This is a genomic window from Arthrobacter sp. Cza30 (genome assembly GCF_059090765.1).
In genome coordinates this window covers 342447-398805 of record NZ_JBNHGA010000007.1, presented here as the reverse complement: position 1 = coordinate 398805, position 56359 = coordinate 342447, and the positions used below count along the sequence as shown (strand labels likewise).

The window sequence follows — 56359 nt, the reverse complement described above, 5'->3', positions numbered from 1 at the left end:
GCAGCAGGGCATCGATGCCAAGACCGCCAACTCCCTGTTGGTCAAGGTCAACCAAATCGGTTCGCTGACGGAAACCCTGGAGGCCGTGGCCCTGGCCCAGCGCAACGGCTACACCACGATCACCTCGCACCGCTCCGGCGAGACCGAGGACACCACGATCGCGGACATCGCCGTGGCCACCAACGCCGGCCAGATCAAGACCGGCGCCCCGGCCCGTTCCGAGCGCGTGGCCAAGTACAACCAGCTGCTGCGCATCGAAGAGGAGCTCGACGACGCGGCCCGCTACGCCGGTCGCGGCGCCTTCCCGCGTTTCACGGCGTAGTTCGGCCCGACCCTCGGTAATGTCTTAAGCGGGGCCCGGCGGCAAAACCGGAGCCGGGCCCCGCACGACGACCACGGTGAGGAGCCGCGAATGTCCACCCGACGCCCCAACATGCCCCGGGCCGGCCGCCCGGCCGGCAGCGGGCCTGCTTCGGGCGGCGTGGACGGCAAGGACACCGACGCGCGGGAACCGGAGACCGGACAGGTGATCCGGGCCGACTTCGGCCGGCCCCCGACCCGCTCCGCTCCGCAGCCGGACGCCCGCACCCCCCGCGCGCCGGACGCCGGCCAGCAGCGAAAGCCGAAGCCGCCGGCGAAACCCAAACCCTCGCCGTCGGAAGCCCGCGCGGCCGAACGCCGGCAGCTGTCCGAGGCCATCCGGCAGCCGGCCGCACCGGCTGCCGGCCAAAAGCCCCGGCCGTCGGCCAGGGAAACCCCGGCCGACGCCGTGCCGGTCCCGGCGAAAGCGTTCTCCGGGCGCCTGCTGGCGCTGGCCCTGGTGCTGGTATCGATCACCGTGCTGCTGGCCCCGTCGGTGCGGATCTTCATTGAACAGCGGGCGGAACTCTCCGCGCTGCAGGCGGACATCGCCGCCAAGAAAGACTCCAATGAACAGCTGACCAAGGAACTGGCCCGCTGGGACGATCCCGCCTACATCAAGCAGCAGGCCCGGGATCGCATATTCTATGTAATGCCGGGGGAGAAGCGGTACATGGTCACCGGCGCGGAAGGACTGCGCGAGTCCAACAAACATGCCTCCGCCACCGCGCCCGAGGATTTGCCGTGGGTGGACGCCCTGTGGAACTCGGTGACCCGCGCGGCAACAGACTCGCCCGCAGCAGACTGACCTCCCGGCAGAGCCTGCCGGATCACACGGCCCTGCCCCACGGGCCGCAGCGCCAGGAAAGGACTGAGCCATGAACGACGCTCAGCGCACCCCCACCCCCGACGATCTCGACACCCTGAGCCGCCAGCTCGGCCGGCCGGTGCGCGACGTCGTGGAGATCGGCGCACGGTGCGTGTGCGGAAACCCGCTGGTCGCCACGACGGCGCCGCGGCTCCGGAACGGAATCCCTTTCCCCACCACGTACTACCTGACCCACCCGGTCATCACGTCCGCGGTATCCCGGCTGGAGGCCGCAGGGGTCATGACGGAGATGACCGAACGGCTGGAGCAGGATCCCGAATTGGCCGCGGCCTACCGCCGCGCGCACGAGGAGTACCTGGCGGCCCGCGACGAGGTCGGCCGCCGGGCCGGCATCGGCGACGTGCCCGAAATAGCGGGAGTCTCCGCCGGCGGCATGCCCACGCGGGTCAAATGCCTGCACGTCCTGGTGGGCCATTCGCTGGCCGCAGGTCCCGGCGTGAACCCGCTGGGCGACGAAGCGCTCGAACGTATCGCCGAATGGTGGACCGCGGACCGCTGCTACTGCTCCGGGGCCTGGGATGTGGACGGCACCGCTCCGGCCCGGGATCTAAGCCGGCACACCCGGACGCAGGGACTGACGGCCGAAGAGCTGGCCGCGAAGAAGGCCCGGCGCGCCGGCGGCACCGGGAAGGCGGCGGACGACGACGGCGGCACCGGCACCGTCGACGGTTCCATGCCCGGCGACGCCGTCGGAGGCAGGTCCTAGTGGCACGCGTCGGAGCCATCGATTGCGGGACCAACTCGATCCGCCTGCTAATCGCCGATGTCCAGGACGGCGGTCTCACCGACGTGGTCCGCGAGATGAAAGTCGTGCGGCTGGGACAGGGCGTCGACGCCACCGGGGCGCTCGCGCCGGAAGCGTTGGAGCGGACCTTCGCGGCGGCGGAGGACTACGCCGGCCAGCTGCGCAGCCACGGTGCCGAAACCCTGCGCTTTGTCGCCACCTCCGCCACCCGCGACGCCGCCAACCGCCAGGTCTTCGTCGACGGCATCCGCCAGCGCCTCGGCGTGGAACCTGAAGTGATCAGCGGCCGGGAAGAGGCCGAGCTGTCCTTCACGGGCGCCGCCAACGTCCTGGCGCCGCAACCGAGGGAGAAGGTGCTGGTCGTGGACCTGGGCGGCGGCAGCACGGAGTTCGTGCTGGGAACCGCCGACGGGGTGCTGGCCGCGCTCAGCACCGACATGGGCTGCGTCCGCTTTACCGAGCGGCACCTGCTCTCGGATCCGCCAACTGCCGCCGAGATTGCCCTCGCCGTGGCGGGCGCCGAAGAACACCTGGCGCGCGTGCTCGACGAGGTGCCGCTGGCCGACGTCGACCGCCTGGTCGGAGTGGCAGGGTCCGTCACCACGGTCACCGCCCACGCCTTGCAGCTGCCCGAGTATCGTCCGGAAACCATCCACGCGGCGCATCTGGACGGTGCCCGGCTGGATGCCGCATGCACCTCCCTCCTGGAGATGACGCGGCAACAGCGGGCCGCGTTGCCCTACATGCATCCGGGACGGGTGGATGTCATCGGCGCCGGCGCGCTCATCTGGCGGACCGTTTCCCGACAGCTGGCCGCACTGACCGGCGGCCGCGTGGACGGTGCGACCGCCAGCGAACACGATATTCTTGACGGAATCGCCCTGAGTGCGGCCACCCGGCTGCCGCACTGAGCTTCCCGGGTTCCGGGGACCAGACCGCTTTGCCAACGAAGGGACATCCATGCGCCAGCGCGACAGTGAACGGCCGGCCAGACGCGCGGCCGCGTCGAAGGCCTTCTCGCTGGGATCGGCGATCGCGGTACTCGCCTCGTTGGTGCTTGCCGGCCCGGCCCAGGCAGACGACACCCGCGGCAAGGAATACTGGCTGGACGCCTACGGGATCCGCGCCGCCTGGGACGAATCGCAGGGCGAAGGCGTCAAGGTAGCAGTGATCGACAGCGGCGTTGATGCGACGCACCCGGACCTCAAGGGTGCCGTGGTCGGCGGTACCGACGTCTCCGGCTCCGGTGATCCCGATGGCCAGCGGGGCATCGGGCAAACGCCGGAGCACGGCACCTTGGTTGCCACCCTGCTGGCAGGACGCGGCCATGCACCGGAGAAAGACAAAAAGGACGACAAAAAGAAGAACGACAAAGAGTCCAAGTCCAAGTCCAAGCACAAGGACGAGGGGATCGGCGCCGGCACGGACGGCGTGATCGGGGTGGCGCCGAAGGCACAGATCCTGACCGCCTCTACCTGGCTCGGAACGCCCAACCCCTCGGGCATCGGCGTGGACGAGCAGATTCCGGCGGCCGTTCGCTGGGCCGTGGACAATGGCGCGCAGGTCATCAACATGTCGTTGACCAGCTCCAGCACCTCCTGGCCGGAGAGCTGGGACGCGGCGTTCCTCTACGCCGAACAGCATGACGTGGTGGTCGTAGCCGCCGCGGGCAACCGCGCGGGCGGCACCGAACAGTCCGGCGCCCCGGCGACCATCCCCGGCGTGCTGACCGTGGCGGGATTGAACCGCGACGGCGAGGCGAGCCAGGAGGCCTCGGCCCAGAGCATCGTCATCGGCGTTGCGGCACCGGCCGAGAACCTGGTCGGCGGACTGCCCGGCGGCCTCTATGCCGACTGGTCCGGCACCTCCGGTGCCACGCCGCTGGTCTCGGGCGTGGCCGCACTGATCCGCTCCAAGTACCCGGACATGAGCGCGGCCCAGGTGATCAACCGCATCGTCAGCACGGCCAAGGACGCCGGTGTTCCGGGCCATGATCCGATCTACGGCTACGGCGTACTCGATGCGGACGCAGCCCTGAACGCGGACGTGCCGGAGGTCGCCGGCAACCCGCTCGGCTCCATCGCGCAATGGATCACGGTGCACCGCCGCGGCGAGGCCGCCGCGCCCCAGTCGGAGGCTCCGGTGCAGTCCAAGGCCGAGGCGCCGGATATTCCGGAACCGACCACGCCCGTGGCGGTCGCGCCGCCCAGCGAAGACTCGGTGCTGCCGGCCGTCCTCGTGTTTTCGTTCGGCGGACTGATCGCCGCCGTCCTGGTGTTGGGCGCCGTCCAGACCATGCGGGCGCGCAAGGCCGTGCGGCAGGGGACGTCGGCAGTCGAGGAAGCAAACACGGACTTCATCCCGCCGATCCGGGAAGAGATCCGGAAGCCCGCCAAGCGCTGATTCCCCGGACCCTTCGGGCCGTTCGGTCCGCCACACCTGCCGTCGGCGGGGATTCCTTCGGGCCGTCACGCCCGCCGCCGGTACTTCGTGAAAAGTTTCACAAAAGCGGCTATACTGGGGGCATGGCACTCACTCCTGCTCTGTCCGATCGTCCGCGCGTCCTGGTGGTCGGCGGCGGTTACGTTGGTCTTTACGTCGCGCTGAACCTCCAGAAGAAGGTCAAGCGGCACGGCGGGATCGTTACCCTGGTGGACCCGCTGCCCTACATGACCTACCAGCCGTTCCTGCCCGAGGTGGCCTCCGGCAGCATCGAAGCCCGCCATGTGGTGGTCAACCACCGGCAGCACCTGCGGGACACCGAACTCATCACCGGCAAGGTGACGTCGATCGACCATGCCGCGAAGAAGGCCGTGATCACCCCTGCCGTCGGCGAGGCCTTCGAGCTGGACTACCGCGACGTCGTCGTTGCCGCCGGTGCCATCACCCGCACCTTCCCGATCCCGGGGCTGGCCGAGGCCGGCATCGGCCTGAAGACGGTCGAAGAAGCCGTGGAACTGCGCAACAAGGTCCTCGAGCGGATCGAAACCGGTTCGTTGCTCCCGGAGGGGCCGGAGCGGACCCGCGCGCTGACCTTCGTCGGCGTCGGCGGAGGCTTCGCCGGCATTGAAGCCATGACCGAGATCGAGGACCTGGCCCGCGCCGCCGTCAAGAAGAACGGGCGGCTGCGCCAGGAAGACCTGCGCTTCGTCCTGGTCGAGGCGATGGGCCGGATCATGCCCGAGGTCACCGAAGACCAGGCCGAATGGGTCGTGGAGCACATGCGCTCGCGCGGCATCGAGGTCATGCTCAACACCTCGCTGGCCAAGGCAGAGGGCGGGGTGCTGGAGCTGATCAACATGCCGGACAAGACTCCCGCCGAAACCTTCGAGGCAGACACCCTGCTCTGGACCGCCGGCGTGCAGGCGAACCCGGTGGCGCGCAACTTCGGCTTCCCGCAGGACGAGCGCGGCCGGATCAAGGCCGACGCCACGCTCCAGATCATCGACGAGAACGGCCCGATCGACGGAGCCTGGACCGCCGGCGACGTCGCCGCCGTGCCGGACCTGACCGGCGGCGGGGTGGGAGGCTTCTGCGTCCCGAACGCCCAGCACGCCATCCGCCAGGCGAAGCGTCTTGCCAAGAACATCTACGCCGCCCGCTGGGGCGTGGGCACCGTCACCGAGTACAAGCACAAGAATCTGGGCGCCGTCGCCGGCTTCGGCCTGAATAAGGGCGTCGCCAAGATTATGGGCATCAAGCTCAAGGGCTGGCCGGCATGGATGGCCCACCGCGGCTACCACGGGATGGCCATGCCGACGGTGGAGCGCAAGATCCGCGTGATCTCGAACTGGTTCTGGACGATCTTCCTGGGCCGCGACACCACGCGCCTTGCCGACCTGCAGACCCCGTACCGCCAGTTCCGCGAGGCGGCTTCCCCCAAGCCGCGCCCGCAGGCCGCCGACGCTCCCAAGCCGGCAGGGGATGCCAAGGGCACCGAGGCGGACAAGGAACTCGCCTCCACGGGCCGTTAGGCACACCAGCAGCAAGGCCCGGGTACCGCTGTGGCGGTGCCCGGGCCTTACTGCATTCTGGAAGGTTTCCTGGGGCGGGGCCGCATAGAATGCTGCGGTGAGGATCAGGACAGAACAGCGGGACGACCGGCCCGCCGTCCGCCGGATGGTGGCACGCGCCTTCGCCGGCGACGACGGTGTTGAACCGGTGGAAGCCCGGCTGCTGGCCGAGTTGTACGACTGCGACGGCTTCCTGCCGCAGTTTTCGCTCGTCGCCGAGGAAGGGGGCGCCGTCGTCGGCCATGTCATCAGCACCCGCGGCTGGATTGGCGATGAGCCCGCGCTGGGGCTGGGGCCCCTTGCCGTGGAGCCGAACCGTCAGCGTGCGGGCATCGGGGCGGCCCTGCTGCAGGAAACGCGGCAGCGCGCCGAGGCCGCCGGGGAGAGCGTGATCATGCTGCTGGGAAGCACCGGCTACTATCCGCGGTTTGGTTATCGGCCGGCCAGCGAACTGGGCATCGGTGCCCCGGATCCATCGTGGGGCGCCAATTTCATGGCTCTCCCGCTGGCCGGCCGTCCGCTGCCCGCGGGTGTTTTCCGCTACGCCGAACCCTTCGGGCGATTGTGAACCGGCGCAGGCCCATCAAGTACCCTAGGTAGGTGCCGGAGTGCCAGCCCCCGTAGTCCAATGGCAGAGACAACCGACTTAAAATCGGTCCAGTGTGGGTTCGAGTCCCACCGGGGGTACGGATTGGGATGTGACGAGCGTTACAAGGATGTAACCCAAAACGCTTATTTTCAACAACAAATTGGACTAGTTTTCTCTGTAATCAGGAATACCTGGTGATCGCATCAAAGGTTCGCGGACCTTTCGATCGAGGAGAAAACATACATGACTGCAACACACAATGCAGTGCTTTTCGGCACCGGCGGCAACACCGCACGCGCGGGAAGGATGGCCGCGCTCGGTTTGGGGATCGCTTTGTTTGCCTCGGCGTGCGGCGGGGGGACGTCCACGCCCTCGGAGACCGGCGGGGGAGCCGGCACATCGGCACCGGCTGGTGCCTCCGGTTTGGTGTGTCCCGACGCGGGGGAGGGTGCGGGTCCCACGGCAGGCGCGACGGGTGATCCCTCGGCCGTTCCCGAGACGAAGGGCTCCACTGATACCCCGCTGAAGATCGGTACGCTGCTGCCTGCCACCGGCTCGCTGGCCTTCCTGGGCCCGCCGGAAGTCGCGGGCGTCGAGCTGGCCGTTGAGCGGATCAACGAGGCCGGCGGCGTACTGGGCAAGGACGTGGAAACCATCCAGCGCGACTCCGGCGATACCACCACCGACATCGCTACCCAGTCCGTGACCGAACTGCTGAGCGAGGATGTCAGCGCCGTCGTAGGCGCAGCGTCCTCGGGCGTCTCCAAGACCGTGATCAACCAGATCACCGGCGCAGGGGTGGTGCAGATTTCCCCGGCGAACACCTCGCCGGATTTCACCACCTGGGACGACAACAACCTGTACTGGCGCACCGCGCCGTCGGATGTGCTGCAGGGCCGCACGCTGGGCAGCTACATGGTGTCCTGCGGTGCCCAGACGCTGGGCATGATCGTGCTGAACGACGCCTATGGCACCGGCCTGGCGGAGAACGTCAAGCAGGCGTTTGAAGGCGCCGGCGGCCAGGTTGTGGCCACCGAGATGTTCAACGAGGGCGACTCCCAGTTCAGCTCGCAGGTAGACGCCGTCGTCAACGCCAAGCCCGACGCGATCGCGCTGATCACCTTTGACCAGATCAAGTCGATCGCACCGCTGCTGCTGTCCAAGGGAGTCACGCCCGACCAGATGTTCCTGGTGGACGGCAACACCTCGGACCTGAGCGCGGACCTCGATCCGGGCGCTATGGCCGGGGCACAGGGAACGATTCCCGGAACGTTCGCCAAGGAAGATTTCCAGGCGGCGCTGGCGGAGATGGACGACAAACTCAATTCCTACTCCTACGCAGGTGAGTCCTACGATGCGGTGAACCTGGTGGCCTTGGCAGCCGAGGCCGCCGGAAGCACCAAGGGCGAGGACATCGCCAAGGAGATGCAGGGCGTGTCCGCCGAAGGTGAAAAGTGCTTCGACTTTGCCGGCTGTGTCACGCTGCTGCGCAACGGTGAAGACATTGATTACGACGGCATCTCCGGCCCGATCTCGTTCGACGAGAACGGTGACCCGACCGAGGCCTACATCGGCATCTACGAGTACGACGACACCAACGTACCGCAGCCGAAGCGCGAGGAGTTTGGCCAGCTGTAAGGCCGCTCCAGCACTACGGGCAACACAGCAGAGGGTCCCGGCCGCCGGCCGGGGCCCTCTGCCGTGCTCCCGGGATCGGACGTCATGGACCGGGCTGCGAAGGCGGTGCGGGGCAACAGAGGGCCGCCGTGGGACCGGCCGGGCGGGCGGCGGGGCCTGGCATGGAGTAGCCGAACACGACGGCGGCGCCCGCCCGGGGGACAGGCGCCGCCTTCGAGGTGAGGCTGGGGTCTCAGGCGGTGTCCGCGAGCGTGCCAAGGTAGAGCTGGATGACCTTCGGATCCTTCAGCAGTTCGCGGCCGGTTCCGGTGTAGGCGTCCTTGCCCTGGTCCAGGACGTAACCGCGGTCGCAGATCTGCAGGCAGCGGCGCGCGTTCTGTTCTACCATGATCACCGAAACACCGGCCCGATTGATTTCGTGCACCCGCAGGAACGTCTCGTCCTGCTTGACCGGAGAAAGGCCGGCGGAAGGCTCATCCAGGAGCAGCACCGCCGGGTCCATCATCAGGGCACGTCCCATCGCCACCATTTGGCGTTCACCGCCCGAGAGCGAGCCCGCCCGCTGCGCGCGCCGCTTGGCCAGTTCCGGGAAGATACCCGCCACGAAATCAAAGCGTTTCCTGAAGTCCTTGGGCCGTTGGAACATGCCCATTTCCATGTTTTCTTCGATGGTCAGCGTCGAAAAAACGTTGTTGTTCTGCGGGACGAACCCGACGCCGCGGCTGACGAGCTTGTTCGCTTTCAGCCCCGTCAGGTCCTGGCCGCGCACCACGACGGTGCCGGAATGGACCTTGACCAGGCCGAACATCGCCTTGAGCAGGGTCGACTTGCCGGCACCGTTCGGGCCGATGATGCCGATCAATTCGCCCTGGCGGGCCTCGATGCTGCAGCCGTTCAGGATATTGACGCCGGGCAGGTAGCCGGCCACCAATTCCGTCACGGTGACCACCGGTTCCCCCGGCGCCACGGCTTCCGGAGTCGTTTCCATACGGCGCGCGTTCATGGCCGGTCCTTCCTTCTGGTTCCGCGGTCGGCGTTGCCTGCTTCTTCCGCGCTGGAATCCTGCTCGCTGATGTGGCGGCCCAGGACGCCCTCGGCATCCGTGCCCACGACCGACTCCGCGTCCTGCGCCAGCTCTTCCTCCAGCGCTTCGACGCCTTCGGCGTCGCCCAGGTCGACGTCGTGATGGGCGCCCAGATACGCGTCGATCACAGCTGGATCCTTCATGACCACGCCGGGCGGACCTTCTGCCACGATCCGGCCTTCGGCCATGACCACCACCCAGTCCGCAATGTGGCGGACCATATGCATGTCGTGTTCGACGAACAGCACGGTCATGCCCTCGGCCTTCAGATTTCTGACATGCTCCAGCAGCGACTGCGTCAGGGCGGGATTGACGCCGGCCATCGGCTCGTCGAGCATGACCAGCTTGGGCCGGACCATCAGGGCGCGGGCCATTTCCAGCAGCTTGCGCTGGCCGCCCGAGAGCGATGCTGCGTAGTCGTCCCGTTTGGTGTCGAGCTTGAACTTGGCCAGCAAAACGTCGGCCTGATCCGTGATTTCCCGTTCCTTGGGCCCCCAGATGTTCTTGAAGAGGGCCTTGAAGAGGTTCTCGCCGGACTGGCCCGTTGCACCCAGGCGCATGTTCTCCATGACGGAGAGCTTTCCCATGACCTTGGTCAACTGGAACGTGCGCACCATGCCCATGCGGGCCACCTTGTAGGACGGCACGCCGGCGAGGGAATGCCCCTCGAAGGACCACTCGCCGCTCTGGGGGATGTCGAACCCGGTGAGCAGATTGAACAGGGTGGTCTTGCCCGCCCCGTTGGGTCCGATCAGCGCCGTGATTTGGTGCCGCGGGATCTCGAGATATTCCACGTCCACGGCATTGACCCCGCCGAATTGCCGGGTCACGTTTTTCGCGACGAGGATGGGATCCCGTTTCCGGCAGCCGGGGCCCGGTTCGTCGGCAGCAATGGGACGCGTGTCCGTCATGTAGTCGGTGCCCGGCTGGTCGGCCTGTTCCGGGACGGCGGTGGCCCCGGCAGCGGTGGTGCGGTCTTGTTCGCTCATGTGAATGCCAGTTCTTTCTTATTGCCCAGCACGCCTTGGGGCCTGAAGATCATCAGCAGCATCAAGGCGATGCCAACCAGGATGTAGCGGAGCTGTCCTGCCTGTGTGGTTGTCAGGAAGGTGATGTAGTCCGCCTCGATGGCACCGTAGAGCAGTCCCTGGGTCAGCGAGAGGACTACCCAGAACAGCATGGCGCCGATAACCGGGCCGAGAACGGTGGCCATGCCGCCCAGCAGCACGCAGGTCCAGAGGAAGAATGTCAGCTCCGTCTGGTAGTTGGCTGGTTGTACCGCTCCGCGGGGGAGCGTAAACACCATGCCGGCCATTGTTCCGAACAGGCCGCCGATGATGAGGGCCTGCATCTTGTACGAGTACACGTTCTTGCCCAAGGCCCGCACCGCGTTCTCGTCCTCGCGGATGCCTTTCAGGATCCGGCCCCACGGGCTGCGCATCAGCAGGAACACCAGCAGGCAGCAGATCACCACCAGGCCCCAGCCGACGACGCGGATCCAGAGGCCGCGTTCGTTCAGGGTCACCAGGCCGAAATTGTAGGCGCCCTGCGGGAAGGGGTTCAGCGCGAAGAACCCGCCTTCGAAGGCAGCCAGGCCGTTGGCCGAACCGGTAATGTCCGTCAGGTCGTTCGTGGTGACCACGTACCGGATGATCTCCGCTGCGGCGATCGTGACGATGGCCAGATAATCCGCCCGGAGGCGCAGGGTGGGGATGCCCAGCAACAGCGCAAAGATCACCGAGCCGATCAGGGCTATCAAGACGCCGACAAAGAACGGCACGCCCCACTCGAGCGTGGGAATGGCGAAGCCGTAGGCACCGATAGCCATGAAACCGGCTTGGCCGAAGTTCAGCAGGCCGGAATAGCCGAAGTGGACGGCCAGGCCGAGTGCCGCCAAGGCGTAGGCGGCCGTCGTCGGGCTGATGATTTCGCCCAGGGCGTTGGTAAATATGTTTAGGAAATCCATGGTGTTGCCTCCTAACCCACGCGCTCTCGGCGGCCCAGGATGCCCTGTGGCCGGAACAGCAGGACGACGATCATGATCAGCAGCGCGCCCACGTATTTCAGGTCTGCTTCCAGCCAGAGCGTCGACAGTTCGACGAACATGCCGACGATGACCGAACCGACCAGGGCGCCGAACACGGTGCCCAGGCCGCCGAGAATGACGCCGGCAAAGACGAGCAGCAGGATCTGCTGGCCCATGTTGAACGTGACACCGGGGCGGTAATAGGCCCAGAGGATGCCGCCCAGCGCGGCCAGCACCCCGCCGACCGTCCAGACGATGCGGATGACGCCGTCAACATCGATCCCGGAGGCTGCCGCCAGCGCGGGGTTGTCGGCGACGGCGCGGGTGGCCTTGCCCAGCCGGGTCTTCAGCAGCAGCATGGCAATCAGGATGATCACTATCAGGCTGACAACCAACGAGAGCAGCGTGTTGCGGCTGATCGAAATCTCGCCAAATTCCAGGATGGGGCTTCGGGCCTGCGGCAGCTGCTGCGTGGCGCCGCCGAAGTTGAACTGGATGACATAGCGGGCAGCCAGGGCCAGGCCGATGCTGATGATCATCATGGGGATCAGTCCGGTACCCCGATGACGCAGCGGCTTCCAAAGCCAGGCGTCCTGGGCCCAGCCGAACGCGCCGCCCAGGACAATGGCCAACAGCATGGCCAGCCACACCGGAAGGCCGACAAGCGCGAGGCCGAACATCAGCACCGCGCCGACGGTGACCATCTCGCCGTGTGCGAAGTTGGTGAGGCCGGTGGTGCCGTAGATGAGGGACAACCCCACCGAGGCCAGGGCCAGCAGCAGGCCGAAGCTCAGGCCCGCAATGAGACGCTCGACGAAGACCTCGCCGAAACCGGCGCCCTGGAGCACGATGCCTTCACCGAGCGGAAAGATGGCCGCGGCGTTGGAAGTGTTGGTGAAGGTGACTTCCCGCGGATTCGGTGTGCCCTCGGCGAGCTCCACTCCCTCCGGGAAGGTCGAGACGTCCACTTCGACTTGGTAGGATCCACGTTTCGGGACACCGATCGACCAAGACCCGTTTTCGCCGGTGGTCGCCTCGCCGGTGAATCCTTCGCCCGTCGCCGTGATCCGCACCCCCACGACGGGGCCGTCGGCATTGCGCAGGACGCCGCTGATCGTATCGCGGAAGGGCTCCGCCGGCGCGGTCCCCGTCGTCGCGCCGGGGGTGGGCTCGGGTGAGGTGGTCGAAGCCAGTGAGGGGGGCGCGGACAAGATAATGCCCGCGATGATCGCCAGTAAGGCGAGCAGTGTCCCCAATGGCCGAACGAGCTTCGGCATCGCGATCAAGATATGAACCTCCACAGTGGGGGGTGTGGTCCGCCGGATCACCGGCAGGCGCTGACAGTGTCTGTGACGGAAATCACGGACGTGTCGTTTATGTTACCTGCGTCACGGGCGGCGGGAGGGTGCGTTCTGTCGCGATCAGGTAACAACTGTGAAGCCGTCATTTAGCATCGATGAAACGTATCGGCCTCTGGGAACAGGCGGGCTACCGGATGCCGGCAACCCCGCGGGAAACCAGAGGCGTCCCTGCGGGAAGCTTCAGGCAGGGCGCCCGGGAACTGCAGGAAGGGCCCCGAATTTACAGGTAGAGATCTAGAGGTAGAGCCCCGTGCCGCTGTCCGCTTCCTCGGGCTGGGAGACGGCCTGGACGTCGCGCTCGCGGAGCAGGGTGTAGTCGGCGGCGTTGACTTCGACTTCGGCGCGGTCCTCGGGGTCGAAGAGCACCCGGTCGCCGACCGCTACCTGGCGCACGTGCGGGCCGGCGGCGACTACCTCGGCCCACGCGAGGCGCTTGCCCATGACGGCGGTGGCCGGAATGACGATGCCCGAGGAGGAACGGCGCTCGCTGCTGTCCTGGTCCGGAGCCACGAGGATGCGGTCATGGAGCATGCGCAGGGGCAGCTTGGCCCGGGCGGAGGAGCGGGGCGCTTTGGAAGGACTGCGGGACGTCACCACAGCATTCTACCCGGGCAGGCGGGCCCCGCCGCGAGGCTGCCGCAGGGCGGCGCTGCTGCCGGCGCAGGTTTACTCCCCAGACAGGCCGCCGGAGGTCGACGCCGCTGCCCGACCCGGGTTCACCGGCCAGTCAAGGAATTTTCTGCCGTGTTGTTCGTTGGGATTGGTAGTCTAAGCAATAGCTCGCCCCCTGACGATGGAGGACAACAAGATGGCAATCGGAGGAAATCCGGTTTTCAACAACCCGAAGGCGTTCCGCGGCTCGCCCGCGGGACCTGCCGGAGCCGGCTCTGCCGTGCTCGCCGGCCAGACCCAGCTTTCCAGCCAGCAGCTGCAGGATCTGTACAACCAGCCGTCGGCGGGCCCCGCCCAGACCGGACGGATGACCTATGACGACGTCATCCTCAAGACCCTGGCCTGCCTGTCCCTGGTGGTCGTCGGCGGTGCGATCGGCTGGATGTTCCCGATCCTGCTGATTCCTGGCATGATCGCCGGCCTGGTGCTCGGGCTGGTCAACGCCTTCAAGCGGGAACCGTCCAAGGGCCTCATCCTGGCCTACGCCGCCGCCGAGGGCCTGTTCGTCGGCGCCCTGTCCATGGTCATCGACTCCATGTACGCCGGCGTGGCCCCGCAGGCCGTGCTGGGCACCGTGTGCGTCTTCGCCGTCACGCTGGCCCTGTTCAAGAGCGGCAAGGTGCGCGCCACCCCCAAGGCCATGCGCTTCTTCATGATCGCGCTGATCGGCTACGCGCTCTTCTCCCTGGTCAACCTGGGCCTGATGTGGTTCGGCGTGCTGGACAACCAGTGGGGAATGCGCGGCGCGGTGATCACTATCATGGGCATCGGCATCCCGCTGGGCGTCATCATCGGCCTGCTGGCCATCGGCCTGGCCGCGTTCTCCCTGATCGTCGACTTCACCTCGATCGAGCAGGGCGTCCGGCAGGGCGTGGACCGCAAGTACTCCTGGACGGCCGCCTTCGGCCTGACCGTGACACTGGTCTGGCTCTACGTGGAGATCCTGCGCCTGCTCGCCATCCTCCGCGGCGACGAGTAATCAGCCGTTCTCCCTACCAACCAACCGACCCCGGCCGTGCGCCGGGGTCGGCTGTTTAAGCGGCGACCCGCTACGGTGGAACCATGACGGGCCAGCGCAGCCGGGCAGCGACCGGCGAGCAGTTTGAACTGAGGCGCGCCGGATCGCGGGCCGTGGTCACCGAACTGGCGGGCTGCCTCCGGCTCTTCGAAAAACAGGGCGTGCAGTTGACCGAGACCTTCGCCGACGACAGCATTCCACCCTCGGCCTCGGGCATCCTGCTGGCGCCCTGGCCCAATCGGGTGGAGGGAGGCCGTTGGGAGTTGGACGGCGCCGTCCAACAACTGGACATCACGGAACCGGGCCGCGGCCACGCCAGCCACGGGCTGCTGCGCAACACCGGCTACCGGCTGGTCGACCGCACAGGGTCCGCGGTCGTGCTCCAGGCGGAGATCTTCCCCCAGCACGGCTACCCCTTCCGGCTCAGCCATGTTGCCCAATACTCCCTGGACGAGGCCGGCGACCTGACCGTCCGGCAGGAACTGCGGAACCTGTCCGCGGCCGCGGCGCCGGTGGCGCTGGGCGCACATCCCTTCATCCGGCTCGGAGACGAACCCGCCGACCGGCTGACCTTGACCGTGCCGGCGGCGCGGTACTTTCCCACCAACCGGCACACCATGATTCCGACGGCGGATGTCCCGGTCACCGGCCAGACCGACCTGCGCGGCGGAAGCCGGGTGGCGGAGCTGGACATCGATCACGGCTACACCGCCCTGTCCGCCGGCCCGGGCGGCCGCGCGGTGACCGCCCTCGCCTCGGAGAGCGGCTCGCAGGTCCGGCTGTGGCAGGACGAAACCTTCCGCTACGTCCATGTCCTGGTGACCACAAAATATCCGGGCCGGGACCGCGCCGTCGCGGTGGAACCGATGACGGCACCCGCCAACAGCTTCAATTCCGGCCTGGGGCTGGAATGGCTGGAGCCCGGTGCAACGTTCGGCGGGAGCTGGGGCATTACGGCGCAGCTTCACTGAACGCACGGCTGGGTCACAGTATGAAACTATTGGGTGTATGAACCGGTCCTTCCCCGAAAACCGTCCGCTGCCGGCCGGACGTTTGGCCGGAGTTGACGGCCAACACCACGTCCGCGAGGACGTTCCCTATGCGCTGCGGATCAGCGCGGCCTGGGCGTGGCGGGTGGGGTTGATCCTGGTGGTGGGCGGACTGTTGGTCTGGCTGCTCAGTTTCGTCTCGCTGCTGATCATCCCGTTGATGGTCGCGGCCCTGATCGCCGCCTTGATTTCCCCCGTCGTCCGGTTCCTGCAAAAAGCCAAGGTTCCCAAGAGCCTGGCGGTCGTCATCACCATCCTGGGCTTCCTCGGGCTGATCGGCGGGGCGCTCTCCCTGGTCGGCCGGCAGCTCTACATCGGCTTCAGCGAGCTGTGGGACCAGGTGATGCAAGGCATCGGCCAGGTCCAGGGCTGGCTGACCGACGGGCCGCTCCGCCTGACCAACGAACAACTCAACGACTACCTGAACGAAGGCCTGGACCAGCTGCAGAACAACAGCAGCGCGATCTTCTCCAGCGCCCTGAGCGTCGGGTCCACCGCCGGACACCTGGTCACCGGACTGCTGCTGACCATCTTCGCGCTGATTTTCTTCCTTTACGACGGCGACCGGATCTGGCGTTTCATGGTCGGCCTGCTGCCCAAGAAGGCGAGGGCGGCCAGCAATGGCGCCGGCCGCAAGGGCTGGACCTCCATGGTCCACTACATCCGGGTCCAGATGTTCGTCGCTTTCGTTGACGCCGTCGGCATCGGCGCGGGCGCGGCCATCATCGGCGTGCCACTGGCACTTCCGCTGGGCGTCCTGGTATTCCTTGGTTCCTTCGTCCCGATCGTCGGTGCCCTGCTCACCGGGTTCGTCGCCGTCCTCCTGGCGCTGGTGGCCAACGGCTGGGTCAACGCGCTGATCATGCTCGCCATCGTGCTGGGTGTTCAGCAGCTGGAGGGCCACGTGCTCCAGCCGCTGATCATGGGCAAGGCAGTCTCGCTGCATCCGCTGGCCGTCGTGCTGGCCGTGGCCGGCGGCTCCATGGTCGCGGGCGTCGCCGGCGCACTCTTTGCCGTCCCCTTGCTCGCGATCCTCAACGCGGTCGTGAAGTACATCGCCGCCCGCGGATGGGAAACAGACCCGGCCCTGGGCGCCCCGCCACCGGTGGAAGAGCCCTACCGGGCGCCGGAACCGGCACTGGCTTCGCCGGGTCCCGGAAATCCCCCCGAGCCCTCAGACCGGGAACCCTCCCGCCGACGCCGCGTCCTGCTGCACAGAAAAGAGACCGACAAGTGACAGTCACCGCCCAGCTTCCCGTCACGCTCGACGACATCCAAGCCGCCCGGAAAACCCTCGACGGGATCATCGCCAAGACGCCGATCGAACAATCCCGCGCGCTGGGCCGGATGGTCGGCTCCGACGTGTTCTTCAAATGCGAAAACCTGCAGCGGGCCGGGTCGTTCAAGGTCCGGGGTGCCTACGTGCGGATGGCCGGGCTGTCCGATGCGGAGAAGGCACGCGGCGTGGTGGCTGCCTCCGCCGGAAACCACGCGCAAGGCGTCGCGGTGGCGGCGGCCCGCCTGGGCATCAAGGCCCGCATCTTCATGCCGCTCGGCGTCGCCCTGCCGAAGCTCGCGGCCACCCGGGGCCACGGCGCCGAAGTCGTGCTGCACGGCCACAACGTGGACGAGGCCCTCGCCGAGGCGCAGCGCTACGCAGACGAGACCGGAGCGGTCTTCGTGCATCCGTTCGACAACCCCGACATCATCGCCGGACAGGGCACGCTGGGGCTCGAAATCCTGGAGCAGGTCCCCAACGTCGAGACCATCGTCATGGGCGTCGGCGGCGGGGGACTGCTGGCCGGGGTCGCCACGGCCGTCAAGGCCAGGGCGAAGGAGCTGGGCCGCGAGATCAGGGTGATCGGCGTGCAGGCGGAGAATGCGGCCGCCTACCCTCCCTCCCTGGCCGCCGATGCGCTGGTGCCGCTGCAGAAGGTCTCCACCATGGCCGACGGTATCGCCGTCGGCCGGCCCGGGCAGCTGCCGTTCTCCATCATCCGGGAACTGGTCGACGACGTGGTCACGGTCAGCGAGGACGCCCTGGCCCGCGCACTGATCTTCCTGGTTGAACGGTCCAAGCTGGTGGTCGAACCCGCCGGTGCCGTCGGCGTCGCCGCGCTCATGGAAGGTGTCATCCCGGACCCGGGCACCACGGCAGTGATCCTCTCCGGCGGAAACATAGATCCCATGCTGATGCTGAAGGTGATCCAGCGGGGGCTGTACGCTTCCGGCCGGTTCATGTCCGTGCGGATCATGCTCGACGACCGTCCCGGCTCGCTGGCCACGATCTCGCGGATCATCGCCGAATCGGACGCCAACGTCACGCGCGTGGACCATACCCGCATCGGCGGGTCCATCAGCATGGGCGATGTGGCCATCACCATCGACATCGAGACAAAGGGCCACGAGCACTGCGAACTGGTGCTCGGCAGCCTCCGCGCCGCTGGCTTCCAGCCCATCGTCGTCCACTGACCGTGGCCGCCGGAAGCCGTGGACTGCGCCCCGCCCCGGCGCTGGCCGGCGCCGGGGCACTGGCGGCACTGCTCTGGGTGGTCTTCCTGGTCAACATCTTCGCCGGCGGGTACTTCAGCCTGCTGCTGGGCATCGCGCCCCGCCGGCTCGACGGGCTTGACGGTGTGGTGTTCGCGCCGCTGCTGCACGCCGACACCGGCCACCTGTTGAGCAACACGGTCCCGCTGCTGGTACTCGCGTTCCTGACGCTGCTGGAAGGAATCCGGCGGTTTTGCGTGGTGCTCGCCTGCAGCTGGCTGGCCTCCGGGCTAGGGGTCTGGCTGACCGGTGCCGGCCTGACCATCGGCGCCTCCGGCCTGGTCTTCGGGCTGTTGGCCTACTTGTTGGTGCGTGGCTTCTACAATCACAGCTGGCGCCAGATCCTGCTGGCCGTGGTCATCTTTCTGTCCTACGGCTCGGTGTTGTGGGGAGTCCTGCCGACGGCGCTGCCCGGGATCTCCTGGCAGGCGCACCTTTTCGGGGCGGCCGGGGGAGTCGCCGCAGCCGTGCTGCTGCGCCGCAGGCGGGGCCTTCGCTGAACCCGTTCCCGGCGCGCGCGGGCTGACGCCTGCTGCCGCATACGCCGAAGGCGGGCTCCCGCAGGAGCCCGCCTTCGACGATGATGGTGCGTAATCAGCCGGCGTAAGGCTTGGCGGAAATGATCTCCACGCTGATCTGCTTGCCGTTAGGCGCAGCATAAGTGGTGGATTCTCCCGCCCGCAGGCCGTGGATGGCAGCACCCAGCGGAGACTTTTCGCTGTACACGTCCAGTTCGGATTCGCCGGCGACCTCGCGGCTGCCCAACAGGAAGCGCTCGGTGTCGCCTGCGATCTTCGCTTCGATGACCATGCCCGGCTCTACGATGCCGTCGTCAGCGGGTGCCTCGCCCACGTGGGCGTTGCGCAGCAAGTCGGTGAGCTGACGGATCCGGGCCTCGGCCTTGCCCTGTTCTTCCTTGGCGGCGTGGTAACCGCCGTTTTCCTTGAGATCCCCCTCGGAGCGGGCCTGTTCGATGCGGTCGACAATCTCTGCCCGGCCGGGGCCCGAAAGGTGATCCAGTTCAGCCTTCAGACGGTCGTAGGCTTCCTGAGTGAGCCAGGCGACGGGTGCGCTGGAAGTGGACACGTAGTTCTCCTTAATTGCTGCCGGTACCGCTGGAGGCGGGCCGGCACGGTGGCTCTTTGCACAAAAGGCCGCCAAGGTGGCGGCCACTCCATGCAAAGACCCCGCCGTAAAGGTGAATCATTCGTTCTGGGAGGTCCCAGTTCACCGGGGGGCGGGGCAATGTATTTGCTCAATTGTAGTCAGCCGACGCCGGTTTTCCCAATAACCCGGTGGCAAAAGAACCGCGACAGCCTGGAATGGCATGCCTCCGGGCGCGCCCGGCGGGAGGGTCAGCCGCCGGTGCCGGCGGGCCAGCAGCTGTCCACGCCGCCGGAAACGGCCAGGGATTCGGTCCTAAGCTGAACGCGGTGCGCGGTGGTATCGGCGGTATCCCCTTCCGCGGCGGGCCCGATCGTGGCGACCTTCCAGCCGACGACGGCGTAGTTCTCGCTCAGGGCCTGGACCGCGCAATGGACGGTGGCCTCGGGATCCTTGGTGACTTGGAAGTCCACGGTGATGTGACCGGCGTCGGCCACGGCAAAGCCCACGTCCTTGCTCTCGATCTGCGGCCCGCCCTGGCCCAGGGCAAAGAAACCGGCGCCGATGATGGCCACGCCCAGGGCCCCGCCGGCCAGTGCCAGTTTGCTGCGGCGGGACAGCGTCCGCCGCGGTGTGCCGTAACGTTCGGAAACCGTTAAGCTGGGGGGAGTCTGAGGAGTTCGGGGGCCGGAGGTGCTCACGCCCTCAAGTTTAGCTTCCCACCCACCCACGCAAGATTTCCCAGGAGCAGCCACGTGAGCTTCGATGCAGCCAAGCCGGCGCAGAGTGAGGGACTGCGCCTGCTGGCGGTCCACGCCCATCCGGACGACGAATCCAGCAAAGGCGCCGCGTCCATGGCGCGTTATGCCGCCGAAGGCGTCCAGGTGCTCGTCGCCACCTGCACCGGCGGCGAACGCGGAGACATCCTCAACGCGGAGGCCGCCTCCGATCCGCAGGCGCACCGGGACCTGGCCGGCCTGCGGCGGGTAGAGATGGCCCGGGCGGCCGCCGAGCTGGGCGTGCAGCATCGCTGGCTGGGGTTCGCAGATTCGGGCCTGCCGGAAGGGGATCCGCTGCCGCCGCTGCCGTTCGGCTGCTTCGCCACGCTGCCCCTGGAACGGGCTGCGGCTCCGCTCGTGAAGCTGGTCCGCGAATTCCGCCCGCATGTGGTGATCAGCTACGACGAGAACGGCGGCTACCCGCACCCCGACCACATCATGGCCCACAAGGTGGCGGTGGAGGCCTACCACGCTGCCGGTGACCCGGAGCGCTACCCCGACGCGGGCAGTCCCTGGGAGCCGCTCAAGCTTTACTATGACCGCGCGTTCAACCCGGAACGGTTCCGCGCACTGCACTACGCCTTGGAGGAAGCCGGGCTGCAGTCGCCCTACGCCGCACGCCTCGCGGCGTGGCTGGAGGCCGACGCCGAGGGGCACCAGCCGCCCATGCCCAACCACCGCACCACCACGCAGATCGACTGCGGCGACTTTTTCCGTCACCGCGACCGCGCGCTGCTGGCGCATCGAACCCAGGTGGAGCCCACCGGGTTCTTCTTCGCGGTCTCGGAGGAGATGCAGCGGACCGTCTGGCCGTGGGAGGATTTCTCGCTGATCCACGCCCGGGTGGTGACCAGCGTGCCGGAAACGGATTTTTTCGCGGGCATAAGATAGACCTTGCAGCCAACCAGCACCGGAGCGAATTTCCGGGACGCAGCGAGAAAGAGATTGAAACTTGCCCCTGATCCAGATCCTTGCCGCCGTCGCCGCCGGTGCCGGCGAACCCAATCTCCGGCCCGGCCTGGACGCTGACCAGGTTTCGCCCGGGCCCTGGGGCTTCTTCTTCACCTTTGGCCTCGCGGCCGTGGTGGTTTTCCTGATCTGGGACATGAGCCGGCGCATCCGGCGGGTGCGCTACCGCGCCCAGGTGGAGGAGAGCGGCGGCCAGGATTCGCCCGCGGCCGGCCCTGAAGCGTCCGGGCAGGCAGGCCCTGCCGGCGGGGGCGCGCGCGGGTACGCGGACGGCGGCGGCACCGAAACGGGGAGCCCGAACGAACGCAGCGGCCGCTCGGGCCGCCCGGACCGCCGGGAGTAACCATGGCCGGCAGACTGCGCTCGGAGGCTTCGGCCTACTTGCGGCAGCATGCCGGGAACCCGGTGGACTGGTGGCCGTTCGGTGACCAGGCCTTTGAACAGGCACGTCTGCGCGACGTGCCTGTTTTCATTTCGGTCGGCTATGCGGCGTGCCACTGGTGCCATGTGATGGCCGGTGAGTCCTTCGAGGACGAAGCCACGGCCCGGTACCTGAACGAGCATTTCATTTCGGTGAAAGTGGACCGGGAGGAACGCCCGGACGTGGACAACGTCTACATGGCGGCCACGCAGTTGATGACCGGCCAGGGCGGCTGGCCGATGAGCGTGTTTACCCTGCCCGACGGCCGGGCCTTCTATGCCGGCACCTACTTCCCGCCGCGGCCGCTGCCGGGCCAGCCATCCTTCCGCCAGGTGCTCCAGGCGGTCCATGAAGCCTGGGAGCAGCGCCGGGACGCCGTTGAAACCACTGCCGCCTCGCTGGCCGAGGCCCTCGCGCAGGCGGGCGAAGCCAACCGTGAGCTCGTCGGGGACCTCACTCAGGGGCCCGACGACGCCGCCGCCGATCGGTCCGGCGATCCGGGGCCGGGGCCGGGACCCGTACAGGTGTCCGCCGGCGGCTGGGGTGCGGGCCGCCCGATCCTCGAGCAGGCCGTCGAGGTCCTGGCGCGGCAGGAGGACACCGTCTTCGGCGGGTTTGGCGCGGCACCCAAATTTCCGCCGTCGGCCGTGCTGCACTTCTTGCTCCGGCATGCCGGAGCCTCGCGGTCCGACACGGCGGGCCAGGCCGCCGCACTATCGTCCCGGACGCTGCAGGCCATGGCCGGGTCCGCGTTGTACGACCAGGTGGAGGGCGGCTTTGCCCGCTATGCGGTGGACCGTCAGTGGTCCGTGCCGCACTTCGAAAAAATGCTCTATGACAATGTCCAGCTGCTGCGCGTGTATGCGCAGTGGGCCTTCCAGTCTTCGGTCGAGGCCGAGAGGGACCTGGGGCGCGCGGTCACGGCCGGCACGGCGGACTGGATGGTGGACCGGCTGCGGTTAGCGCACGGCGGGTTTGCGTCCTCGCTCGACGCCGACACCGTCGTCGACGGTGTCCACCACGAAGGCGCAACGTACCTGTGGTCCCCGGCAGAGCTGCGGGAGCTGCTCGGCGCCGACGACGGCGGTTGGGTCGCCTCCGTGATGGGCGTGCGCGAGCCGGGCAACGTCACCGCCACCGGCTCGACCTTGCACCCGGGACGGCTGCTGGAACCGGACGAGCGGCAGCGCTGGGAAGGGCTGCGTCCGGTGCTGCTGGCCGCCCGGCGGGAACGGCCGCAGCCGGAGCGGGATGAAAAAGTTGTCGCCGGCTGGAACGGCCTGGCCGTGGCCGGGCTGGCCGAAGCCGGCGAGCTGCTGGGGCGGCCCGACCTGATCGCCGCCGCGGTGGCCGCCGCGGACTACCTGCTGGCCGTGCACCTGGACGGCTCCGGCCGGCTTGCCCGGGTGTCGCACAACGGTACTGCCCAGCACTTCGAAGGTTTGCTGGAGGACTACGCCGGCTGTGCGGAGGGGCTGTTCTCGCTGTATGCGGCCACCGGGGAGCCCCGCTGGTATGCCGCCGCGGAAGCGCTGGTGTTGCGCGCGGAGGAGGTGTTCCTGGAGGCGGGACAGCTGAGCGACCAGGCGGCCCCCGCCGCCCAGGTGGCTGCCGCCGCCGGATCCGTTCCGCCCGCGGATCCGCTGGAGAGCGCCACTCCCAGCGGCACCGGCCTGTTGGCCGGCGCGTTGGCCACCTATGCCGCCTACAGCGGCTCCGCCCGGCACCGGGAGCTGGCGGGCCGGCTGCTGGGGTATCTGGAGCGGATTGCCGTGCGTGCACCGCGTGCCGCCGGGTGGGGCCTCGCCGCTGCGCAGGCTCTGGCGGCGGGGCCGGTAGAGCTGGCGGTCACGGGGGGACCCGACGCGGCCGCCGAGCTCATAGCCGCGGCGCGGGCAACCGGCAGCCCGGGTTTGGTTGTCGCGCGGTCCGGAGAGGCGCGGCGGCCGGAGGGGACGCCGCCGCTGCTGGCCGATAAGCCCGTCCCGGAGCAAGGTGCGCTGGCTTACGTGTGCCGCGGGATGGTGTGCCGGCGGCCGGTGGCAACCGTCGACGGCCTGCTGGCCGAGCTGGGCGCGGGAGCAGGCTGAGTCCGGCACTATTCCGGACGCCCGTGGTGACCGTCAACCGGAGTTGCCGAGCACCGCGATCATGATGGCGAGGTAATGGCAGACGAAAGCCACCACGGTGCAGGCATGGAACAGCTCGTGGAAGCCGAACCAGGTGGGAGAGAAATTCGGCCGCTTGATCCCGTACACCACCGCACCGCCGATGTAGAGGACCCCTCCCGCGCAGATCAGGACCGCCGCGGGGACGCTGGCCGCGAAGAAGTCGGGCAGGTAGAACAGCGCGGCCAGCCCGAGTGCGCAATAAACCGGGACATAGAGCCAGCGCGGCGCGTGGGGCCACAACACCCGGAACCCGACGCCCGCGATGGCGCCGGCCCAGATCAGCCACAGCAGCAAGGTGGCCTTCGCCGGTTCCAACAGTGACCAGGCCAGCGGCGTGTACGTTCCGGCGATGACCAGCATGATGTTGGTGTGGTCCAGGCGCTTGAGCACCAGCTTGACGCGGGGGCTCCAGTTGCCGCGGTGGTAGACGGCGCTGACGCCGAAGAGCAGCAGGCCCGTGACCGCGTAGACCGCGCAGGCCCATTTGGCCGCTGCCGTGGGTGCCAGCGCCACGAGGACAATCCCGGTCGCCAGGGCCAGCGGCGTGGCCCCCGCGTGCAGCCAGCCACGGAACTTCGGCTTGATGTTGAGCGCGTCGGCTACCTGCTCCACGGCCCGTTCGATGGGGCCGTCCGTCGCCTCCCGCCGGGCGGCGGAATCCTCGTAGCCGCCCCGGTAACCGGAGGGCCCGGTGGCGGCGCCATGTTCACTCATGCGGTTATTCTAGCGGCGGCCGCCACTCCTTGTTACCGGTCGGTAACAACGGGTGGCGCGGAACCGGCCGGGCGGGGGGATAGAATTCTAAGTCGTGAACGGGCGATCAGGAAGGCGGGGTGCGGTGTCTCTTCCCGGCGTCCTGTACCGCCTGTATGAGCGGCGCCTGCAACGTTCGCTGGCGCCCGACCGGATCCCGGGCCACATCGGCGTGGTCGTCGACGGCAATCGGCGCTGGGCCAGGCTGGCCGGGGCGCCCACCCGGGAGGGGCACCAGGCCGGAGCCGACAAGATCCTGGAGTTCCTGGGCTGGTGCGGCGACCTGGGCATCAAAGTGGTCACCCTCTACATGCTCTCCACGGACAACATGGGCCGTTCCGAAGACGAATTGCGCGAACTGCTGGGTGTCATTGGCAACACCCTGGACCGGTTGGGCGAGGGCAAGAACGTGCGCGTCCATCCCGTCGGCGCGCTGGAGACACTCCCGGCGGACCTCGCGGCCAAACTCAGCGACCTGGGGGAGCAGACCGCCGGTGTAAACGGCGTCCACGTGAACGTGGCCGTGGGCTACGGCGGCCGGCGGGAAATCGTTGACGCCGTCAAGGGCCTGCTGCGCCATGCCGACGCGGAAGGCAAGAGCCTTGCCGACGTTGCGGATGCGTTGGCGGTCGAGGACATCTCCGGCTATCTCTACACCAGCGGCCAGCCGGACCCGGACCTGGTCATCAGGACCTCGGGCGAACAGCGGCTCTCCGGCTTCCTGATGTGGCAAAGCGCCTACAGCGAATACTACTTCTGTGAGGCCCTGTGGCCGGATTTCCGGCGCTTGGACTTCCTGCGGGCGCTCCGCGACTACGCCAGCCGGCAGCGCCGTTTCGGCGCCTGACGCGGCCGGCGGAGCGGGCGGCGGGCCGGCATCCGTCCCCGTTACGCAGAATTCATTGAAACGATTTCTTCCGGACCCTTGTCTTGGTGAATTACATCCGCGTAATTTAGGACTATCAGTCGGCAAAACCGCAGATTGATCGGGAGGCCACCAGTTTGATGCGCACAGCGAAAGCCGCATCGGGGGAGGCCGGTTCCGGCCTGGTGGCCCGACCGTCCACGCCCCGCTTCACACAGTCGGAGCCGTCGCGCTCCGGACGGGAGCAAGCATGACCGCCAGCAAGAATCCGCATCCAGCCGCCACGACCGGACCCGGGAAGCAGCCAGCCGCTGCCACCTCGTCCGGTCGTTCTGTTTCCGCCGGGGAACGGGAAACAGCGCGGGCGTCGTTTGTCCTGGACACCTCCGTGCTGCTGTCCGATCCGCGGGCACTGCTGCGCTTCGCCGAGCACGAGGTGATCCTGCCGGTGGTGGTGATCACGGAGTTGGAAGGCAAGCGGCACGACCCAGAGCTGGGCTATTTTGCCCGCCAGGCGCTGCGTCTGCTGGATGACCTGCGCGTGCAGCACGGCGGCCTGGACCAGCCCATACCGCTGGGGCAGGAGGGCGGCACGCTGCGGGTGGAGCTCAACCATGTTTCGTCCGACGTGCTGCCGGCTGGATTCCGCGGCGGCGACAACGACAGCAGGATTCTGGCCGTGGCCAAGAACCTCGCCGTCGAGGGCCGCAACGTCACCGTGGTCTCCAAGGACCTGCCCCTGCGGGTGAAAGCGTCTGCGCTGGGGCTTCGCGCGGACGAGTACCGCAACGAACTGGTCAAGGACTCCGGCTGGACCGGGGTGGCCGAGCTGGATGTGGCCGACGACGACGTGACCGCGCTGTATGGTCACGAGCCGGTGTTCATCCCGGAGGCCGCGGAGCTGCCCGCCAACACGGGACTGGTGCTGCTCTCCACTCGCGGATCCGCCCTGGGCCGGGTGGGAGCCGACAAACAGGTCCGCCTGGTCAAGGGCGACCGCGACGTGTTCGGCTTGCACGGACGCTCCGCGGAACAGCGGCTGGCCATCGACCTGCTGATGGACCCCGAGGTGGGGATAGTCTCCCTCGGCGGACGGGCCGGTACCGGCAAGTCCGCCCTGGCACTGTGCGCCGGGCTGGAAGCGGTCCTGGAGCGTCGCGAGCACCGGAAGGTGGTGGTGTTCCGGCCGCTGTACGCCGTCGGCGGCCAGGAACTCGGGTACCTGCCCGGCTCCGAATCGGAAAAAATGAATCCGTGGGCCCAGGCGGTGTTCGACACGCTTGGCGCCCTGGTTTCGACCGAAGTGGTCGAGGAAGTCATGGACCGCGGCATGCTGGAGGTGCTGCCGCTGACCCACATCCGCGGCCGCTCGCTGCACGACTCGTTCGTGGTGGTGGATGAGGCGCAATCGCTGGAGAAGAACGTGCTGCTGACGGTGATGAGCCGGATCGGCCAGAACTCCAAGATCGTCCTCACGCACGACGTGGCGCAGCGTGACAACCTGCGGGTCGGGCGGCACGACGGCATCGCCGCCGTCGTCGAAACGCTCAAGGGGCACCCGCTCTTCGGCCACGTGACGCTGACACGGTCGGAGCGTTCGCCCATCGCGGCCCTGGTCACGGAGTTGTTGGAGGGCGCCGAGATCTAGCCGGCGTTCCCGTCCATCGGCGGGAAGCGGGCGGCCGCGGCGCGGCCCGCTTCCCGCCGAAGGCAGCCGGCCGTCGTCGCCTCACCGCGCCGGGGGGTTGCCGCTGGCTGCGCCCTGGCAGGCGCCCGGAAACTACTGCCCGGAAGGAAAGGCCATGACGATCCGGGTGCCGGCCCCGGGGGCAGATTCAACGTGCAGCGTACCCTCGGCTTCGCGGACGGTGTCGCGCATGATCCGCAGGCCGATGTGTTCGGCCCGTCGGGCGGCGTCAGGAGTAAAGCCGACGCCGTCGTCGACGACCTCCAGCACCACTTCATTGCTGGACTGCCTCAGCGAAACCTTGACCAGCCGGGCGGACGCATGCTTGGAAGCATTCGTCACGGCTTCACGTGCCGCCCGGTAGAGCAAATCGGGGCGGGCGAAAGCGGCGGGCTCGGGGAAATCGATCTCCAGTTGCCAGTCGGCTCCCCGTTGGCGGACCGGCATACTTAATCCGTCCAGCGCAGCCGGCAGGCCCTCAGCCGACAGGTCCGGCGGGTACAGCGTCAGCGTGAGCCGGCGCAAGTCGTCGATGCTGCCCTTCACCATGTTCCGTGCCAGCGCATGAAAGTCGCTGTCCGAAGCGGTCTGCTGCTGTTCGCGCGATTCCAGGCTGTAGGCCAGCCCCGCCAGCTCCTGGATGACGCCGTCGTGGAGGGTCCGGGCCAAACGCCGGCGTTCCTCCTCGGAGGCCGCCATCGATTTCTGCAGCAGTCCACGCCGGATTTCACTGGCCCTCCGCATGCGGCGCGCCATTCGAAGTGCCGGTCCGAGCTGGAGCAACTGCAGCACGGCCAACGCGACGAGGATGACAGGCAGGATGCCCAGCATCTCGTCCTGCATGCGGTTGATTTCGTTCGCCGGGTGAGTCAGTTCGAAGATGTAGTCCTTTCCATCCCCGGCCTGTGCCCGCATATACACGTTGACCAGCTCGGCGCGGCCCAGCCCGAAGATGTTGCCGTCGGGAGGATCTTCGACGACGCTGACGGGTGCATCCCCCTGCACTTGGGCCAGGAGCCGGGCCGGCAGGTCGATCTGCCGGCCGATCAGCTCATCGACGTCGGAATAGACAATCGAGCCGTCGAGATCCCGGACCGTGACCCGCAAAATGTGGCCGTCGTCGATCATCGGGTCCACTTCGCTGTCCAATTCGGCCAGGGCCTCCGGAACCCCGGCCAGCGCCGCCTCCGTGACGTCCTGGGCGAATTGGTGGTCGACGATTTGTGCCGTGCGTTCCGCAGCGTGGAGGAGGGCATGGTCGGCAGCCAGCGAGCGGGCGACCATGATCACCGGCACCGTGACGATGATCAGTGCCGCAAGCCCCGACAGTGCGAAGCGGCGCAGGGCCGCCTGCATTTCAGAGGGCTTCCGGCGGCGGGATCCAGAGGGTTTTTCAGCGAGGATGCTGCGCCGGACCTGCGCGGCCAAGTCAACGACCATGCCCGCCGTCCAGCAGTTCCAGCCGCTGGGCGGTGGCGACGGCTTCCAGCTGTGAATGTGCGCCGAGCTTGGCCAGGATCGACTTCACGTATCCCCGGCACGTGTGCGGGGATATGCCCAACCTCCGGGAATTCGTGCGGACATCGTTGCCTGCCGCCATGAGGGCCAGTACCTGGTGCTCGCGTTTGGTCAGGGCAGGCCTGTCCGCTGCCGTAGCCGGTGGAGCGGTGACGTATCGAGTGAGCGCGGACGGGTAGACCGACATGCTGCCGCTCCTGGCGTTCCGGACCGTCTCGAGCAGCGTCGACAGGGAACCGTCTTTGGGCAGGAAACCGCAAAGACCCGAGGCGGCGGCGCGCGCCAGTACATTCAGCGACGGGTTACCGGTCAACAAGATGATCCGTGTCTCCGGGGCAGCCTGCAGGATCTGCTCGGCCGCGCTGACCCCGTCGCCGTCGGGCAGGTGGTAGTCCATGATGACCACGTCGGGCCGGGCCCGGCGGCACAACGCAACCGCCTCGCTCACGCCGGCGGCGCTGCCCACATTGACCAGATCCGCTTCCCGGTCCAGCGCATCAGACAGCAACTCCGCGAAGGTCGTGTGATCATCCACGACGGCGATTGTTAGTTTTTGCTCCCCCAAAGAGCTCACTCCAGTTCCCCAACTCAAGACACGAAGGACTTGACCCCACCACGAGTATGCACGGCGCGCGCCGGGAAGTACATACCGGGTCCGGCGGGTTTCCCGCCCTCAGCTGGCTGCGAGCGCCTTGCGCAGGAACGAGCTGACAATGTCTCCCGCCGCCATGTACTGGGGTCCGGCCGTGGCGTCGACTGTGAAATGTTCCTTCCGGTGCCTTGCTGCGGACGGGGTCAGCCGTTCGTTGAGCAGCAGCAGCGCCGCCAGAACTTCTGAAAGGCCGGACTGGGCGTCAGCGGTGGCCTCCAGCAGCCGCACGTGAACCTCCTGAAGGGCCGGGCCGGGGGCACAACCGAGGTCGCGGCCGAACAACCGACGGCACCGTTCGTAGGCCTGCAACCCGTCGGCATGCCGTCCGCAAAGTTCCAGGCCTCGGATCAGGACTGTCCACGCCGCTTCATTCAGCGGAGAAGCAGCAACGCACCGCTGGGCCCAGAGCACGGCTTCGTCGGGCCGATGCAAGGCCAGCGCTGCCTCCGCAGCCAACTGTTGGGCGTGCTGCACCGTTTCCGCATGGCCCGAACGGGCCTCTTCCGCCCAATCGGGAGTCAGCTCGTCACCCAGCAGCGGCTCCGACGCGAGCGACAACGCCTCGACCAACAAGGGGTAGGCCCTCGGCGGTTCGGCAAACTCGGCGGCCCGCACCAGGGCCTGGAAGCGGTGCAGGTCGACGTCGACCATGTCCCGGTCAATCATGTAGCCGCCGTTGGCTGTGCGCAGCGGTCCCGTCTTTGCGCAGCCAGGCTGCAGGTTGCGCCGCAGGATGCTGACGTAGCTCTCCAACGTGGCCAGCGCTTCACCCGGGGCGCGGCCGCTCCACAACAGGTGCACCAGCCGGTCCTTCGACATCGGTGAACCAACGTGCAACAGCAAGATCTCCAGCACTTGACGCGGCTTCGGGCCGCCCAGTTTGTCGGCGGTCAACACGGTTTCGCCGCGACGTATCCGTAAGTTCCCGATCATTTGCACGGTCATGGGCATGGCCCATCCACTCAATTGCTCCACGATTCCCCCTCGCAGCACGCACCCCCCAATGAGTGCACTACCATCGTGCGCTGACTCCCTGACGTCGGGACAGCCGCGCCTGAGGGGTGCCGATACCCCTAATGTGAGGGGGACTGGGACGGCACCGGCTTTTTCCAAGGATGAACGGGGACTCTGAACTCGTGACCCCGGTGGCTTCGGCGCAGCACGGCCGGCCGGCCGGGCGCACGCCGCCGGGCCCTGGCCCCACCCCTCAACGCCAGGGCCCGGCCGCGCGTCCTGCACCGTCCGGACGACCGGAGTGCCACCGGGCGTGTTGCACCCGGGCGGCCGGCGTGTGCTGACGCCGGTGCTGGCCGGTGCGCTCCGCCGCGCCCTCAGGCGGGATTGGGGCGCACGGGCCAGGGAATGTGCTCCCGCACGTCGGTGAGGTTCATGCTGACCTCGAGGAACAGGTCGTCGAGCATGTATTCGTCCACCCCGAGGATGGTCAACGAATGACCGCCGCCCTGTTGGGGCCCGTCCATGGCCACCGCGGAAACACAGACGCCGGTCCGCCAGTCGACCCGCACCTCGGTGCGGCCCTCGGGAAGCAGCGGATGGCCGGCGTCGTACGGAACGTACGTCTGGTTGGGCGAGACGACCGCCTCTAACGCCCTCCGGCCCTGGTGCTCGACCTCGCGCAGATCATGGATCTCCACGGGGTTGGCGAAGGGCGCCTCATAGGCCACCGGCGCGTTGCCGGCCAGCTCAACCGGATCCAGCATCGCGGACCAGCGCCCGTTGCCGAAGACCGGCTCACCGTAGGCGGCCTCGGGCCGGCGGCGCACCAGATGGAGGTCGTTGAATACCGGCGTCACCAGATGCGGAGGCAACAGCCACGACTTGCGTGTCGCGCTGACGTAGAAACCGTCCCGGGAATCGTTAATGCCGGTGGTGCTGTACAGCAGCCTGCCGTCGGCTGACTCGACCCGAAGCGCTCCGGGGCGCCGGGTCCAGGCACGCAGCATGCCACCGGAAGCGTCCGGCTCCGGCGCATCCGGGTGGACGGCCCGGAGCTCAAACCGCAGCGATTCCCACTTCCACGGAGAAGAGCGGCAGAGGCACCTGAAGATCTCCGCGTTGCCGGCGGCGTCGCCGGCCTTGAGCACGCTCCCGCCGTTCATATCCACAGTGTAGCCGCCGGCTCCCGGGGATCAGGCGGGTGCAGTAGGTTGGGTCCATGGTCGAGCAACTGGCGCTGCTGTGGCCCGGCCGTGCATTCGCGTTTTGGATGCTGTTGGCCGCCGGCGGCTATCTGCTGGTGATCGGAGCCCGGCTGAGCTGGATCGACCTGAGGACGCACCGGCTGCCGAACCGCATCATTTTCCCGGCCTACGCGGTATCCGGGGTGCTGCTGCTTGCGGCCTCCCTCGGAGGATACGAAGCCGGCATGTTCTGGCGGGTGCCGGCCGGCGGCGCACTGCTCTGGGTCTTCTATTTCGCCGTCCGGCTCATTTATCCAGCCGGCATGGGATTCGGCGACGTCAAACTGGCCGGGGTGCTGGGGATGTACCTGGGCTACCTGGGGTTTGAACACCTGCTGCTGGGGACGTTTGCGGCCTTCCTGCTGGGCGGCGCGTACGGGGTGTTGCTGGTAGTGCTGCGGCGCGGATCGCTGCACAGCGACATCCCGTTCGGGCCGTTCATGATCGCCGGCACGTGGGCGGCGCTGCTGCTGCCGACGTAGCCTAGGGCCATGCCTACTCCCGACTTCATCCTCCGGTTGCGCAACAAAATCGGCCACGACCTGCTCTGGTTGCCCGGTGTCACCGCCGTTGTGCTGGATGGGCGCAACCGCGTCTTGCTGGGCCGGCGCGCCGACAACGGGCGGTGGACGCTGATCACCGGCATCCTGGACCCGGGGGAGCAGCCCGCCGCGGGCGTGGTGCGCGAGGTCTGGGAGGAAACGGGCGTCGTTGCCGAGGTCGAGCACCTGGCCGAGGTCCACGCGGGCGGTCCGATGGAGTTCATCAACGGGGACCGGGCCCAGTTCCTGACGCTGACCTTCCGGTGCCGGCAGGTGGGCGGCGAAGCGCGGGTCAACGACGACGAGTCGTCCGAGGTCGGCTGGTTCGGGCTGGACGAGCTGCCGGAGCTGACCGACTACCATCGCGACCGGCTGAAGGCGGCCTTGCGGGCCGGGGGCGTCCCGGAATTTGTCCGCTGACCCTATTGGATATCGGAGTCGGGAGGGGGCAGGACGAACTGCCGGTCCTCGTCCACGGACTCGACGCCCTCGATTCCGGCAACAGCGGCACGCTGTCCCTCCGGCAATGAACCGGTAATCATGCCCAAGGTGGACAACACGTTTTCCACCCGCATGCCGCCGGCTGCCAACTGCTCGGCAATCCGCCCGGTATCGGAGAGGTAGTCGTGGCGCACCGTCACGGTGATCTGCATACCCCCATGATAGGTCCGGCGCCCCCTTCCGGGGGAAGCAGGTCACTGCGGGGCAAATACCAGCCCCGCCCCGACGTCGACGGAGGGCACGGGTAACCGCTCCGCTTCCTGCACCAGGGTGGCCCATAGTTCCAGGCCGCGCCGGCCGGTAGCCTCTGACCACAGGGCCGCCACGCCGGCGGCATGGGGCGTCGCCATGCTGGTGCCGCTGATGGTGTTGTACCGCTTCGGCATGGGCCAGGACGAATACACCTGGAACCCGGGGCCGGCGCAGTCCACCTGCCCGCCGCGCAGGGGAAGGCTGCGGGCGGAAAAGAACGCGACCTCCAGGGCCTTGTCCAGCGCGGCTACCCCCATGATGTACGGGCTGTTCGCCGGGGCGCCGACGAACCCGAGCTCGCCCTTCCGGCGGTCGGCGTTGTTTCCCGCGGCGGCGATGATCAGGGAACCCTGCTCCAGCGCCCGGCTCCCTGCGGCCGTGTAGGGCGGGTGGATTTGTGCGACGTCGGCTCCCAAGGACATGGAGATGACGGCACAGCCGTTGCCCACGGCCCAGTCGATCCCGGCGAGGATGCCGGCGTCGGTCCCGGAACCGGCGTTGCTGAGCACCTTGCCGGCGAAGATCTCCGCTTCGTAGGCCACGCCGTAGCGCGGGCCGGTGCCGGGGGCCTTGGGGCCGCACGCGGTCCCGATGCAGTGCGTGCCGTGGCCGTGTCCGTCCTGCTGCGGCTCGCCGGGGATGAAGGAGGCGCTGGTGATGCTGCGTCCGGCGAAATCCGGATGCGCCTCATCGAATCCGGTGTCCAGCACGGCGACGCGCACGCCTTGGCCGGAATAAGGCGACGAGACGGCCCTGGTGGCCTGCTGACCCCAGGTGAAATTGTTGTTGTCGGCGAAGCCCGCCGGCGCGGGGCCCGCTTCGTAGCGCTCGTGCCGCCGCGCGGCGAGCCGGCCGGACAGGTCGGTCACGCCGTCGCGGTAGCCGGCGGCGTAGTCCTCGGCCGGACCGAGCACGTCGTGGATAAGTTCCGGCGAGACCGAGAGGACACGGTGCCGGGCAGCGGAACTGACTTGGAGCGAACTGATCTGGTCCGGTCCGGCGGCGACGACGGCGATGCCCAGGTTTGCGAAGACCGTCGCGTCGGCGCCGGAGGCCGCGTCCGGGTCCACTCCGCGGGTGCCGAAATCGCGGCTGTCCGCGACATTCGACAGGCCGGCGGCGTCGGCCAGGATACCGGCACACTCCTCGGCCGGGCCGTAAAAGACGACGACAAAGCGTCCGGTGGTCTTCGGCTGCCCCGGCAGGGAATAGTCGGCCGTCGCCAGGGACGGGGGCTGCGAATCGCCAATCACGGAGACCTCCTGGACACTCTTCCACCGGGTCCCCGACGGGCCGGCAGGCGGCCCGGAATGGGCCGTTAACCCGCCGTCCACGGGGACGTGTGCGCCTCATCCTAGTCCCGGAGGCCGACGGTTCAAGCTCCAAGGCAATCGTTTCAGCCGGTCGGGGCCAAAAAAGGCAGCAGGGCCCCTTCCTAATGCCGATCCGGCCCAGGTGAGCGGCGGCCGGCGGCACCGTGCACGCTGAAGGGCGCCCCTGCCGAAGCAAGAGCGCCCTTCAGGATCCGCGATGGACCGGCCTGCTATTTGGCCTGCGGCGGGACGGTCATCGAGAGCACGTCCAGCGCAGAATCCAGCTGCTCTTCGGTCAGTTCGCCGCGCTCCAAAAAGCCGAGCGCGATGACCGATTCGCGCACGGTCAGGCCTTCCTGGACCGAGTGCTTGGCGATCTTGGCGGCGTTTTCGTAGCCGATGTATTTGTTCAGCGGGGTCACGATCGAGGGGGAGGCCTCGGCCAGGAAGCGGGCGCGCTCCACGTTGGCGGTCAGCCCGTCGATCATCTTGTCCGCCATGACGCGCGAGGTGTTCGCCAGCAGGCGGATGGACTCGAGCAGGTTGGCGGCCATCACCGGGATGCCCACGTTCAGCTCAAAGGCGCCGTTGGTGGAGGACAAGGCGATGGTGGTGTCGTTGCCCACGACCTGGGCGGCGACCATGATCGCCGCCTCGCAGATCACCGGGTTGACCTTGCCGGGCATGATCGAAGAACCCGGCTGCAGGTCGGGGATGGCGATCTCGCCCAGGCCGGTGTTCGGGCCCGAACCCATCCAGCGCAGGTCGTTGTTGATCTTCATGAACGCGTAGGCGATGTTGCGCAGCTGCCCGGAGGCCTCGATCAGGCCGTCGCGGTTGGCCTGCGCCTCGAAGTGGTTGCGCGCCTCCGTCAGCGGCAGGCCGGTGTCGGCGGCCAGCAGTTCGATCACGCGCTGCGGGAAGCCGGCCGGGGTGTTGATGCCGGTGCCGACGGCGGTGCCGCCCAGCGGAACCTCGGCCACGCGCGGCAGGGATGCCTCGATGCGTTCGATGCCGTAGCGCACCTGGGCGGCGTAGCCGCCGAATTCCTGCCCGAGGGTGACCGGCGTCGCGTCCATCAGGTGGGTGCGGCCGGACTTCACCACGTCCTTGAACTCTTCGGCCTTGCGCTCCAAGGAAGCGGCCAGGTAGTCCAGCGCGGGGATCAGCTCGTTGATCAGGGCGGAGGTGGCGGCCACGTGCACCGAGGTCGGGAAGACGTCGTTGGAGGACTGCGAGGCGTTGACGTGGTCGTTCGGGTGGACCGTCTTGTCGCTGCCGGCGTCCCGCAGCGCGCGGGTGGCCAGCTCGGCCAGGACCTCGTTCGTGTTCATGTTCGACGAGGTGCCGGAACCGGTCTGGAAAACGTCGATCGGGAAGTCGCCGTCGTACTTGCCCGTGGCTACTTCGTCCGCCGCCGCGGCGATGGCCTTGGCCAGCTCGCCGTCCAGGACGCCCAGTTCGGCGTTGGCGGTGGCGGCAGCCTTCTTGATCCGGGCCAGGGCCTCGATGTGGGCGCGCTCCAGCGTTTTGCCGGAGATCGGGAAGTTCTCGACGGCGCGCTGGGTCTGCGCACGGTAGAGGGCGTTGACCGGAACGCGGACCTCGCCCATGGTGTCGTGTTCGATGCGGTATTCAGCAGAATCAGCAGAAGTCATGGCTCCAAGCTTATGCCTGCGGCGCACCGGTTCCGAATTGTGTTGCGGCACGGCGGCGGCTTGGATGACGCGGCGCCGACCGAGCCTGGGGCCACCGGGCGGGGCGTCCCGCCAGTGCGTCGCTAAAGGGCTCCGTGCCCTGCGACGAGCTCGGCGCGGCCGTCCGCCAGCCGGTAGGCCACGCCGACGACGGCCGTGCGGCCGGCCTCGACCGCCTCCGAAATGGCCCGCGAACTGTCCAGCAGGCGTTCGGAAGACTGCCGCACGTTTTCGATCACCATGTCGTTGAGGTCTTCGAGGCCGGCACGCCGGGCGGCGAGCACCGACGGCGTGATCCGCTCCACGAGGTCCCGCAGGCCGCCGCGCGGCATTTCACCGGTGTCGATCGTGTTTTTTGCCGCGGTCACGGCGCCGCAGCTGTCGTGGCCCAGGATGACAATCAACGGAACGTTGAGCACATCCACGCCGTACTCGAGCGATCCGATCACCGCGTCACCGAGGACGTGGCCGGCGGTGCGGACCACGAACGCATCGCCGAGTCCCAGGTCGAAAATGATTTCGGCGGCCAGCCGGGAGTCGGAACAGCCGAAGATGATGGCGAACGGATGCTGCTCGTTGACCAGCGAACTGCGCCGGGCGGCGTCCTGGTTCGGGTGGACTGACGTGCCTGCCACGAAGCGGGCGTTGCCGTCGATGAGTTTTTGCCAGGCCTGGGCGGGGGTCAATGAGGTGGGCACGAAGCAACCTTACTGCTTCGTGCGTCCCGGCCCGCGCACCGGTTTCCGTGTCGGGGAGGGATTACTTGCTGTCCAGGTCTTCCACGATCGCGGTGGCCAGGACATCGAATTCGTCCAGCTCCGCGGTGCCGGTCAGGATGACGGTGAATCCGCCGTGCTCCAGCACGAGGCTGCGCTCGCCCGCGCCGGCGTCGCGCAGTTCCCAGGTGGCACCCGCTTCGCGGTCGCCGGTGACCGGCGCGTTGTCGGTTGTCTGGCCGACCCAGGTGGGGTTGGCTTTGTCGGTCTGGATCAGTCCGATGTACTCCTCGCCCGGCGTGATGTAGCCGACTTCCCACGCCGCCACCTGCGCGGTTCCCCCGGTATTCCACCGGGCGTAGTTGGACGTCCAGCCCGCCGGGAGGTCGACGGCGAGCGGCAGGTAACCGGCCGTGGATTCGGCCTGCAGGGCGACCCCCGGGACGTCAATATTACGTTCGTAGACGTCGGGCTTGCTGCCCGGGTTCAGGAACATCACCGGCAGCAGCACGGCGAGGGAGAGTCCCACGGCCATCAGCATGCCGACCACCGGGGCCTTCGCGCGGTTGGCCTGCTTGGCCGTCAGCACTGGCTTGACGGGCAACTCGGTCGATTCTTCTGGACGCGCTTCACTCACCGTTCCATGATCTCAGATGCCCGCCCCTGTGCGCACACGCCCGCGGCACCAGAGGGCGGCCCGGGCGGCCCGCGCGCTGGCCCCCGTGGCGGCGACGACTATGATCGAAAGCAATGGAAGATGTCCGCACCGCAGATGCATCCATCACGGCACCGCAGCCGGTGCTGTCTGAAGAGCTACTCGAAGATGAGGTCGAAGTGTCCCACGAAGCCCAGGCTGACCCCTTTTCCAACTTTCCGCCGTCCATGCGCGTCGGCGACAACGAGCCGGACCGAAACCTGGCGCTGGAACTGGTGCGCGTCACCGAAGCCGCGGCGATTGCCGGTGGCCACTGGGTCGGCTACGGGGACAAGAACGCCGCCGACGGCGCCGCCGTGGACGCCATGCGCGCGTTCCTGTCCACCGTCAGCTTCAACGGGGTGGTCGTCATCGGCGAGGGCGAAAAGGACGAGGCCCCGATGCTGTTCAACGGCGAAAAGGTCGGCGACGGCACCGGCGCCGAGTGCGACGTCGCCGTGGACCCGATCGACGGCACCCGGCTGACGGCGCTGGGCATCAACAACGCGCTCTCCGTGCTGGCCGTCTCCGAGCGCGGCACCATGTTCGACCCCTCGGCCGTGTTCTACATGGAAAAGCTGGTCACCGGGCCCGAAGCAGCGGACCTGGTGGACCTGCGGCTGCCCATCAAGCAGAACCTGCACCTGATCGCGAAGGCCAAGAACAAGAAGGTCAACCAGATCAACGTGATGATCCTGGACCGCGACCGGCACAAGCCGTATGTCGAGGAGATCCGCGCCGCCGGCGCACGCACCAAGTTCATCATGGACGGCGACGTCGCCGGCGGCATCGCGGCCGCCCGCGAGGGCACCGACGTCGACGTCCTGATGGGCATCGGCGGCACCCCCGAGGGCATCATCACCGCCTGCGCCATCAAGTCCCTGGGCGGCGTGATCCAGGGCAGGCTCTGGCCCACCAGCGACGAGGAAAAGCAGAAGGCCATCGACGCCGGGCACGACCTGGACCGGGTGCTGACCACCGATGACCTGGTCACCAGCGACAACTGCTTCTTCGTGGCCACCGGCATCACCGACGGCGACCTGCTGCGCGGCGTCCGCTACAAGAACCACAAGGTCCTGACGCAGTCGATCGTGATGCGCTCCAAGTCGGGCACGATCCGCATCGTCGAGGGCGAGCACCAGGAATACAAGTGGGACCGCTTCGAGCGGAAGCTCTAGCGAACCGCACGGAGAATGAAAACCCCGCACCGGCCCGAGCCGGTGCGGGGTTTTCCTCTCTTCGTCCCGGGACGGATCCGCGGGGCGGTCAGCGGGGGAGCGTGCCGCGCAGCTTGCGCACGGCCGGCACGACGGCGGCGCGCGCCTTGCCGGCGGCCGGCAACACCGCGGCGCGGACCTTGTGCACGGCGGGCGTTACGGCTTCGCGGGCCGAGCGCGTGAGCAGGTAGGCCCGGTACATGAGCTGGTTGACAGGCAGGTCCCAGCTGCCCGGATAGCTGACCTCGTAGCCGCCGAAGGAACGCTTGAACCGGGAGAAACCGGCCCACGGGTGGTCGGGCTCGTCCTCGGGACTGACGCCCCACATATCGAAGTGGCGGATGCCGGCGGCGCGGGCGTCCATCATCATCGTCACTACCAGCGGAATCCCGGCGTTGAGCTTGCGGTGGGCGTCGTCCGCCGCGGCGTGCGCATACACCCGGGTGGCCTCCGTGTCGTAGGACAGCGCGGCCGCGATCGGCTGCCCGTCCAACCGGGCGATGAAAAGTTTGGCCGCGCCGGCCGGAACCAGGGTTCGGGCCGCGTGCCGCAGGTAGTCATCGGACTGGGCCTTGAACTCCGCACGCTCGGAGACGTCGCGCAGGAAACCCAGCAGGATATCGATGTCCTCCGGGTCGGTGGAGACATCGAACGTGACGCCCTTCTTGTGGATATTGCGGTACAGGTTACGGCTGGTGCTGCGCATGGCGGCCAGCAGGTCCTCTTCCGGCTGACTCAGGTCCAGCATCCAGGTCAGTTTCGGCTGGACGTCCACCGGTGCCTTGACCAGGCCCAGCGACTGCAGCGCCGCCTGCGGCCGCTCGCCGAGGTCCGTGCCGACCGGTTCGATCCTTACGTAATGGGCGCGTTGTTCCGCGGCCAGGGACTGCAGTGCGGCCAGCGCGCGGATCAGGGCCGCGTTGTCCGCCGCGGCCGGGCCGTACGGTACGTACAGGAACCGGCCCAGGGGCGTCTTTTCCGCGATGGCCAGGAAGTTCCAGCCGTCACCGCTGCGTTCGAAGACCTGTTTGCCCAGGCTGCGTTGAAAGTCGGCCCAGGGCGCGGACTGCAGGATCGAAGCAGTCAAAGTGTTGCTCCCGTTCGTTGTTGATCGAATTCATGTATGCCGCCAGAGGTGGTCACCGCGAACAGCACCGCGCCCGTTCCGGTGTCTCCGGCCGGATGGACGTTCACCGGTTGTTCCGTGTCGGGGATGAACGCCGCCTCGCCGCGGCCAAGCATCAGGTCGGACTTCGGGGAGTCCAGCAGTACGCTGCCGGATACGGCCAGCACGATCGCGGGACCGTGCTGGGCCAGCGGCACCGGGCTGCCGCCGTCGGCCAGTTCGATGCGCTGGAGCTGGAACTCGGCAAAGGGCGGGCAGTACAGTTCCTGGCCGGCATCGGTCATGGTGGGTTTCACCATGGGCGGGGCGATCGGCCGGAAGTCGGTAATTTTCACCAGTTCGGGCACGTTGACGAACTTCGGTGTCAGGCCGCCGCGCAGCACGTTGTCCGAGGCCGCCATGACCTCCACACCGAGACCCTGCAGGTAGGCGTGGATGTTTCCGGCCGGCAGGCACAGTGCCTGGCCGGGGGAGAGGACGACCAGGTTCAGCAGCAGCGAGATCAACGCACCGGGATCGCCCGGATACAGTTCGCCCAGGCGGGCGACCGCTGCGTATTCGGTGCCCAGGCTGCCGGCCGGCGCGTCCGCCAGCAGGCGGGCCGTGTCCGCGGCGAGCCGGGTGGAGCGCTCTCCGCCGTCGAGCAGCGCCAGGAAGGCGCCGCGCAGGGCCGTCTCCTCGTCGGCGCCATCCAGCAGCTCCAGGACCTCGTCCAGGAGCTCCAGGGCCGCCCCGGCGTCCGCCAGCCGTGGTTTCAGCCCGGCCAGCAGCCGCGCGGCATCGCGCGGGGGGCGGAAACCGCACAGCGCCTGGAAGTCGCTGAGCGCGAAGATCATCTCCGGCTTGTGGTTGTCGTCGCGGTAGCTGCGCTGCGGGTCGTTGAAGGAGATGCCGGCGGCGTTCTCCGCGGCGAACCCCGAGCGGGCCTGTTCGAGCGTGGGGTGGACCTGGAGCGACAACGCGGAATCGGCGGCCAGGACCTTGGTCAGGAACGGCAGCGTGGCGCCGAACATGCCCAGGACCGTCTCGCCCAGGGCGGCGCCGGGATTCTCCTTGATGAACTCGTCGAGCGGCCGTTCGCCGCCGGCCAGCTGCACCCGTGACGGGGAGTCGGGGTGCGCGCCGATCCAGAGTTCGGCTTCCGGTCCGCCGGACGGTTCCCGCCCGAACAGCTCGGCTATCGCCGTCGTCGAGCCCCAGGCATAGGGACGCACTACATTCGTCAACCGATACATGTGAAGCCTCTTCCTCGTCCTTGTTCCAACGATCCTCTCAGACCCCGTGCCGTTGCAGCATTCCGCCGGTCCGCCCGGCACCGGGGAGATGTCGCCTGACCGGGCGCGGCATCAGGCCCGGATCAGGGGACCGAGCACTTGCCGTTGTTGGCCACCAGGGCACCGAGCGTGGTGGTATCGCCGATCTCGGCCAGCTGCTGGAGGTACTCGGCGGTGATTTGGGGTTCCGCCGGCGCCTCCGGGGCGTCGGCCGCATCCGGTGCCGCCTCGTCCGCGGGCCCGGCCCCGCCCTCGCCGGCATCGGTCCCTCCGCCGCCGGAGCCGTCGTCGCCGTCGGTGCCGCCGCCGTCGTCGTTGCGCTTTTTCTGCCCGGTCTGCTCTTCCTGGTTGAACATCTCCTGGACCCGGGGGTGGATCACCGAGAAGTCGGGGTAGGTGACAAAATTCTCCGCGGCGGTGCCGAAGTCCGGCGGTCCGATGGTCAGGCGCTTCACCTTCTGGTCTTTGGCCTTCAGCGCCAGCGAGACGAAGCTGCCCAGCTGGGAACTGGGAATGTCCGTCTCGACGACCTGTTCGCCGGCCTCGGCCAACTGCTGGAAGCGGGTCAGCACCGTTGCCGGGTCCAGCTGCTTGACCATGGCCGACATCACGCACTGCTGGCGCTGGACACGGTCATAGTCGGTGGCGAATTCGCGGGAGCGGGCGTACCAGAGGGCGTGGTAGCCGTCGAGTTCCTGGACGCCCGGGGCGATCCAGCCCTTCGGCGGGTAGTGCTGATTGGTGCCGGGGATGGTCCTGTTGGAGATAGGCACCCAGCCGCCGGCCTTGACCGTGATGCCGCCCATCGCGTCGACCAGGGCTTCGAAGCCGTCCATGTCCACGAGGGCATAGGCCTGGATCTCGATGCCCAGAATCCCGCTCACGGCGTCCTTCATGGCTTCCGCGCCCGGGTTCTTGGCGTCAGGGTAGCGGTCGGCGTGGTTTTGCTCCACGTCGACGTAGAGGGCGTTGATGATGCACTCGTCACCGCAGCTGAAGCCTTCCGGATAGACCTCGCGCATTGGCGAGTCCGCCGGGAACGGGGCGTTTTGGAAGTTTCGCGGGATGCCGAACATGACGGTCTGGCCGGTCTTCGCGTCGACGCTGACCACCTGGATGCTGTCCGGACGCAGCCCGACGCGTCCCGCGCCGGCGTCGCCGCCCATGAGCAGGAAATTGTAGCGGCCGTCCACCGGGTCGAACGCGGGCCGGGTTTCGAAGATGGAGCTGAAGGCGTTGCGGCTCACGTTGAGCAGGTAGGCGGCGTAGCCCAGGCTGCCGCTGGTGAGCACCATCAGGGCAACCAGCGTCACCGCCACCGCCGGCTTGGCGCCCGGGGCGAGCAGGTTCGGCCTGATGATGCGCAGGGTATTCAAGAACAGGAACGCCCAGAACAGGGCCAGCGCGGCCAGCACCACAATGAGGGCCAGCGAACCCCACCGGTCGGTGGCCAGGTTCACCAGCAGCGGCCAGTTCACCAGGGCCATGACGGCCGCGGCCAGGATGGCCGCCCAGGCCAGCAGCGTCACGGCCAGGCCGCGCCGGCCCAGCCGGCGGTCCCCGGCCACGATCTGCGCGCTGCCCGGGACGAGCAGGGTCAGCAGCAGCAGGACGAAGGCGCGCTTGGTGCGCACCGGCGCCGGAGCGTGCTGGGGGTAGCGGACCGGATCGGTCACCCCGCGCGCCGAAGACCCCGACGGCTTCCTCGGCGGCTGGGGACCCACCGTCCTAGGCCTCGCCGGAGCCTGCTGCGCGTTCACGCAGCGCGGCTCCCTTGTCGTAGGCGGCCCGGCGCAGGCCGGACGCGAACTCGAGCAGGGCCGGCTGCAGCCGCCCGGCCAATTCGTCACCGCCGGCTGCCAGCATCCGCACGGCCAGCAGCCCGGCATTGCGGGCTCCACCGATGGACACCGTGGCCACCGGCACGCCGGCGGGCATCTGCACGATGGAGAGCAGGGAGTCCATGCCGTCCAGGTACTTCAGGGGCACCGGCACCCCGATCACCGGCAGCGGGGTGACGGAGGCGAGCATGCCGGGCAGGTGCGCGGCGCCGCCGGCGCCGGCGATAATGATCCGCAGTCCCCGGGAGTGAGCGTCGCGGCCATAACCGATCATGTCCTCGGGCATGCGGTGCGCGGAGACGACGTCGGCCTCGTAGGGGACGCCGAATTCCTCCAGCGCCCGGGCGGCGGCTTCCATGACGGGCCAGTCGGAATCCGAGCCCATCACCACGCCGACTATCGGCTTGTTGCTCATGGTTTGCCTTCCTGGGGGTCCACGCCGTCGCGGACAATCGCAGCGACGCGGTCCGCGCGCCGGCGCAGTTCCTCCACCTGGGAGGCGTCGCGGCCCACCACGTTGACGTGGCCGATCTTCCGGCCGGGACGGACGGACTTGCCGTAGCCATGCAGCTTGACCGACGGTTCGGCGGCCAGCGCGCGCGGGTAGGCCGAGAACAGGTCCGTATTGGCGCCGCCCAGGTAGTTCTTCATGACGACGGCGCCGCCGAGCAGGGACGTATCGCCCAGCGGCAAATCCAGGATGGCCCGCAGGTGCTGCTCGAACTGGCTGGTGACCGATCCGTCCTGGGTCCAGTGGCCGGTGTTGTGCGGACGCATGGCCAGTTCGTTGATCACGAAGCCTGCTCCGCGTCCCGGGGTGGCGAACAACTCGGCGGCCATCACGCCGGTGACGCCCAGCTCGTCGGCCAGCCGGAGCGCCGCCTGCTGGGCCGCCTCGGCGACGTCCGCCGGCAGGTTCTGTGCCGGCGCGATCACTTCGTCACAGACGCCGTCCACCTGGATGGTGTGCACCACCGGCCAGGCCCGTGCTTCGCCGGACGGAGTCCTGGCTACCAGCGCTGAGAGCTCCCGACTGAACTCGACTTTTTCTTCGACCAGCAGCGCGCCGCCGGTGAACCAGTCGGCTGCCTCGGCGGCGGCGTTCGCATCGCGGATGATCCGCACTCCCTTGCCGTCGTAGCCTCCCCGCGGCGTCTTCAACACCACCGGCCAGCCAATCCTGGCGCCGAAGGCAACCAGCTCGTCGACGCCGGAGACGGAGGCCCACACCGGGTTTGGCAGCCCCAGCTTGTCCACCACGGCGCGCATGACCAGCTTGTCCTGCGCATGGATCAGCGCGTCAGGATGCGGCTGCACGTTGACGCCCTCGGCAATGAGGGCCTGCAGATGTTCGGTGGGGACGTGCTCGTGATCGAAGGTCATCACGTCCAGGCCCTCCGCGAAGCCCCGCAGCGCCTCCAGGTCGCGGTAGTCGCCCACCGGTGCCGTGGCCACGGCGGGGACCGCGGAAACATCGGCGGCCTCGGCCAGAACACGCAGTTCAAAGCCGAGCTCTACCGCACAGGGGGCCATCATTCGGGCAAGCTGGCCGCCGCCCACTACGCCGATCACGGGAAAACTCACCTAGTCAGGGTACCGAACAGGCACCGGACGAGCCGCATTGCGCTTCGCGCGGCGGGGACGTCCTAGGTAACGCCCAGACTGGCGCAATACAATAGTGCGTCGGCCGGCTCTGCTCCGGCATCCGAGCGAAAGGGATCCACCTTCGATCATGAACCGAACTATTTCCGAGCGCCTGCACGCCATTGTGTCCCTTTTTTGGCGGGAAGTGGCGAAGTTCGGCACGGTCGGCGGGATCGCCTTCATCGTGGACAACGGCGTGTACTGGTGGCTGATCAACGGGCCCATGGACGACAGCGTGGTGAAGGCGCGGTTCGTTTCCGCCTCCGTGGCGACCCTGTTCTCCTGGGTAGCCAACCGCTATTGGACGTTCCGACATCGCCGCCAGGCGAACGTGTTGCGCGAACTGGTGCTGTTCGTCGTCATCAACGTCATCGGCATGGTGGTCTCCGCCGGCTGCGTCTGGATAGCCCGCTACCCGCTGGAGGTGACGGACCGGACCATGCTGCTGTTCGCGGGCATCGTCGGCACGGTGCTGGCTACCGTCATGCGCTTCTTCGCCTACCGGTTCCTGGTGTTCAACGTTGAGCTGGACGCCGAGCCGGAGTTTGCCGAGGACCGCAAGATCTTCGAGCGCCACCCCGAGGAGCATGCCGACCAGTCTCCCGCGGACGCCGCGCCGGAGGTCGACGGCCCCCAGGCATCGGGCACGGCGCGCGGTTAGGCGGGGCCCGGGCCGGATCGAAGGTTCACAGTTGTACGGTGACCCGTTCGCTGTCCAGCAACCGTTGGGTCACCCCTACCTCCGGGTGCACCAGCACGACCGTGCCGCCGCCCTGCCAGGTTGCCAGGGCTTCGCGAAGCACATCCGGCCAGGGGGTTTGCGCCGGCACCAGCAGGTTCCCGGCGGCCGTCGGCCGGTCCAGAAGCCGGGCGAAGGTGAGTGCCCCGCCGTCGTACTCCAGGGCCAAGCCGTTTGCCGCCAGGGAATCGATTCCCAGGTAGTCGTCCGCGTAGGACCGGACCTCGGCCGCGTAATCGAGGACGCCGTCGGGCAGTTCCCCGGGCCAGCGCAACTGGAGCGCGCCCAGGGCGACCAGGACCTGGTGTCCGCCGCCGTCGCGCACCAAGAGGGCCGGATCCGCCGCCACCACCACATCGGCGGTCCGGGCGCCCTCGCCCAGCCGGACGGTGGCACCGGCCTGCCACGCGGCCAGCGCCCAGACCATCGACCGCCAGTGCGGCTCCATCAGAAGACCCACGCCCGTACCCTCGGCGGCGTCCAGTTCCTCGGCCAGCAGGTTCGCCGTCTTGGCCACCCAGTTGTCCAGCACGCGCCCGGACAGCTCGATGCGTTCGCCCTCCGGGCCGTACCAGACCAGGCAGGGGGACGAGCCCGGGCGCAGCCGGGCCAACAGGTCGTTGATCGTGGCGGGGGTGCTCACGGTGCTCCTTAAGGTCGGGTTCGTGGCTCAGCCGGAGGCCGGCTGGGGTATGCACGCGGTGTTTGTGACGTACATCACGGGGGCGGGCCCTCGCGTGGCGTACGCGGATTTCGCTGCCGGGTCTCTAAGATTTCCGCCGGCGCTTGACTTGAACGTATTACACCCATGTAATTAGTTATTAAACGTGTAACAGCATGCTTGTGTCCGGCACTGAGATCCAGCGCTGCACATGAATCTAGCACCATGCTGGTACAGGAACTCCGGGAGGGCTGATGGGGCAGGCAGAACGTAGTGCGCACCGGCGGGAGCTCGAAGCGCAGGCTTCGGCATCGCACGGATCGCGCGGCGTACCGGCAGACTGGTATGTGGATCCGGCAGATCCGACGGCGGCAGAACGCTTCCGCGAATCCAGCCAACAGACACTCGAGGACGCGGCCACCGCCTTCCTCGCCGCGCACGAAGCGTTGGCCGATGGACCCGGGGCCGAGGTGCTGGAGCTGGCTGCTCCGCGCCTGCTCCGGGAACCGGCCGAGGCCGACCCGGCGCCGAAACCGCAGTGGATCGGGCTGCCGGGCTTCGGCGCCGGCTATGAGGACGAGGGGGAACTCGGCTGGCAGGCCGATGCCCTGTGCGCCCAGACGGACCCGGAAGCGTTCTTCCCCGAGAAGGGCGGATCCACACGCGACGCGAAGAAGGTGTGCGGGGCATGCACGGTGCGCTCGCAGTGCCTGGAGTATGCGCTGGCTAATGACGAGCGTTTCGGCATTTGGGGAGGCCTGTCGGAGCGCGAGCGCCGCCGGCTACGGAAAAGAGCGCTCTAATTCAGCAGCAAGTTCGCGTCACCGCCGTCGTGGTAGCCCACGACGGCGCTTCCTGCCTGCCCGAAACCCTGGCCGCCCTGGCCCGGCAGACGAGACCCGCCGATGCCCACGTCGGGGTGGACACCGGATCGTCCGACGGGTCCGCTGACCTGCTGCGCGCGCAGTTGCCCGCCGGCAGCCTGGTGGCCGCCGCTTCCCACCGCGCCGCGTTCGGCGCCGCGGTCCGGGTGGGGCTGGCCGAGCTGCCCAAGCACGCCCCGGACGACGGTCCGGCCCAGGAATGGCTGTGGCTGCTGCACGATGATTCCGCCCCGGAGCCTGATGCGCTCGAGGAACTGCTGCTCGCCGTGGAAACGGCACCGTCGGTAACCATCGCCGGCTGCAAACAGGTGGACTGGGACGACCCGCGCCGGCTGGTCGACGTGGGCCTGACCGTGAGCCGCTGGGCCGAACGGCTGACCATGATCGACGTCGACGAGATGGACCAGGGCCAGTACAACGGCCGCAGCGACTTCTTTGCCGTCAACTCCGCCGGCATGCTGGTGCGCCGCGACGTCTTCGACCAGCTGGGCGGGTTCGATCCGGCCCTGCCCGGGACCGGTGATGACGTGGACCTGTGCTGGCGGAACCGGCTGGCCGGCCACCGCGTGGTGGTTGTTCCCACCGCGAGGGTTCGCCACGCCACCCGGACCGGCGACCACAGCACCGCAAGGGCAGCCCGCAAGGCGCAGATCCACCTGCGGCTCAAGCATGCGGCCTGGTGGGAGGTCCCGTTCCTGTGGCTCGGGGCCCTGCTCGGCGGGCTGTACAGCTTCCTGGCCTCGGTGGTGGCCAAGGACCCGATGCACGGGCTGCGGCAACTGGGCGCCACCCTTGCCGCCTTGTTCCGTCCCGCTGGCTTTTTCGCGTCCCGGCGGCAGGCCGCCAGGACCCGCAGGACCTCGCGGGCGATAGTGCGCCCGCTGATGGTCCCGCGGCGCGAGGTCTGGGCCTACCGGCGCTCACTGGCCGAGTCGCTGCGGCCCGAGCTCGCCGCCGGCGTCGTGGGCGACGGCTCCGGATCGGATGCCGGCAGCAGCGACCAGCCCACCGGCGGATCCGACGACTTCGCTGCCCTCGCCGCGCCCGCCCGGACCTGGGTGGGTACGGGACTGGTGACCGCCGCCGTCGTGCTGGCCCTCGTGTCCACGGTGGGCATGTTTGACTTTTTCGGGGCGCCGGCGCTGGTGGGCGGCGGACTGCTGCCGGTCTCGGCCACCGTCGCCGAAATCTGGCACAACGCGTCCAGCTGGTGGATTTCGCTTGGCTCCGGCGTCCCCGGGCACGGCGACCCCTTCGGCTACGTGCTGGCGGTCCTGGCCGTGCTGGGCCTGGGGAACGGTTCCGCCGCCGTCCTTACGCTGGTGCTGCTGGCCATGCCGTTGGCCGCCGCCGGCGCATGGTTTGCTGCCGGGGCCTTCACGCAGCGGCGCGGCCTGCGCTTCTGGGCCGCGATGTTCTGGGCGAGCGTGCCGGCGTTCCAGGTCGCGTTGGGTACGGGCCGCCTGGGCGCGCTGATCGCCCACCTGCTGATCCCGTGGGCCGTGCTGGGCCTGCTGCGCGCCACCGGCTCCGCCGTCCAACGCGCCGACGCCAACCGGCCCCTGCTGCCGCACGAAGCCGTGCACAAGCCCGGGATCAACGGGAATCCCTCCTGGACGGCGGCGGCAGCGGCGGGACTCTGCCTGGCCGGGATCACGGCGTCGGCACCGGCGCTGCTGCCGGTCGTCGTCGTCTTTATTGCCGTCCTGATGCTGGCCTTGCGCCGCCGGGCCAAGACCGTTTGGTGGGCGCTCATCCCGCCGCTGGCGCTCGCCCTGCCGATGCTGGTCGCCGGGCTGGACCAGCCGCGCGCGCTGCTGGGCGATCCCGGCCTGCCGCTGGCCTTCCACGCCGCCCCGCTGTGGCAGCAGCTGATGGGCTTCCCGCTCGCCTTCGGCCCCGCCGACGGGCTGGCCGGGGCCGGGATGCTGGAGGGACTGGCCCAGGGTCCGTGGGCGCTCGTCTACGCGCTCGTCGTCGCCGTGCCGGTGCTGGCGCTGGCCGTGGCCGGGGCGGTCACGGGCAAGGGTGCCGGCCGCGCACGGTTGCTCTGGCTCGGCGCGTTCCTGACCCTCGCGGCCTCCTTTGGTTCATCGCTGCTGGCCACCGCCGTCGCTCCGGGCGCCGTGGTCACACCGTTCACGGGTCCCTTTGTCTCGCTGGCCCTGTTCCTGCTCCTGGGCGCGGCACTGATCGCCGGGGACCGGCTGCGGCACGACCTGGCCGCTGCGCGGCGCCCGGCCTCGGGCCTGCGGCGCACCGTGGCCGTGGCCGCCGCCGTCCTCATGGCCCTGGGCCCGGCGGCGAGCCTGGCGCACTGGCTGGTGCCCCAGTTCACCGGCTACACACCGTCCAGCGAGGCGCGGACCCTGACGGACTTCGGCACGCAGATGGCGGTGGCGCCCGGGGCAGGCCGCACGCTGCCGGCCACCTCTGCGGACAGCGGGACCGGGCCGGAACAGGCCCGTGCGCTCGTGTTGACGGCGGGATCCGGCGGCGCGGTGACCGCTGCCGTGATGCACGGCAGCGGCACCACCCTGGACCAACTCTCGGCCATTTACTCGGCGCGGGCCCTGGCCGGTCCGCTCACCGAAGCCCAGGTGCGCTCCGACGACGACGCCGACGCCGAATTGCGGAACACGGTGGCGGTCATCGTGGCGGGCACCGGCGTGGATCCGCGGCCGTCCCTGGTGCGGCTCGGCGTGGACTTCGTGGTGCTGCAGGAATCCGATACGGCGGCCGAACTGCTCGCCGGCCGGATCGACGCCGTGCCCGGGCTGACGTCCGTGGGACGCACCGACTCCGGCTGGCTCTGGCGGGTCGTCGGAGCGACCGGTAAGGACGGCACCGCGGCCGGCCAACTGACCGCCCGGGTGCGCCTGGTCGATGCCAACGGCGACCTGCTGCAAACCGTGCCGTCCGGCTGGACCGCGGCGGCCGGCGAGATTCCCGCCGGCGAGCCCGGACGCCGGCTGATCCTGGCCGAGCGGACGGACCCGGGCTGGACGGCCACCCTGAACGGCCGGCCCCTGGAATCCTCGCAGGACGGCTGGGCCCAGGCGTTTGAAGTGCCGGCAGCAGCGGGTACGGTAAAGATCGGCTATTCGAGCCCGTGGTCGCCGTGGATTGGCATCCTTCAGGTGCTCGCCATCGGACTGACCGTCCTGCTCGCCATACCGATCCCGGCCCGGCGGCGGTTAGTGCCGCGCCGCATCGACCACATCAAGACCACCGGGGCGGATGCCCGCCCCGCCGAACTGCGCAGGGCGGCATTCGAAGACCCGGCCGACGGCGGCGCAGTTGCCCTGGCCGGAAAAGGACAGCAACGATGACGGAGACGGGTGGCCGCGGCGAGGAGCCGCGGGCGACAGAGGCGGCGACCGGGCCAGCGGCCGCTGCCGCATCCGCACCTGACGGCGGGCAGCCGGATCGGGAAAGCGCGGCCGAGCCCGTGCAGCCGGACCGGGAAGGCGCGGCCGAGCCCGTGCAGCCGGACCGGGACGGGGCGGCCGAGCCCGTGCAGCCGGTCGACCGCAAGGCCGCCAAGCGGGCCGCGCGGCGCGACCGCACACGCGATGCCGCCGCAGGCAAACCTGCCGCACGCTCCGGCAGTTCCACCGCCGGCGGCACGCCGAAGCGCGGCGGGCGGCGGATGCTGGGCGCCGTCTCCGGGGCGGGCCTTTTGCTGCTGACCGGAGCGGCGGTAGCCGCCGGCAGCCTGGTGGAGGTGCCGGGCGCGGCCGCCGAGCGGCCGCCCGTGTCCGCTGCCGTTCCGGCCGGAGACTACACGGCGGTCTGCCCGGAGCCCCTGCGACTGCTGGACAGCGCCGCCGAAGACACCGATCCGCAGTTCAGTCCGGTCTCCACCACGGCGCAGACCAGGGCGCGGGCCCTGGTGCTCAGCGACCTCGGCGGCAACGTCCCCGGCAGCGAGCTGACGGAACTGGGCGCGGGCACTCCGCTCGCGCGCATCGCGGAACCGACGGAAGAGTCCTCCGGCGAGACCAAGATGGTGGCGTCCGTGGTGTCCGGACAGGATCTGTCCGCTCCCACCGTGCTGCGGGCCGCCCCGCTGGGGGAGTCCACCGCGCTGGCCGGCGCCGCCATGACCTACCGGGCCTCCGACGGCGACCTGCGCGGACTGGCCGCTGCCAACTGCATGGCACCGGACAATGACTTCTGGCTGCTCGGTGCGTCCACCACCGTGGGAACCACGTCCGTGCTGAAACTGCACAACAGTTCCCAGACACCCTCTTCGGTCGACCTCGAACTGGTCTCGTCCGAGGGGCAGGTCCAGGCTGCCGGCACCCGCGGGCTGCTGGTCGCTCCCGGGGAGTCACGCTCCATCGTGCTGGCGGGAGTGGCCGCGAACCAGGAATCCCTGGCCGTGCGCGTGCAGTCCTCCGGCGGCCCGGTGACCGGCTTCATCCAGCAGAGCATCCTGCGCCAGCTGACCCCTGGCGGCGTCGAGTTGCTGCAGGCCTCGGCCCCGGCCGGCGCGCGCCAGGTGGTCACGGGAATCACCGTCCAGGACCAGAAACCGGCACGGGCGATCCGAACCCAGGACGGCTACGAGGACGCGGCGCCGGCGCTGGACGTGGCGGTGCCCGGCGTGACCGACGCCGTCCTGGAAGTGCGCGTCTTCGGTTCCGACGGCCCGGTCGGCCTCCCCGGCGGCGGAGTCGTCACCGCGGCGGCCGGCAGCGTCACCAGGGTCCCGCTGGAGTCGTTGCCCGCCGGCACGTATTCCGTCGAAATCAGCGCCGACGTGTCCATCGCTGCCGCCGCGCGGGTCAGCAGGGGAACCGAGGCGGGCGAACCGGTGGACTTCGGGTGGTCACCCGCGACCGGCCGCCTCGGCAGCAACCATCTGGCGGTCGTGCCGGGCGGTGTCAGCTCCCGGATGGCCTTCAGCGCGCCGTCCGGGGACGCCCGGGTGGAAATCACGCCGGTGGATCCGAAGGGCAAACTAGGGGAGAAGCAGGCGGTGACGGTGCCCGCCGGAACCACCGTGACCCTGGATCCCCGGGCAGACGGCGCCGACGCCGCGGCCCTGTTGATCAGCGCGTCCGGCGACGCCGTCTACGGCGCCCAGGTCCTGACCGACGGCGGCGCTCCCGACGTTGCGGTCCTGCCGGTGCCCGCCGGCACGCAGGCGCAGAACGCGGTGCCGGTCGATATCGGGTACTAGGGAAGAAGCGGCGCCGGGACCGGAACGCCGGTCAGGGGCGGGTCCGGCCGTAGCCGGGGTCAACCGCTTCCGGCGCCATGTTCAGCAGTTGCGCTGTCTGCTCCACCACCACATCGTGGATGAGCTCCGGCAGTTCGGCCCGCAGCCGGGCGGCCGCCTGGACCGGCTGCCGGAACACGGTCACCACTGCCGGGCGGCCCGGCGAGGCCGGCGTGAAGCTGCCCAGGGGCGCGGCCTGGCCGCGGGCCAGCAGCTCTTCGAGGCGGGGCGGAATGTCCTCGACCACGAATTGGGCTGCCTCGACCCGCTCCCCCCAGAAGTACGCCAGCCGCTCGGCGGACTCCGCGACCCACTGCTCGAACTGTTCGGACCTGGTCAGGTGGCCGGGCAGGTTGGCGGGCAGCAAGTCGCCGCGCAGCCCGCGGCCGCGGCGGTTCCGGCGTCGTGCGGCAAACGGACGACGCCAGCCACCGCCGTCGCTGTCCAGCGAGAGGGTCAGTGATGGTCCGTTTTCCATATACCGACTTTAAGCCCGGGAACCGGAATAAGGCACCCGGCCCCCGCGGCGGTGCGCCGAAGCGCCCCGCGGCGAGGCACCGCGCGACCCGATTGTGACCTAATCTTCCCGCACCGCCCCGCGCCGGTGGTCGGGAAGGCGGGAGGCCCGGAGTAGGATGCATTCTCGTGGGATCCATTCGTCAATGTTCACGCTCGGCCTGTCAGCGGTCGGCCATCGCTACTTTGACGTACGTGTATGCCGATTCCACCGCCGTGCTGGGCCCGCTGGCGACCTACGCCGAGCCCCACTGCTACGACCTGTGTGCCGAGCACGCCGAACGGCTGACCGTGCCCCGCGGCTGGGAAGTCATGCGGCTGGCCCTGCCCGAGCAGGCACCGGTCCCCAACCCCGACGACCTGTTGGCCCTCGCCGACGCCGTGCGCGAGGCGGCCCGCACTCCGGAGGTGCCTGACGAGGCGCCCCAGCCGCGCGGCCAGCGCGAGCCGTTGGAACCTCCCGCGGGTGCCGCAGGCACCCGGCGCGGGCACCTGCGCATTCTGCGCGGACAACCCTAGGGCGATACGCTGGGAGACGGGCAGCGCGCCGTGCCGGCAACCTGCCGTCCGCGGCCAAGCCCCGCGCCGCCGGCCGCCGCAAGCGGATGCAGCCGAAGCTGCTGGAGATCAAAGGACACCATCGCATGGCACATCTGACCCCCGAACTGCTGGCGGTTTTGCGCTGCCCGGCTACCGGTTCATCACTGGTCCAAGAGGGCGACGAACTGCTCTCGACCGGCCGCACCGCCGCCGGAGACCGGCTGCACTACAAGATCGAAGACGGCATCCCGGTGCTGCTCCCGCACACCGCCCCCGCCGGCGGCGCCCTTGATTCAACCAACGACGGCGCCGCCGCCGGTTCCGCTGACGACGCTTAGGAGCATGACTGTGACGTTCGATTACAAGGTCAAGGACCTCTCGCTGGCAGCTGCCGGCCGCCACCAGATCCGCCTGGCGGAGCACGAGATGCCGGGACTGATGGCCCTGCGCGCAGAGTTCGGCGAGGCCCAGCCCCTGGCCGGCGCCAGGATTGCCGGTTCCCTGCACATGACGGTGCAGACCGCGGTCCTGATCGAAACGCTGACCGCGCTCGGAGCGGAGGTCCGCTGGGCCTCCTGCAACATCTTCTCCACCCAGGACGAGGCCGCCGCCGCCGTCGTGGTGGGAAACGGCACGCCGGAGGAACCGCAGGGCGTTCCGGTCTTCGCCTGGAAGGGTGAAACGCTCGAAGAGTACTGGTGGACGGCGGAGCAGATCCTGACCTGGCCCGGTGCCGACGGGAATCCCGAGCTGGGGCCGAACATGATTCTCGACGACGGCGGCGACGCCACCCTGCTGCTGCACAAGGGCGTCGAATTCGAGGCCGCCGGCGCCGTCCCCTCGGCCACCGCGGAGGACCCGCACGAGTACACCATCATCCTGGACGTGCTGCGCGCCTCGCTGGCCAAGGACCCGCAGAAGTTCACCCGGGTCGCCGCCGGCATCCGCGGCGTCACCGAGGAAACCACCACCGGCGTGCACCGGCTCTACCAGCTGGCGGAGCAGGGCCAGCTGCTGTTCCCGGCGATCAACGTCAACGACGCGGTGACCAAGTCCAAGTTCGACAACAAGTACGGCATCCGCCATTCGCTGCCGGACGGCATCAACCGGGCCACCGACGTTCTGATGGGCGGCAAGACCGCCGTGGTCTGCGGTTACGGCGACGTCGGCAAGGGCGCGGCCGAGGCGCTGCGCGGCCAGGGCGCCCGCGTCGTCGTCACCGAGATCGACCCGATCTGCGCCCTGCAGGCCGCGATGGACGGCTATCAGGTCACCACCCTGGACAAGGTCGTGGGCGAGGGCCACATCTTCATCACCACCACCGGCAACAAGGACGTCATCATGGCGTCCGACATGGTGAAGATGCGCGACAAGGCCATCGTGGGCAACATCGGCCACTTCGACAACGAAATCGACATGGCGGGCCTGGCCGGCGTCGAGGGCGTGGAGAAGGTGGAGATCAAGCCGCAGGTGCACGAATGGGTCTTCGATGCCGGGCTGGCGACCGAGCGCTCCATCATCGTGCTCTCCGAGGGCCGCCTGCTGAACCTGGGCAACGCCACGGGGCACCCTTCGTTCGTCATGAGCAACTCGTTCGCCAACCAGACCATCGCGCAGATCGAGCTGTTCACCAAGCACGGCAAGCCGGCCGAGGATTCGGCCACCGGCGAGCCCGAGTACGCCAACCAGGTCTACGTGCTGCCGAAGGTGCTCGACGAGAAGGTCGCCCGGCTGCACCTGGACGCGCTCGGCGTCGAACTCACCGAACTGACCAAGGAACAGGCCGAGTACCTGGGCGTGGACGCCGCCGGCCCGTACAAGCCGGACCACTACCGCTACTGATCGAGGCTGGGAGGGCCGGCGGCGGGGCGCCCCGTCCCGCCGTTAGCCGTCCGGTGAAATGGTTACCGGATTGTTGGGCGGGCTCGCCCGCAATAACCCGTGCGTTCGGCGGCGCCCGCCCTACGATGGAAGCAGGGTGCTGTTGTGCCCTTCAGCGGCGACCGCCTGCCGCCGGGGTCTCGTGAGTTGGGTTGGGATGACTGAGGAACAGAAGAAGCGCAAGGGCCTTAAGATCGCCCTGCTGTGCATCGTCGGAGTGCTGGTGGCTGCCGCCGCGGCCGTCACGGCAGCAACCATGGCGTCGCCCACGTTCGCAGCCCAGTTGGGACGGGTGTTCGCCGCCGCTCCGGCCGAGCGGCAGGGCTTCTCCGCGCCGGTCGTCAAGGCGATGTCGGTCGGTGTCACCCCGGCAGACAAAGCCGTGGAGGTCAATCCCGCCACCGTGGCCACCATCACCGCCAAGAACGCCTCCATCAAGGATGTGGCGTTGGCGCCGGCAAAGGGCGGCGAACCGATCGCCGGGGAGCTGTCCGCAGACGGCAGCGTCTGGAAGGCAACGGAACGCCTGGACTTCCTGACCGAATACGAGTTCAGCTACACCCTCGTGGACCGCGCCGGCACCGAGACCGCGAAGCAGCAGAGCTTCACCACCGTGCTGGCACCCAACCAGGCCGACGGCTGGATGTACCCGCTGGACGGGCAAAGCGTGGGCATCGCCCAGCCGCTGGAGTTCAACTTCAGCGAACCCGTGCTCAACAAGGAAGCGGTGGAGGAGGCCATCGCCATCACCACCTCCGCCGGGCAGAAGGGCGAGTTCTACTGGTACTCGGACACCAAGGCCCGCTTCCGCGCGGAAAGATACTGGGAGCCGAACAGCACGGTGACCGTGGACATGAAACTGTTCGGCGTGGAGTTCGGCAACGACATGATCGGCATGAACGACGAGAAGATCACCGTCAACATCCTCGATGACCGCCGGGCGATCGTGGACAACAAGACCAAGACCATGAAGATCTACGTGGGCGGCGAGCTGGCCAAGACCTTCCCGGTGACGCTGGGCGACCCGAACTGGCCGTCCAGCAAGGGCATCCACCCGATCATGGACATGCATAAGTCGCTGCCGTTCAACCCGCGCAGCATCGGGCTCAAACCGGGAGACCCGGACTGGTACGAGCCGTTCGACGCCAAGTACGCCAGCCGGTTGAGCAACAGCGGCGAGTTCGTCCACACCACCCTGGACCCCTCGGCCCTGGGCGTGCGCAACATTTCCCACGGTTGCGTGGGCATGTCCGAAGCCGGCGCCCGGTACTTCTACGAGACCATGCGGACCGGGGACATCGTGGATATCCGCAACACCGACGGCGGTTTCCTGGACCCGACGGACGGCTTCGGGGACTGGAACGTGGACTGGAAGACCTGGACGTCGCAGGACAAGGGGTAGCCGTCCCGCGGCCGGCGGCCCGGTGGCGGGCGGGCGGACCGCGCGGCCGGGCCTAGTCCCGGAAGGGCAGCGAATGCAGCCGGGCGCCACGCCGGGCGGCGCGCTCCTGCTGCCGGGACAGCCGGACGAAGTCGCGTTCGCGCCGTTCGGCCATCACGGCCAGCAGGTACATTTCCGGCGGCGTCCCGGCCGGCGGCGGGGGAGAGACATAGCCGGACGCCTCGTTGGCCAAGGCCGTGGCCAACCGGGCCCGGGAGGCCGGAATCATCTTGGGCGCCTGGGAGAGGAACTGGATAATCCGCCGGGCCAGCGGCTCCGGCAGCCGCCCCATGTCGGCGAGCTTCACCCAGGGTGCAAGTTGCGGGGGGATTTCCGGCAGGATCTTCGGCGTGACCGCGACGCGTTCCCGCATGCTGTAGGTGCCCGCCAGCAGGTCGCCGAGCCGCTTGGACTTGTCATTGAACAGGGCCACCATGAAGGCCACCGAACCGAGCAGGATGTACAGTTCGAAGACCGCCACGAGGCCGCGGATGAGCGCATGCCGGAACCGGATGGCACCGCCGTCGTCACGCACG

General features: G+C 68.6%; 54 protein-coding genes and 1 tRNA gene (2 of these 55 only partly in view). 30 read left to right on the top strand and 25 right to left on the bottom strand.

Annotated features, from left to right (window positions below):
* From eno to AC5RVZ_RS24505, 9 genes are all read left to right on the top strand, one after another.
* Positions 1 to 322: the end of a phosphopyruvate hydratase gene (eno, locus tag AC5RVZ_RS24545; RefSeq protein WP_494068233.1), read on the top strand. 959 nt of this gene lie to the left of the window's left edge; only the last 322 of its 1281 coding nucleotides appear in the window; the start codon falls outside the window, past its left edge; it ends in the stop codon at positions 320 to 322.
* 90 nt (positions 323 to 412) lie between these two features.
* On the top strand, positions 413 to 1168 hold the full coding sequence (locus tag AC5RVZ_RS24540; protein ID WP_494068232.1) for an FtsB family cell division protein: 756 nt from the start codon (positions 413 to 415) through the stop codon (positions 1166 to 1168).
* A gap of 70 nt (positions 1169 to 1238) precedes the next feature.
* Positions 1239 to 1955, top strand: a complete 717-nt coding sequence (locus AC5RVZ_RS24535; RefSeq protein ID WP_494068231.1) for a DUF501 domain-containing protein — start codon at positions 1239 to 1241, stop codon at positions 1953 to 1955.
* The gene (locus tag AC5RVZ_RS24530) at positions 1955 to 2905 is read left to right on the top strand and encodes a Ppx/GppA phosphatase family protein (RefSeq protein ID WP_494068230.1); all 951 of its coding nucleotides are present in this window, start codon (positions 1955 to 1957) and stop codon (positions 2903 to 2905) included. The genes AC5RVZ_RS24535 and AC5RVZ_RS24530 overlap by 1 nt, the downstream gene beginning before the upstream one ends.
* 49 nt (positions 2906 to 2954) lie before the next feature.
* Entirely contained in the window at positions 2955 to 4397 is a 1443-nt protein-coding gene (locus AC5RVZ_RS24525) for a S8 family serine peptidase (protein ID WP_494068229.1), read from the top strand.
* Between the two features lie 122 nt (positions 4398 to 4519).
* A complete protein-coding gene (locus AC5RVZ_RS24520) occupies positions 4520 to 5968 on the top strand; it encodes an NAD(P)/FAD-dependent oxidoreductase (RefSeq protein ID WP_494068228.1) in 1449 nt (482 codons plus the stop codon).
* A gap of 97 nt (positions 5969 to 6065) precedes the next feature.
* A complete protein-coding gene (locus AC5RVZ_RS24515) occupies positions 6066 to 6575 on the top strand; it encodes a GNAT family N-acetyltransferase (protein ID WP_494068227.1) in 510 nt (169 codons plus the stop codon).
* Positions 6576 to 6621: 46 nt separating this feature from the next.
* Positions 6622 to 6694 (top strand) — tRNA-Leu (locus AC5RVZ_RS24510).
* Positions 6695 to 6839: 145 nt separating this feature from the next.
* Positions 6840 to 8234: an ABC transporter substrate-binding protein gene (locus AC5RVZ_RS24505; protein ID WP_494068226.1), complete on the top strand. Its 1395-nt coding sequence runs from the start codon at positions 6840 to 6842 to the stop codon at positions 8232 to 8234.
* A gap of 232 nt (positions 8235 to 8466) precedes the next feature.
* Here the strand turns inward: AC5RVZ_RS24505 and AC5RVZ_RS24500 are convergent, their stop codons facing one another.
* The 5 genes from AC5RVZ_RS24500 to AC5RVZ_RS24480 form a co-directional block, all read right to left on the bottom strand.
* The gene (locus AC5RVZ_RS24500) at positions 8467 to 9237 is read right to left on the bottom strand and encodes an ABC transporter ATP-binding protein (protein ID WP_494068225.1); all 771 of its coding nucleotides are present in this window, start codon (positions 9235 to 9237) and stop codon (positions 8467 to 8469) included.
* Positions 9234 to 10229, bottom strand: a complete 996-nt coding sequence (locus AC5RVZ_RS24495; protein ID WP_494001870.1) for an ABC transporter ATP-binding protein — start codon at positions 10227 to 10229, stop codon at positions 9234 to 9236. The genes AC5RVZ_RS24500 and AC5RVZ_RS24495 overlap by 4 nt, the downstream gene beginning before the upstream one ends.
* A 74-nt stretch (positions 10230 to 10303) precedes the next feature.
* Complete coding sequence (locus AC5RVZ_RS24490; RefSeq protein ID WP_494001474.1) at positions 10304 to 11284, bottom strand: branched-chain amino acid ABC transporter permease; 981 nt, start codon at positions 11282 to 11284, stop codon at positions 10304 to 10306.
* Between the two features lie 11 nt (positions 11285 to 11295).
* On the bottom strand, positions 11296 to 12621 hold the full coding sequence (locus AC5RVZ_RS24485; protein WP_494068296.1) for a branched-chain amino acid ABC transporter permease: 1326 nt from the start codon (positions 12619 to 12621) through the stop codon (positions 11296 to 11298).
* Between the two features lie 318 nt (positions 12622 to 12939).
* Entirely contained in the window at positions 12940 to 13236 is a 297-nt protein-coding gene (locus tag AC5RVZ_RS24480) for a GroES family chaperonin (protein ID WP_494068295.1), read from the bottom strand.
* A 277-nt stretch (positions 13237 to 13513) separates the two neighbouring features.
* On the opposite strand from AC5RVZ_RS24480, the gene AC5RVZ_RS24475 reads away from it, so the two are divergent.
* The 5 genes from AC5RVZ_RS24475 to AC5RVZ_RS24455 all read left to right on the top strand — a co-directional run bounded on the left by AC5RVZ_RS24475 (position 13514) and on the right by AC5RVZ_RS24455 (position 18494).
* A complete protein-coding gene (locus tag AC5RVZ_RS24475; RefSeq protein ID WP_494068224.1) occupies positions 13514 to 14356 on the top strand; it encodes a Bax inhibitor-1/YccA family protein in 843 nt (280 codons plus the stop codon).
* 83 nt (positions 14357 to 14439) lie between these two features.
* Complete coding sequence (locus AC5RVZ_RS24470) at positions 14440 to 15366, top strand: aldose 1-epimerase family protein (protein WP_494068223.1); 927 nt, start codon at positions 14440 to 14442, stop codon at positions 15364 to 15366.
* Positions 15367 to 15403: 37 nt separating this feature from the next.
* Positions 15404 to 16681 carry an AI-2E family transporter gene (locus AC5RVZ_RS24465; RefSeq protein WP_494068222.1) on the top strand — a complete coding sequence of 426 codons (1278 nt, stop codon included), beginning with the start codon at positions 15404 to 15406 and terminating at the stop codon, positions 16679 to 16681.
* Positions 16678 to 17916 (top strand): threonine ammonia-lyase, encoded by a 1239-nt coding sequence (ilvA, locus tag AC5RVZ_RS24460; RefSeq protein ID WP_494001470.1) that lies wholly within the window; start codon positions 16678 to 16680, stop codon positions 17914 to 17916. Before AC5RVZ_RS24465 ends, ilvA begins: the two co-directional genes overlap by 4 nt.
* A gap of 2 nt (positions 17917 to 17918) precedes the next feature.
* Positions 17919 to 18494, top strand: coding sequence for a rhomboid family intramembrane serine protease (locus tag AC5RVZ_RS24455; RefSeq protein WP_494068221.1), 576 nt, complete (start codon positions 17919 to 17921; stop codon positions 18492 to 18494).
* Between the two features lie 94 nt (positions 18495 to 18588).
* Here the strand turns inward: AC5RVZ_RS24455 and greA are convergent, their stop codons facing one another.
* Positions 18589 to 19080, bottom strand: a complete 492-nt coding sequence (greA, locus tag AC5RVZ_RS24450; protein ID WP_494001468.1) for a transcription elongation factor GreA — start codon at positions 19078 to 19080, stop codon at positions 18589 to 18591.
* A gap of 269 nt (positions 19081 to 19349) precedes the next feature.
* Entirely contained in the window at positions 19350 to 19799 is a 450-nt protein-coding gene (locus AC5RVZ_RS24445; protein ID WP_494068220.1) for a DUF4307 domain-containing protein, read from the bottom strand.
* A 54-nt stretch (positions 19800 to 19853) separates the two neighbouring features.
* On the opposite strand from AC5RVZ_RS24445, the gene mca reads away from it, so the two are divergent.
* The 3 genes from mca to AC5RVZ_RS24430 all read left to right on the top strand — a co-directional run bounded on the left by mca (position 19854) and on the right by AC5RVZ_RS24430 (position 23357).
* The gene (gene mca / locus AC5RVZ_RS24440) at positions 19854 to 20768 is read left to right on the top strand and encodes a mycothiol conjugate amidase Mca (protein ID WP_494068219.1); all 915 of its coding nucleotides are present in this window, start codon (positions 19854 to 19856) and stop codon (positions 20766 to 20768) included.
* Between the two features lie 61 nt (positions 20769 to 20829).
* Positions 20830 to 21189 carry a hypothetical protein gene (locus tag AC5RVZ_RS24435; RefSeq protein ID WP_494068218.1) on the top strand — a complete coding sequence of 120 codons (360 nt, stop codon included), beginning with the start codon at positions 20830 to 20832 and terminating at the stop codon, positions 21187 to 21189.
* Positions 21190 to 21191: 2 nt separating this feature from the next.
* Positions 21192 to 23357: a thioredoxin domain-containing protein gene (locus AC5RVZ_RS24430; RefSeq protein WP_494068217.1), complete on the top strand. Its 2166-nt coding sequence runs from the start codon at positions 21192 to 21194 to the stop codon at positions 23355 to 23357.
* Positions 23358 to 23390: 33 nt separating this feature from the next.
* On the opposite strand, the gene trhA is transcribed toward AC5RVZ_RS24430, so the two are convergent.
* Positions 23391 to 24152 carry a PAQR family membrane homeostasis protein TrhA gene (gene trhA / locus AC5RVZ_RS24425; RefSeq protein WP_494068216.1) on the bottom strand — a complete coding sequence of 254 codons (762 nt, stop codon included), beginning with the start codon at positions 24150 to 24152 and terminating at the stop codon, positions 23391 to 23393.
* Between the two features lie 124 nt (positions 24153 to 24276).
* Between trhA and AC5RVZ_RS24420 the strand changes: the two genes are divergently transcribed.
* Complete coding sequence (locus AC5RVZ_RS24420; RefSeq protein WP_494014372.1) at positions 24277 to 25038, top strand: isoprenyl transferase; 762 nt, start codon at positions 24277 to 24279, stop codon at positions 25036 to 25038.
* Positions 25039 to 25306: 268 nt separating this feature from the next.
* Positions 25307 to 26704, top strand: coding sequence for an RNA 5'-3' helicase PhoH2 (gene phoH2 / locus AC5RVZ_RS24415; protein ID WP_494068215.1), 1398 nt, complete (start codon positions 25307 to 25309; stop codon positions 26702 to 26704).
* A 132-nt stretch (positions 26705 to 26836) separates the two neighbouring features.
* On the opposite strand, the gene AC5RVZ_RS24410 is transcribed toward phoH2, so the two are convergent.
* From AC5RVZ_RS24410 to AC5RVZ_RS24395, 4 genes are all read right to left on the bottom strand, one after another.
* A complete protein-coding gene (locus AC5RVZ_RS24410) occupies positions 26837 to 28171 on the bottom strand; it encodes a sensor histidine kinase (RefSeq protein ID WP_494068214.1) in 1335 nt (444 codons plus the stop codon).
* 1 nt (position 28172) lies between these two features.
* Complete coding sequence (locus AC5RVZ_RS24405; RefSeq protein ID WP_494068213.1) at positions 28173 to 28796, bottom strand: response regulator; 624 nt, start codon at positions 28794 to 28796, stop codon at positions 28173 to 28175.
* Between the two features lie 138 nt (positions 28797 to 28934).
* Positions 28935 to 29864: an AfsR/SARP family transcriptional regulator gene (locus tag AC5RVZ_RS24400; protein WP_494068212.1), complete on the bottom strand. Its 930-nt coding sequence runs from the start codon at positions 29862 to 29864 to the stop codon at positions 28935 to 28937.
* A 380-nt stretch (positions 29865 to 30244) separates the two neighbouring features.
* Positions 30245 to 31033: a hypothetical protein gene (locus tag AC5RVZ_RS24395; protein ID WP_494068211.1), complete on the bottom strand. Its 789-nt coding sequence runs from the start codon at positions 31031 to 31033 to the stop codon at positions 30245 to 30247.
* A gap of 56 nt (positions 31034 to 31089) precedes the next feature.
* On the opposite strand from AC5RVZ_RS24395, the gene AC5RVZ_RS24390 reads away from it, so the two are divergent.
* Both AC5RVZ_RS24390 and AC5RVZ_RS24385 read left to right on the top strand, forming a co-directional pair.
* Positions 31090 to 31596: a prepilin peptidase gene (locus AC5RVZ_RS24390; RefSeq protein ID WP_494068210.1), complete on the top strand. Its 507-nt coding sequence runs from the start codon at positions 31090 to 31092 to the stop codon at positions 31594 to 31596.
* A gap of 9 nt (positions 31597 to 31605) precedes the next feature.
* The gene (locus AC5RVZ_RS24385; protein WP_494068209.1) at positions 31606 to 32076 is read left to right on the top strand and encodes an NUDIX hydrolase; all 471 of its coding nucleotides are present in this window, start codon (positions 31606 to 31608) and stop codon (positions 32074 to 32076) included.
* Positions 32077 to 32078: 2 nt separating this feature from the next.
* Here the strand turns inward: AC5RVZ_RS24385 and AC5RVZ_RS24380 are convergent, their stop codons facing one another.
* The 5 genes from AC5RVZ_RS24380 to AC5RVZ_RS24360 form a co-directional block, all read right to left on the bottom strand.
* The gene (locus AC5RVZ_RS24380; RefSeq protein WP_494068208.1) at positions 32079 to 32309 is read right to left on the bottom strand and encodes a hypothetical protein; all 231 of its coding nucleotides are present in this window, start codon (positions 32307 to 32309) and stop codon (positions 32079 to 32081) included.
* Between the two features lie 42 nt (positions 32310 to 32351).
* Complete coding sequence (locus AC5RVZ_RS24375; RefSeq protein WP_494068207.1) at positions 32352 to 33662, bottom strand: S8 family serine peptidase; 1311 nt, start codon at positions 33660 to 33662, stop codon at positions 32352 to 32354.
* A 290-nt stretch (positions 33663 to 33952) separates the two neighbouring features.
* Positions 33953 to 35380 (bottom strand): class II fumarate hydratase, encoded by a 1428-nt coding sequence (locus AC5RVZ_RS24370; protein WP_493978641.1) that lies wholly within the window; start codon positions 35378 to 35380, stop codon positions 33953 to 33955.
* Between the two features lie 122 nt (positions 35381 to 35502).
* A complete protein-coding gene (locus AC5RVZ_RS24365; RefSeq protein ID WP_493978642.1) occupies positions 35503 to 36117 on the bottom strand; it encodes a carbonic anhydrase in 615 nt (204 codons plus the stop codon).
* 61 nt (positions 36118 to 36178) lie between these two features.
* Positions 36179 to 36739 carry a DUF4245 domain-containing protein gene (locus AC5RVZ_RS24360; protein ID WP_494068206.1) on the bottom strand — a complete coding sequence of 187 codons (561 nt, stop codon included), beginning with the start codon at positions 36737 to 36739 and terminating at the stop codon, positions 36179 to 36181.
* Positions 36740 to 37017: 278 nt separating this feature from the next.
* On the opposite strand from AC5RVZ_RS24360, the gene glpX reads away from it, so the two are divergent.
* Positions 37018 to 38007, top strand: a complete 990-nt coding sequence (gene glpX, locus AC5RVZ_RS24355) for a class II fructose-bisphosphatase (RefSeq protein WP_494068294.1) — start codon at positions 37018 to 37020, stop codon at positions 38005 to 38007.
* A gap of 88 nt (positions 38008 to 38095) precedes the next feature.
* Here the strand turns inward: glpX and AC5RVZ_RS24350 are convergent, their stop codons facing one another.
* From AC5RVZ_RS24350 to AC5RVZ_RS24330, 5 genes are all read right to left on the bottom strand, one after another.
* Positions 38096 to 39133 (bottom strand): lipid II:glycine glycyltransferase FemX, encoded by a 1038-nt coding sequence (locus AC5RVZ_RS24350; RefSeq protein ID WP_494068205.1) that lies wholly within the window; start codon positions 39131 to 39133, stop codon positions 38096 to 38098.
* Positions 39130 to 40407, bottom strand: coding sequence for a mannose-6-phosphate isomerase, class I (gene manA, locus AC5RVZ_RS24345; RefSeq protein ID WP_494068204.1), 1278 nt, complete (start codon positions 40405 to 40407; stop codon positions 39130 to 39132). Before manA ends, AC5RVZ_RS24350 begins: the two co-directional genes overlap by 4 nt.
* A gap of 122 nt (positions 40408 to 40529) precedes the next feature.
* A complete protein-coding gene (locus AC5RVZ_RS24340; protein WP_494068203.1) occupies positions 40530 to 42122 on the bottom strand; it encodes an LCP family protein in 1593 nt (530 codons plus the stop codon).
* A 52-nt stretch (positions 42123 to 42174) separates the two neighbouring features.
* Positions 42175 to 42702, bottom strand: a complete 528-nt coding sequence (gene purE / locus AC5RVZ_RS24335) for a 5-(carboxyamino)imidazole ribonucleotide mutase (RefSeq protein WP_493978647.1) — start codon at positions 42700 to 42702, stop codon at positions 42175 to 42177.
* On the bottom strand, positions 42699 to 43871 hold the full coding sequence (locus tag AC5RVZ_RS24330; protein ID WP_494068202.1) for a 5-(carboxyamino)imidazole ribonucleotide synthase: 1173 nt from the start codon (positions 43869 to 43871) through the stop codon (positions 42699 to 42701). Before AC5RVZ_RS24330 ends, purE begins: the two co-directional genes overlap by 4 nt.
* 148 nt (positions 43872 to 44019) lie before the next feature.
* Here AC5RVZ_RS24330 and AC5RVZ_RS24325 point away from each other — a divergent pair, with 148 nt between their 5' ends.
* Positions 44020 to 44592, top strand: a complete 573-nt coding sequence (locus AC5RVZ_RS24325) for a GtrA family protein (RefSeq protein ID WP_494068201.1) — start codon at positions 44020 to 44022, stop codon at positions 44590 to 44592.
* 25 nt (positions 44593 to 44617) lie between these two features.
* Here AC5RVZ_RS24325 and AC5RVZ_RS24320 read toward each other — a convergent pair whose 3' ends face one another.
* Positions 44618 to 45313 (bottom strand): TIGR03089 family protein, encoded by a 696-nt coding sequence (locus AC5RVZ_RS24320; protein ID WP_494068200.1) that lies wholly within the window; start codon positions 45311 to 45313, stop codon positions 44618 to 44620.
* 272 nt (positions 45314 to 45585) lie between these two features.
* On the opposite strand from AC5RVZ_RS24320, the gene AC5RVZ_RS24315 reads away from it, so the two are divergent.
* From AC5RVZ_RS24315 to AC5RVZ_RS24305, 3 genes are read left to right on the top strand one after another with little or no spacing between them, the layout of a single operon-like run.
* A complete protein-coding gene (locus AC5RVZ_RS24315) occupies positions 45586 to 46134 on the top strand; it encodes a WhiB family transcriptional regulator (protein ID WP_494068199.1) in 549 nt (182 codons plus the stop codon).
* 29 nt (positions 46135 to 46163) lie between these two features.
* Positions 46164 to 49547, top strand: coding sequence for a glycosyltransferase (locus AC5RVZ_RS24310; protein ID WP_494068198.1), 3384 nt, complete (start codon positions 46164 to 46166; stop codon positions 49545 to 49547).
* Entirely contained in the window at positions 49544 to 51406 is a 1863-nt protein-coding gene (locus AC5RVZ_RS24305) for a DUF5719 family protein (protein WP_494068197.1), read from the top strand. Before AC5RVZ_RS24310 ends, AC5RVZ_RS24305 begins: the two co-directional genes overlap by 4 nt.
* Positions 51407 to 51437: 31 nt before the next feature.
* Here AC5RVZ_RS24305 and AC5RVZ_RS24300 read toward each other — a convergent pair whose 3' ends face one another.
* Positions 51438 to 51923, bottom strand: coding sequence for a metallopeptidase family protein (locus AC5RVZ_RS24300; protein WP_494068196.1), 486 nt, complete (start codon positions 51921 to 51923; stop codon positions 51438 to 51440).
* Between the two features lie 167 nt (positions 51924 to 52090).
* On the opposite strand from AC5RVZ_RS24300, the gene AC5RVZ_RS24295 reads away from it, so the two are divergent.
* The 4 genes from AC5RVZ_RS24295 (at position 52091) to AC5RVZ_RS24280 (ending at position 55784) form a co-directional block, all read left to right on the top strand.
* Positions 52091 to 52480: a DUF3499 domain-containing protein gene (locus AC5RVZ_RS24295; protein WP_494001441.1), complete on the top strand. Its 390-nt coding sequence runs from the start codon at positions 52091 to 52093 to the stop codon at positions 52478 to 52480.
* Positions 52481 to 52605: 125 nt separating this feature from the next.
* On the top strand, positions 52606 to 52839 hold the full coding sequence (locus AC5RVZ_RS24290; RefSeq protein WP_494068195.1) for a Trm112 family protein: 234 nt from the start codon (positions 52606 to 52608) through the stop codon (positions 52837 to 52839).
* 10 nt (positions 52840 to 52849) lie between these two features.
* On the top strand, positions 52850 to 54343 hold the full coding sequence (gene ahcY, locus AC5RVZ_RS24285) for an adenosylhomocysteinase (RefSeq protein WP_494068194.1): 1494 nt from the start codon (positions 52850 to 52852) through the stop codon (positions 54341 to 54343).
* Between the two features lie 196 nt (positions 54344 to 54539).
* A complete protein-coding gene (locus tag AC5RVZ_RS24280; RefSeq protein ID WP_494068193.1) occupies positions 54540 to 55784 on the top strand; it encodes a L,D-transpeptidase in 1245 nt (414 codons plus the stop codon).
* A gap of 52 nt (positions 55785 to 55836) precedes the next feature.
* Here AC5RVZ_RS24280 and AC5RVZ_RS24275 read toward each other — a convergent pair whose 3' ends face one another.
* On the bottom strand, positions 55837 to 56359 hold the 3' portion of the coding sequence (locus tag AC5RVZ_RS24275) for an RDD family protein (protein ID WP_494068192.1). 281 nt of this gene lie beyond the right edge of the window; 523 of the gene's 804 nt are visible here — the last part of the coding sequence; its start codon lies off the right edge, out of view; the stop codon is at positions 55837 to 55839.

What these genes read in the sequence shown, in the direction of transcription:
- AC5RVZ_RS24540 (WP_494068232.1), top strand. Translation starts at nt 413, where the DNA reads ATGTCCACCCGACGCCCCAACATGCCCCGGGCCGGCCGCCCGGCCGGC.
- AC5RVZ_RS24535 (WP_494068231.1), top strand. Translation starts at nt 1,239, where the DNA reads ATGAACGACGCTCAGCGCACCCCCACCCCCGACGATCTCGACACCCTG.
- AC5RVZ_RS24525 (WP_494068229.1), top strand. Translation starts at nt 2,955, where the DNA reads ATGCGCCAGCGCGACAGTGAACGGCCGGCCAGACGCGCGGCCGCGTCG.
- AC5RVZ_RS24520 (WP_494068228.1), top strand. Translation starts at nt 4,520, where the DNA reads ATGGCACTCACTCCTGCTCTGTCCGATCGTCCGCGCGTCCTGGTGGTC.
- AC5RVZ_RS24505 (WP_494068226.1), top strand. Translation starts at nt 6,840, where the DNA reads ATGACTGCAACACACAATGCAGTGCTTTTCGGCACCGGCGGCAACACC.
- AC5RVZ_RS24500 (WP_494068225.1), bottom strand. Translation starts at nt 9,237, where the DNA reads ATGAACGCGCGCCGTATGGAAACGACTCCGGAAGCCGTGGCGCCGGGG.
- AC5RVZ_RS24495 (WP_494001870.1), bottom strand. Translation starts at nt 10,229, where the DNA reads ATGACGGACACGCGTCCCATTGCTGCCGACGAACCGGGCCCCGGCTGC.
- AC5RVZ_RS24490 (WP_494001474.1), bottom strand. Translation starts at nt 11,284, where the DNA reads ATGGATTTCCTAAACATATTTACCAACGCCCTGGGCGAAATCATCAGC.
- AC5RVZ_RS24485 (WP_494068296.1), bottom strand. Translation starts at nt 12,621, where the DNA reads ATGCCGAAGCTCGTTCGGCCATTGGGGACACTGCTCGCCTTACTGGCG.
- AC5RVZ_RS24480 (WP_494068295.1), bottom strand. Translation starts at nt 13,236, where the DNA reads ATGCTCCATGACCGCATCCTCGTGGCTCCGGACCAGGACAGCAGCGAG.
- AC5RVZ_RS24475 (WP_494068224.1), top strand. Translation starts at nt 13,514, where the DNA reads ATGGCAATCGGAGGAAATCCGGTTTTCAACAACCCGAAGGCGTTCCGC.
- AC5RVZ_RS24470 (WP_494068223.1), top strand. Translation starts at nt 14,440, where the DNA reads ATGACGGGCCAGCGCAGCCGGGCAGCGACCGGCGAGCAGTTTGAACTG.
- AC5RVZ_RS24465 (WP_494068222.1), top strand. Translation starts at nt 15,404, where the DNA reads ATGAACCGGTCCTTCCCCGAAAACCGTCCGCTGCCGGCCGGACGTTTG.
- AC5RVZ_RS24430 (WP_494068217.1), top strand. Translation starts at nt 21,192, where the DNA reads ATGGCCGGCAGACTGCGCTCGGAGGCTTCGGCCTACTTGCGGCAGCAT.
- trhA (WP_494068216.1), bottom strand. Translation starts at nt 24,152, where the DNA reads ATGAGTGAACATGGCGCCGCCACCGGGCCCTCCGGTTACCGGGGCGGC.
- phoH2 (WP_494068215.1), top strand. Translation starts at nt 25,307, where the DNA reads ATGACCGCCAGCAAGAATCCGCATCCAGCCGCCACGACCGGACCCGGG.
- AC5RVZ_RS24400 (WP_494068212.1), bottom strand. Translation starts at nt 29,864, where the DNA reads ATGCCCATGACCGTGCAAATGATCGGGAACTTACGGATACGTCGCGGC.
- AC5RVZ_RS24395 (WP_494068211.1), bottom strand. Translation starts at nt 31,033, where the DNA reads ATGAACGGCGGGAGCGTGCTCAAGGCCGGCGACGCCGCCGGCAACGCG.
- AC5RVZ_RS24390 (WP_494068210.1), top strand. Translation starts at nt 31,090, where the DNA reads ATGGTCGAGCAACTGGCGCTGCTGTGGCCCGGCCGTGCATTCGCGTTT.
- AC5RVZ_RS24385 (WP_494068209.1), top strand. Translation starts at nt 31,606, where the DNA reads ATGCCTACTCCCGACTTCATCCTCCGGTTGCGCAACAAAATCGGCCAC.
- AC5RVZ_RS24380 (WP_494068208.1), bottom strand. Translation starts at nt 32,309, where the DNA reads ATGCAGATCACCGTGACGGTGCGCCACGACTACCTCTCCGATACCGGG.
- AC5RVZ_RS24370 (WP_493978641.1), bottom strand. Translation starts at nt 35,380, where the DNA reads ATGACTTCTGCTGATTCTGCTGAATACCGCATCGAACACGACACCATG.
- glpX (WP_494068294.1), top strand. Translation starts at nt 37,018, where the DNA reads ATGCGCGTCGGCGACAACGAGCCGGACCGAAACCTGGCGCTGGAACTG.
- manA (WP_494068204.1), bottom strand. Translation starts at nt 40,407, where the DNA reads ATGTATCGGTTGACGAATGTAGTGCGTCCCTATGCCTGGGGCTCGACG.
- purE (WP_493978647.1), bottom strand. Translation starts at nt 42,702, where the DNA reads ATGAGCAACAAGCCGATAGTCGGCGTGGTGATGGGCTCGGATTCCGAC.
- AC5RVZ_RS24325 (WP_494068201.1), top strand. Translation starts at nt 44,020, where the DNA reads ATGAACCGAACTATTTCCGAGCGCCTGCACGCCATTGTGTCCCTTTTT.
- AC5RVZ_RS24315 (WP_494068199.1), top strand. Translation starts at nt 45,586, where the DNA reads ATGGGGCAGGCAGAACGTAGTGCGCACCGGCGGGAGCTCGAAGCGCAG.
- AC5RVZ_RS24305 (WP_494068197.1), top strand. Translation starts at nt 49,544, where the DNA reads ATGACGGAGACGGGTGGCCGCGGCGAGGAGCCGCGGGCGACAGAGGCG.
- AC5RVZ_RS24300 (WP_494068196.1), bottom strand. Translation starts at nt 51,923, where the DNA reads ATGGAAAACGGACCATCACTGACCCTCTCGCTGGACAGCGACGGCGGT.
- AC5RVZ_RS24290 (WP_494068195.1), top strand. Translation starts at nt 52,606, where the DNA reads ATGGCACATCTGACCCCCGAACTGCTGGCGGTTTTGCGCTGCCCGGCT.
- AC5RVZ_RS24280 (WP_494068193.1), top strand. Translation starts at nt 54,540, where the DNA reads ATGACTGAGGAACAGAAGAAGCGCAAGGGCCTTAAGATCGCCCTGCTG.